A 54178-nucleotide genomic window follows, 5' to 3' on the forward strand; every position below is an offset into this window, starting at 1 on the left:
AGGTGTAGGCGGTGTCCTCGGTTCCCGCTGCCAGCGTCGCCGCCGTGCCGCTCAGCACCGGTGCATCGTTGATGCCGTTGATGACAACCGTCAGCGTGCCGACACTGAGCGTGCCGTTCGACATCTTGATGGTGTACTGGATCGTGTCCTTGAACGTTTCTCCGGCATCGAGCGCGTTGATCTGCGCGCTTAGACCGGCTGCGTCATAGTGAATCTTGTTGTCACTGCCGATCCAGAATGTTGCTCCCTTCTGGGAGGTTTGGCTGTAGCTGATACCCACGCCGTCCTGGATCAGCAGGTCCTTGTTGTAGTCGACAAACGCCTTGTTGGTGACGATGATGGCGGCCCCTCCGTCGTCGTTCTTGACGCCGTCGTCCACCGAATAGATCGTGGTCTTCGCTCCGCCCCCGCTTGCCGCCAGGACGTCGAAGGTGAACTGAAGCGTGCCGTCCTCGGTGCTGGATTGTGTCAGATCGGCTGCCGCGCCCGAATTCGAGAACGTGACGGTCGTGCCTGAAACTGTCGTAGTCGCCATTACAAATCCCCTCTGTGATCCTTTGCGAACGATGGAAGTGTTCGCCCCCCCAGTGATTATATTGACCCCGTCACCTGCAGTCCGCCGCCGACGCAATCGCGGAATAAACATTCCCAACTAGACGCTATATTATATTTTACTGAAAGAAAACCATATAATACATGTTATGTTGTCAATAATACATTTGGTGATGTTGATAATACATATGGCGATTCATGTAATGATTCACGCCAGCAGCCAACAGGCAACCAGCACTTCTGCTTCATCGGCCCGGAAGAGTTCCAAAGCGAGGCCGGCGAAGTCGATCGGGAGATTGTCCATTGAATCCGCCGAAAGCGGAGATAAGCAATCGCGATGGCTCTTTTAGAAGAGCAAGATGCATGTGCGGGCAGTGCCATGTCCGAAGCCCCCACGCACAAGAGGTCTTCCCGTGCGCGGGAATGATCGGCGCGGGTTTAGCCGATTTGCATCAGGATCGGAAAGGTCTGCTGGAACCAGATCGCCACATCGCTCACCCAGCCGAACAGGAAGGCGAGACCGGTGAGGATGAGGAAGACGCCCATCACCTTCTCCACCGTGCCGAGATGGCGGCGGAAGCGCGACAGGAAGCGCATGAAGGTGCCGGAAAAGCCGGCGGCGATCCAGAAGGGGATGGCAAGGCCGAGCGAGTAAACGGCAAGCAGCCCGGCGCCGGAGCCGACCGTCTCGCGCGAGGCGGCAACGCCGAGGATCGCGCCGAGCACCGGTCCGATGCAGGGCGTCCAGCCGAAGGCGAAGGCAAGGCCCATGATGTAAGCGCCGGTCAGCGTCGCCGGCTTGCCGCCGCTCTGGAAGCGCGCCTCGCGGGCAAGCAGCCCGATTCGGAAGAGGCCGAGGAAATTCAGCCCCATGACGATGATAACAAGCCCGCCGAGCTTGGAGAGCAGATCGAGGTGCTGGCGAAGCGCCATGCCGATGCTGGAGGCGCCGGCGCCGAGCGCCACGAAGACGGTGGCGAAGCCGAGCGTGAAGAGCAGCGCCGAGAACAGCACGCCGCGCCGGACATCGGGCGCCACCGCAACCGCGGAGCCGCCGCGGAACTGCTCGACCGAGATGCCGGCCATATAACAGAGATAGGGCGGGACGAGGGGAAGCACGCAGGGCGAAAGAAAGGAAAGCGCCCCTGCTATGAGAGCGCTCCACAGGGAAATATCGGCAATCGACACGCATACTCTCCGGCTGCAATCTGCGTGATGTTCCTAGCTTTGCAGGCCCATCATTGCCAATCACCTTTTTGCGCTTGGCAGCAATATGCCTCGCGCTCGGCAAGAAATGTGCCGAACGTTTGAAAAAGCCGAATTTTTCGGTTGACCGCAATGGGTCGCCTGCCTATGTTCCGCCCACTTCCGGCCGGGGTGTCACACCCACGGAGAGGGAGAGCGTAGCTCAGCCGGTAGAGCAACTGACTTTTAATCAGTAGGTCTCGGGTTCGAACCCCGACGCTCTCACCATAAAAACCTTAAAAATCATGCAGTTACCGGTTAAACTAAGACCTCGTTAGCTGGGTTCGTCGCCCGGCTAACGTGGCGCTAACGATTCTGTCGTGTTGCCGGTATTGCACAATCCCGTTCCGTGAGTTGAATCTGAGAACGAAGCTGATACACGCACAAGGAACCATCCCCACACGTGAGCTTAGAAATGGTGCCGGAATTCCCTAGAAGGATCGCTCGAATCGGTTCGATCCTAGCGTTGCTTGGATCATTGATATGGGTTCAGTGGCCTATCGACTTTGCCAAGTTTAACGTCTCCGCAATGCTTCTGGCGCTTGCAGCCTTTGTGACCTGGGCAGGCATCGAGCTGTCCGATTATATCGGAGACAACAAGTCACACGACAACGTCATGTCAGACGACGTCGATAAGCTCAATTCTCTTCTCAAGATAATAGACAAAAACCAATTCTATATTCTGAAGGAGAAAGGTATCCATACGCCGGGAACCGCGGAACTGGGTCGCGTGCGCGGGTCATTGCTGATGTATGCTGCGGATAAGATTCAGGCGGTGATCTGAGGAGAGGCTTTTTCGGCCTGGCGCAGCCTTTTCCACTCCCATGGGAGCAGTTCGTGCAAGCGGGAGACGGGCAGATCGGCGATGCGGGCGAAGACATCGGCAAGCCATGCCTTTGGGTCGACATCGTTGAGGCGACATGTGGTGATGACGGTCAGCATGACGGCGGCACGATCGGCCCCACGCTGTGAACCGGCGAAAGTCCAGTTCCGTCTTCCTAACGCGATACCTCTCAGCGCCCGTTCTGCGGCGTTGTTCGTGAGACAAACCCTCCCGTCCTCGAGGAAAAGGGCAAAGCCCTCCCAGCGCTTGAGCATGTAGTCGATCGGCTCGATGACCTCCGACGATCGGCTGAGCGTGGCGCGTTCCTTCGTCAACCACTCGTGCATGTCATCGAACAGCGGCTTGCTCTTTTCCTGCCGCACAGCCCGTCGTTCTTCGGCGCTCAATCCGTTGATCTGCCGCTCGATTTCGAACAACTCGTCATAGCGCTTGACGGCTTCCAATGCGATCGGCGAGATCGGCTTGCCTTTCCGCTTGTGATCCCGAGCATTTTTCTGGATATCAGCCAGTGCAAAGAATTTCCGCCGCGAATGGGCATGGCAAAAGGCAAAGGTGATCGGGACCTCTTTTGTTGCGGCAACAGCGATCGGCTCGAAGCCATTGTAGCAATCGCTCTGCAGAATGCCGCCGTATCCGGCCAGGTGTTTCTGCGGATGTTCGCCGCGCCGGTCACTCGACGCATAATAGATCGCCGCCGGCGCAGCCGTTCCCCCGAACGGCTGGTCGTCCCGGATGTAAGTCCATATTCGCCCAGTTACGCATTTGCCTTTGGCCTGAATCGGGATGGTCGTGTCGTCACCATGCAATCGCTCGGCCCCGAAGACATGCTTCTCGATCAGGTCGTAGACCGGCATGAGGGCCGCCGTTCCAAATCCGACCTGATCGGCCAGCGTCGAGGTCGACAGGTCTATGCCCTCACATTTGAACCTTGTGCTCTGGCGGTTCAGCGGACTGTGCATCCCAAACTTGTCGAAGACGATCGTCGCCAGCAGATGCGGACCGATGAAGCCGCGCGGCGTGGCATGGAACGGTGCTGGCGCCTGGCTGATCGCCTCGCAATCGCGGCAGGTAAATTTCTCCCGAACCGTCTCGGTCACCTTGAAGCGGCGCGGTATCTCCTCCAGTGTCTCGTTGACATCCTCGCCCAGCTTCGACAGGCGCGACCCGCCGCAGCAAGCACAGACGGTCGGGGGATCGATCACCACACGCTCGCGCTCGATATCGTCCGGCCATGGCTTGCGCACCAGCCGTTTGCGTGTGAACGAACGAACGCCCGAAGTTCTGGCAGCAGCAGCCTGGGCCGCCACTTCATCCTCCGTCGCGGCCATCACGAGTTCTTCGAGCTGCAATTCCATCTGGTCGATCAGACGCGCCGTGCGCTCGGATCTCTGACCGCGCAGTTCGCGCCGGAGCTTTTCGATCGCCAGTTCCAGACTGACGATCAGCGCCTCACTGTCCGACAGCATGGCCTGCGCATTGGCGGCTTGCGCCACCGCAATGTCCCGCTCGGCGGCAACGACATCGCGTTCAGCCTGAAGGATCGCACGCTCGGAAAGCAGCGCCACATAGGCGCTTGCAAGGTCCGCAGGGAGATCGGAAGGCTTCGATACCATGAAGCCATACCATCATATTCTCTCAATATTTTCAATGCGGTAATACTATCCGACCTTCGTCGGACGAAAGGTTTCCTGCGGATGGCGCCAATCAATTCCGGACAACAAATAAGAAAGCTGCGCAGGCGATATCGCGATCGCGCCGCCTTCCGCAGACGGCCAGACGAACCGGCCGCGGTCCAACTTTTTTGTAAAAAGGCAGCTCCCCTGGCCGTCACTCCAGATCACTTTTATCAGCGATCCGCTGCGACCGCGGAACACAAAAAGATTGCCGTCCAAAGGGTTCAGTTTCAGCACCTCCTGCACCCGCAGTGCAAGCGATGGAAACCCACACCGCATGTCCGTATGGCCGGTTGCAATCCATACCCGCACATTTTGACCGGAAGGAAGCGTGATCACCGCAACGTCTCCAGCCCCCGCATGATCCGCAGCAGCGCCTCAACGTCGACGCTGCCGTCCACGACCACACGACGGCCGTTCGCCGCAACAATCTCCATGCGGCCGGAAGGAGACGCCACCGGATGCTCCATCGCAGCAGGTGGAGTGACCTGCTTCATCGGCACAAAAGTTTCCGGCATGACGAACGCCGGCACAAAACCATCGGTTTGTTTCTGGCCATGCAAACCCTGGCGAACCGATTTGCGCCAACGGTTCAGCAGGGAGCGGCTGATGCCGTACTCACGGGCCGTGGCCGACGCCCGGCCTCTCCCCGCAAAACTTTCTGCGACAATCCGCAGCTTCTCATCTTCCGTAAATCGACGCCGCCGACCGGTGTTGACCACCTCAAGACGGCTCACCCGAGACCCGCTGTCTCCTTCAAAAATCTCCATGTTGGCAACTGTCCTTATGCATGGGAATAAGGACAGGGTCTGAACAGTTTTACTCAATATTCACAGGCGGTCTCGCTCGGACGGATACGGAGAAAGCGATTCAGGCTTACATGGAAACCGACGACTATGATGGGATATTGAATTTAATAATCTTTCGCAAAAACGATATTTTTCCATTCCATAATTCTAAAATACAGTTTCTCTACGAAAAATTCTGCAGCGACGCTTACGAATTTCACTCTAATTTCTATGGCTTGTACACGAATGATGGTCGAGGGAGCTCGACATGGCGTCCTAGAGGCGATGGGTATGTAAGTGAAGAAATCTACGACAGGGTAATGAGCAAAATCGCCGTGCTAAACGATAAGGCGTCGGAACTCGCGCAACAATGGGAGGAGCTGATTAGCGTATCGCGGCAGGAATTGAAGGGGGCTTCTAAGTCCGTTGAACGCTACGATATGTGAGCGCGGGACAATCGCGGCAGCATGCGTATCTAGATCAGCCGCCTGACGGCATCCCCGGACTTATCCCACACGCGCCGCAGCCCGGCGGCGTGGTCGTCCTGTAACGCGACGGTTATGAAATCGGCCAAGTCGCAGGAACCACTTCCGCGACGGTCCGTTTTCTCCTCATGAACATAGGAGAAATCGATCATGGATTGGAATCGTGTCGAAGGAAACTGGAAGCAGGCGAAGGGCAAGATCAAGGAGCAGTGGGGCAAACTCACGGACGATGATCTCGACCAGATCGCTGGCAAGCGCGACCAACTGGAAGGCAAGATCCAGGAGCGCTATGGCATCGAAAGGGATCGTATCAGACGCGATATCGATGACTGGACCGGTCGCCAGACTTGGTAGTACCTGAACAAAAACCCGGTGAAAGCCGGGTTTTTGCTGTCGGAGAAGCTAAGGCGCCCAAGGGCTGTCTCCTGTCATGAATATCCACCAACAGCCAGGAGAAGCACGCCAACCGCGATAACGGCGAGGGCTGGCCAGTTTTTGGATAGGCTGAGGAACCTGAGGCCTTGGCGCTGCGGTTCCAGCGTGGTGCCGCCTTGCGGCAGTGGATGCGGATTGCTCGGTTTCCGACCACGCACCGACGAAAAGAGAAGGAGAAGTCCGCCGATAATGAGCGCTGCTCCGATCAGGATGATCCACATGGTGGCCTCCGCTGGCGACTGGGATAAGGGCTAAACCAAATCCAGATCCGATCGTTCCGTCTCTGATTGCGTGACGCCTTCCGTTGCACCTCGGACGCATTTCAGATCTCCGGCGTCTTTGTGGTCGCCCGCGCAATTGCGGACGGACGACTGCCTTTCACGGATTTCCGTTTCGGAACCAAAAGCACTCGGATTGAATTTGACTGTTGAGTCATCTTGGAGATCCTGATGGACAAGACACCGAAGACGGCAATCCGCGGAATGATGGTGTACGTGCTGGCTCTTCTCGTCCTGGGCATTCTGGCGGGCGCTGTATACACAATCTACGGCCATCCCGGCGATCCGTCCGAGCGGCCCGCGGCTGAGACGATTCCGGATAAGGCTGTGGCTCCGCAGCAATAGCTCGGCTCAGTCAATTGACCGGTCGCCCTTCGAGAACAAATGATGATCGGGAAAGGCGTCTGCCAGATCCGGCGCACACCCGGTCAGGTCGTGTTGAAGAGCCTCCGTTAATTGCAAAAGTCCAACAAGCGGCAACGAACATGGCTTTGGAAAGCAAGGCGGAAATCCTGTCGCAAGTCCTTCCAACCAGTAGAGAGCTCTAATTATAGGGGGAACAACCTGCGACACCGAAATCGGGGCCGGGGTAACTCTGGAATATTGCGCAGGCCAGTCGGAGCAAAGGAGTTGCGGATGAAAGACCATGCGGTCGTGATTTCGGGAGGAGGCCCGACGGGGCTGATGCTGGCAGGCGAGTTGGCCTTGGCGGGCATCGAAGTCGCAATCGTCGAACGCAGGATGGACCAGGAGATTGTCGATTCGCGGGCCGGCGGCCTGAGCGCCCGCACGCTCGAGGTTCTCGACCAGCGCGGCATTGTCGACCGGTTCCTGGCGGAAGGGCAGATCGCCCAGGTCGCGGGATTTGCGGTCACACGGCTTGATATCAGCGATTTTCCGACGCGGCACAATTATGGGCTGGCGCTGAGGCAGAAACATATCGAGCGAATTCTCGCCGGATGGATCGACGAACTGCCGGTGCCGGTCTATCGCGGCCGTGAATTGGCGGGTTTTGCGCAGGACGAGACAGGCGTGATCATCGAACTCTCCGATGGCGCCTCTTTCAGGGCAGGCTATCTCGTCGGCTGCGATGGTGGCCGCAGCTTGGTTCGCAAAATTGCCGGCATCGAGTTTCCGGGCTGGGACGCGACGACCAGCAACATTCTCGCCGAGGCCGAGATGGAGGAGGAGCCGCCGCTCGGCGTCCATCGCACGGCGCTCGGCATGCACGCCTTCGGCCGCGAGGAATACGAAATTCGCGACGGCAAGGTGGTCTTTGCCAGCGAAGGCCCGATCAACGTCATGGTGACGGAAAAGATCGCCGGCGGCACAGGCGAGCCGACGCTTGGCGATCTCAGGCAAGCGTTGATCGATGCATGCGGAACGGATTACGGAATTCACAGCCTGAAGTGGATTTCGAGGTTCACCGACATGTCGCGCCAGGCGGCAGCCTACCGCAAGGGCAGGGTGCTGCTGGCCGGCGATGCCGCGCATGTGCATTCTCCGGTGGGCGGGCAGGGCCTCAATACCGGTGTGCAGGACGCGGTGAATCTTGGTTGGAAGCTGGCCCAGGTCGTGAAAGGAATATCGCCGGAAAGCTTGCTCGACACCTATCACGCCGAGCGCCATCCGGTGGCCGCCCGCGTGTTGCGCACGACGATGGCGCAGGTCGCCTTGCAGCGTACCGACGATCGCACCGAAGCCTTGCGAGACATCCTATTGGAACTGCTCGGCATGGAAGAACCGCGCAAAAAGATCGCCGCTGAAATGTCCGGACTGGCGATCCACTACGAGTTCGGCAAGGGACATCCGCTGCTCGGCCGCCGCATGCCTGACCTTGAACTGGTCACATCGGATGGTCGCCTGCGTGTCTATACGCTGCTGAAAAATGCGCAGCCGGCGCTCCTCAATCTCGGCGCGCCCGGCAGCCTCGACGTCACCCCGTGGTCAGGCCGCATCCGGTCGGTCGACGCCAGCTATGACGGGCCATGGGAGCTGCCGGCGATCGGCGCGGTCTCGGCGCCCACCGCCGTCTTGATCCGGCCAGACGGTTATGTCGCCTGGGTGGGCGATGGGACGCAGGATGGCCTGCACGAGGCGATGAAGACCTGGTTCGGACCGCCCGGCTAAAGGCCGAAAACTCAATTCTAGGCGGCAAGCGAAATCGAACCGCAATCCAAAACCGTTTCGGCCTCCGGCATCGGTTTGCCGCGGCGTTCCCATGTCCGGCGGCTGATGCCGAATGCCTCCCACGGGCGCGCCGTGCTGAAGGAATTGGCGAGATAGTCGGCTCTCGGAATCGCGCCTGCGGCGCGGCGTTGCTCCTCCTTCCGGCTTCGGTCGCGCTGGCGCCGCTTTTCCTTTTGCAGTTTTGCTCTTTTCCGCTTCGGCACGTCGAAGGCGCCGATCGTGCGGATATCGAGGGCGCACCGTTCAGCGTAGCTCACATGCAGAGCGTGACCGAGCGCGTCGGCCGACAAGGGAGAAAAACGCACCTTCGTCCGCTCGTAGATGATTTCCTCGATGCAGGCTTTGCCGGCCCATGGGAGCCATCGCGCCGACCAGCCGAGAACCACCTCGGCAAACTCCTGCCGGAACTCGACGAGCGCGAGACCGGCGATCACCTCGACATAGATCAATGCGTCATCGGCCTCGGGCACGATCGCCCCGTGACGATGCCTGATCAATCTTTCGATCTCGCGCATCCGGCCGTGGAAATGGCTCCAGCGGCCACCCTGCGCGCGGCGCTGAACGGCCTTGTAACCCAGCAGACAGTCGCCGAGCTTGATTGCCGTCACATCCCGGGAAAACCCCTCCGGCCGATCTGCCTTGGCAGCCTCATTCCTGGTTTGAGTGGCTTTGTCTGCGCCAAGACGGTCCATCGATTTTCCTCGCAATCGGCCCAGGGAGAAGCCGAAACGCGTGACTATAAAGGACGTCGAGGGGGGTGATGTAGGCCTTCCGCACGTCATTTTGTGGATTATCGACGAAACAGATCTCGGTTGGCGCCGGACGCTGTCTCCACAGATCAGAGAGCGGGCGAGATGCTTGTCCATTCATGGCCCGCGCACAGGTGGTTCTTTGCCGCCGGCTGCAGCAAGAAGGAGGATCGGTGGAGCCGCCACGATTTATGTCAGCAGCGTTTTTACTCAGCGAAAGCCGAAGAAACTCAAAATCGCGAGCACGATAACGACAGCGCCGACAAGCCAGATCAAATTGTTCATGGGGAACCGTTCTCCTATTGAATCGAGCCAACTGTGACCCGTTGACTCAACGGCGGCGCGGGCTTGCGGTTCCCTGGCGGCCCGGCCTTCTCAGCCAAGCCTGATGACTATCGGGCGTCTGCGCTTTCAGTAACTGCAGGAGCGGGCGTTGCTGGGCCTGAATCCACCAGCGCATGCCGGGTTTATCGATGTATCCCGCTGATATTGAAAATCTTCGGGATCGGGCTTGCCCGGCGTGGTGCAGGAAGACGTGATCGCAGACAGAACGATCAGCGCCCCGGCAGCGATAAATGTCAGAAATCGGTTCATCTGGGCTCTCCCTTGCGAAGTTATCCTGATCCTAATCCGCCATGCCCTCGCCAGCCTATAGACAACGTCCGGCGCTTGACCACGTGTAAGCGGCGCACTTCCGGGCGACCTGCATTGGGCTGATTCGAACACGTGTGCAATTGATCGACCACTCCCAGCTTGCAACGCGTCGAGCCCGATCGCTGATCGATTCACTCAAGATAATCTGATCGAGCTATTCTGTCGTTATGGAAGTAGTTTCGCAAGGCCTTGGTGTGGTTTAGTCGATTTTGTCTTGAAAGAAACGAGGTTTTTTAGTAATATAACCTCACAAAAAAAGTAATATAAATGGGAGGATACTATGGCGGAAACTCGGTTTGATCCGGTTTTGCTTCATCGTCAACATTTCATCGCTGAGATCACATGTCTCGATGAAATCTTCGATTTTCTGGATGAATGGCCGCAGGACAAACGGGGTCTGGCATATGACACGCTGTTGAAGGCGTGCCGAGATACGGCCAGCGGCCGTTTTCCGCTGAGCGCCGCGCGCGAGAATTTCCGGCGTTTCCTGAAAATGTCGGGGGTGCTTGCCAAGGTCGAGGGTGCCCCCAAATTCGAGCAGCTGATGGGCGATCGAAATATCGGCAATGCTTGATCAAGGCATGTCGTGACCGCAAAATTGTGCGGCGTTTTTTGCGGTCACGACATGCTGGACAAGAAAGACCTGAAGCGCGAGGGGCGAATGCGAAAGATCGCGACGCGCTTGAGAGGGAAATAGGCTAGAACGCGCCGTCACATCCTGTGCGGCGCGTTCTGGTTTTTATGCCTGCCGGACACCTATTTCTTCGCCACAGCCCGCGCGGCAAACCTTCTGTCGGAGGCGGATGACGATCCCCTCGGCGCATCTCGGGCAGGGCTGCCATTCCAGTCGCATCGGAAGACCAGCACCGGCTTCGCAAAGCCCTTGAGGCGCCGGCGTGAGGCGTGACCGAAGAGATCGGCGGCGCCATATTCCCGAAAGATATTCTCCGAAACGAGGATCTGGTCGCTGGCGGCGGCCGCGCAGAGGCGCGCCGCAAGCTGCACGGTCGAGCCGAAGAGGTCGTTGCTGTCCTCGACCGGCTCGCCGCAATCCAGCCCGATGCGGATATGGATCGGCTCGGTGTTTCCGCCGTTGTAACGCTGGAATTCCTGCTGGATCGTCATGGCGCATTCGACGGCGGCCGTTGTGGCGGAAAAAGCGGCCATGATGCCGTCGCCGGTGTGCTTCACTTCCCGGCCTGACGTTTGACCGAGGCATCGGCGCACGATCGCATCATGGGCCCGCACCATTTCGGTTCCGATGCGGTCGCCGAGCCGCGCCGTCATCTCCGTCGATCCGACGATGTCGGTGAAGAGGATTGCCCGGTGACCGGGATCCACGTCGGCCGAGGATTGGCCGGGCGCCGGCTCGGGATCGTGAATTCGCCCGAGAAAAGCTTCGACCGCAGACAAGGCGACCTCGACGATCTCGCCGGCAACGAAGCCGTGCGCCTCGCGATGCACGCATTGGGCGGTTTCCATGTCGGGCGCATCGACGAGACAGAAGGCGGTTCCGCGCCGCTGGTCGAACCAATAGGTGAGAAACTTGACGCCGTAGCGATCCTGAATGTCGAGATCCATGCGATGTGCCCGGGCTACGTCGGCCGCCGACGTTCCCTCGAGAAAGTGCCGGTCCATGAAGATAGGCATCGCGCGCCCTCCCAGATCCGCCGCGTGCAAGAGGTGGCATTCTACGTTCTGGATGCGGCCGCGTCCACCTTTGGGACAATCAAGAGGTGATCATTAAGGCTGTTGCATTGAGGAAATCCTATGCGTTGCTGTAAATCGCATAGAATACGAAAGGAATGGTTGTGTTTTAATCAGTGTGATTTGCATGGAAGCCCGATATTTACCATAATCGGCCGTTTAAAGACTAGCCATGGGTTGTCGCGGCTATTCGGGAAGCTTCAGGCGTTCCACCGTCTCAAGCGCCTGTCGGAATCGGGAGGGATGAAGAGCTGCGTCTGTCATGGTTCATCTCAGCCGGCATGAGAGCCGCACGCGGGCAGGTGAGGCGGCTCGCCGACGGCACGATTATTGCATCGCACCCCATAAGCCCACCAAAACTGGAAAAGCTGTAACAAAGTGAAACAGACGGCAAACTTTCGACCGGTCGGCTTGGCCTCTATGGGGCTCGGCCATTATGCGGTCGTTAACTCTGTTTGGGATGCCGCGCGCACGCTGCTGCACGACTGGCCGGTCGACGACGGCGAAGAATATTTCGAAGCCGTCAAGTCATGCCTGGACGCGATCATCGGCGATCTCCAGCCGGAAGAGGTGCGGGCATCCTTCATCCGGGCCGCACAGGAAGCCGGCATCGCCGTCATCGAAGCCGCAGATTGAACGCCCGGCACCGTTGACGAAAGCAGGCGTGTCGATCAAGTCCGAACCGTCCATCCCGAACAGCCGATCATCCCCGTCTTGACATTTCCGGCCGACGGTCTAAATTAGAACAAAACAGGAACATTGGAGATGGTCATGACGCATACGGAACAAGTGATCGCCAACGCCCTAGCCCTTGTCGAAGCGTCTCGTGCAGCGCGCGAGCGCGATCAGCTGCGGCGTGCCGCCTGGCAGAGAAAGGTCGAGCTCAGCCGGCCGCTGCCGGCCTTGCCGCGTCCGGTTCAATTGCCGTTGGCGCTGAACTGATGCAGCCGACAAAAACCCTGGAACCCGATCCGGCCGGGCCCGATGACGTGTTGCCCGATCAAGCTTGGCCCGATGAAGCGTGGGAAGTCGAAGCCGTGCTGGCCTGGCATGACGACAATGCCAAGGCGACAATCCGCGCGCTGCTCGATGACTGCAAACATCTGCGCCAACAGCTGGCCCTGGCCGAATGCGCGATGAGCCGGGGCATGACACGTGGTTGGACGCCGCGTTATGAGCGCGACGCCCTTTGAATCCAGATCTTCGAAATCAAGTCTCTGAATCGGGGCTTCGGGGGCGAAAGACGTCGGCCGCCCGCCGGCTTTGCCTCCGGATCGATCCGCGCGAGCCGGCTGCGGGCGAGAACGGCGCCGGCGAATGTGATCGCCACCACGGCGCCGATCCATGCTCCATACAGGCTCTGCCCGAGGATCAAGCCGGCAAGAGGCGACGCGCCGAGAGTCCTGAGGAAGAAGGCAGCATCGGCAGGATGGCGCTGCTGCTGGCGGCATCGAGGCTGACGATGATGAAAACCGGAAGCATCAGCCGCCAGTCAAGCCGTTGCGATCCGGAATTCCCAGCATTCCCGGCGTCGGTCGAACAGGGTTCGTCACGCATCGAAACTTTCTCTCATTGATGGTAGTGTCGGCGCGATCGCGCACGGTCGGCCAGAGAAATCCGGGCGATTGTCCGCCGCCCAGGGCGATTGCCTTCACAACGGGGCTGCCGTCAGGCAAGGCCGACATGGGCGAAATAGGCCTCCAGCGCCGAAGCTTCGGCGGAAGCGACGATGGCGCCGACATAACCGTCCGGGCGAACCAGCACCCAGTCGCCTGCAGTCAGGGCGTAGGCGTCGCGGAAATGCCCGCCCTCGTCGATGAGATCGCCGCGCCGGCCGATCCTGTGGATATGCAGACCTCTGCGGGGAGGGACGGCGGTTTGCTCGGCTTCATAGCCGAGCAGCGTCCAGTGCGTGCCCTTGAACAGGTCGAACAGGCGCCGTGGCTGGCCGGCCGCACCTTGGAGCGGCGCATCCGGCGCGCGGTCGCCGGCCAGCAGGCCGCTCCGCCGCTCCGGCTTTTCCAGCGCAAGCGAGGCTTCGGGGTAGCCGATATCGAGTTGATGAACCTCGCGGCCGCGCCGCATCTCACCGCGCTTCAGAGCGTCGAGCAGCGTCGTGGCAAGGCCGAGCATGGCGGCGGCGATCGGGCGGCGCTCTTCCTCATAGCTGTCGAGCAGCGCGTCCGGGGCGCCGCCGGCGACTGCCGCCAGTTTCCATCCGAGATTATACGCATCCTGCACGCTGGTATTCAGGCCCTGTCCGCCGGTCGGCGGATGTGTATGGGCGGCATCGCCGGCGAGGAATATGCGGCCATGCCGGTAGCGATCGGCAAGCCGGGCATTCATGGTGAAGGCCGATGCCCAGGAAACCGACTGGATGGTGATGTCGGGGCGACCGGTGCGTTCCTTCACCAGGGCGGTCAGACCTGCCGCGGAAAGATCGATGTCGCCTTCGAGCGGGATCGGTCCCTGGATCTGGAACATCTCAGTGCCGGCGAGCGGGCAGAAGGAAATCTGTTTCTCCATGTCGCCCTCGGCGAAGCGATGCCAGGCGTCGCGATCGAGGCCGGTCAGCATGACATCGGCGACGATGGCGCGCACCCCCAGCGTCTTTCCGGGAAAAGCGATATCGAGCGCATGGCGCACGAAGCTGCGGCCGCCATCGGCGCCGACCAGCCAACGCACGCCGATCGTCTCTTCGCCGGCCGGCCCCTTCAGCCGGGCGGTTACCACAGTCTCGTCCTGTTCGAAGCCGATGAGTTCGCATCCGAATTCGGGGCGATGCCCGAGTTCGAGCAGGCGCTCGCGCATCACGCCTTCGGTCAGGAACTGCGGCGCCATCAGGGCGAGATGATAGGGTTCGGCAGCCGTCGGCTCCTCATGCGGCACGACGTCGGAGTCGGCAAAGCTTCCGTCGGGGCGATATTCCCGCTGCCGGGGATAGGCGCCGCCCAGCGCGACGAGCCGGTCGAGAATGCCGAGATCCTCGAAAACCTCCTGCGTCCGCGGCTGGATGCCCTTGCCGCGCGAGCCGCGGAACGGGTCGTTCAGTTTCTCGATCAGGCGGAAGCTGACGCCGCGACGGGCGAGTTCGATCGCCAGCGTCAGGCCGGCCGCACCGGCGCCCGATATCAACACGTCAACTGTCGAATTCTGTGTCATGTCAATCTCCATATGTGTATTATGCACACAATAGGAGAATCGATATGGCGGCGTCAACAGAAAATGTGCAAACTACACATATGTCGGAAAAACTGCGTGAACTGCATGGGGCTTTGATCGAGATCGTCAGCGTCATGAACCGGCCCCAGCGCGATGAGCAGATGGTCCGCGAGGCGGGCATTTCGCTCGATCGCGCGCTGTTCCCGCTGCTGGTCGCGGTGGAACGTCTCGGTCCGATCGGGGTGGTGGAACTCGCCGACCGCGCCGGGCGTGACTACACCACCGTCAGCCGGCAGGTTGCCAAGCTCGAAAGCCTCGATCTGGTCGAGCGCCGCGGAAGTGCTGCCGATCGCCGCGTGCGCGAGGCGATCATCAGCCCGAAGGGCAAGGCGATGACCGATCGGGTCGACGCCGCGCGCGAGCGGATGGGCCGCGCGATCTTCGCCAACTGGGACGAACACGACTTCAATGAATTGGTGCGGCTCATGCGACGATTCGCCAACGATATCGGCGGCGACTTCGACAGCGGCGCGACGGGCATGTCGGAAGCGCATGGAGAGAGCCGCTGACGCAGGAGGGGTATCCGGTCCGTCTCAGCAAGTTATTCTGGCGGCGGTGACCTCGACTTCCACGAGGAATTCGGGGCGGGTGAAGCCGCCGACGATGATCAGCGTCGAGACCGGTTTCGGATCGAGTGTGTAGCGATCCCGCACGGCCATGTAGACCGGGAAATCCTCGCGTTTCGTCACAAAGGCGCAGATGCGGATGACATCGGCAAAACTCATCTCGGCCTCGGCGAGAATGGCCTTGATCGCCTCGAAGCAGAGTTCCGCCTGCGCCCCGATATCCTCCGGTACCTTGTCGTCGAGACCGTGGCCGAGCTGGCCGGAGGTGACGAGCAGCGAGGCGCCGGGCGGCACCAGCAGTCCATGATTGTAATGTCCGAACGGTCGGCGCACGGATGGCGGATTGAAAACCTTCTTCATCGGCATTCTCTGCTTGATCGAGGGCGCTTCGGCAATCATTCCAGCGGGTTAATCAGAACCGTTCCATCGACGTCTTCACCTTGGCCAGAAACCTTGCCCGCGTTTCGGGGGTACAGTTGTTCATATCGTAATGAGCAAGAAAGGTGACAGGCCGCAGCGGGTTGATCTGCGCTCTCAGCACGCGCTTGACGATCTTCTTCGGCGGGTTGCCGGCGACGAAGGCGCGCAACGGCGTCGCGCCATAGGTCAGCACGGCGGCGAGCTTCCTGATATGGCGCAGCCGCGATTCCACTTTGCCGTCGACGAGCTCGAAGGAGACGCCCGGAAGCCAGACGCGGTCGAAATAGCCTTTGAGGATCGCCGGGAAGCCGAAATTCCAGACCGGCGTCACCAGCACCAGCCCTTCGGCCTGCTTCAGCCGCTCGACATAGGGTTTCACCAGCTCGGTATTACCCGGATAGTCGTGATAGCCGAGCCGGTCATGCCGTGAGAGAACGGGATCGAAGTTCTCGGCATAGAGATCGCAGGCATCCACCTCATGGCCGCCTTTCCGCAGGCTTTCCAGCGTCTGTCGGTAAAGCGCCTTGCCGTAGCTTTCCTCGACCGGATGCGAATGCAGCACGAGAACCCTCATGAGGCCTCCATGACGCTCGCCAGCCCCGGGAAGAGATAGTTCTTGCCGGCATTGAAATCGAAGTCGGGGTTTTCCCAGGCGATCATCTTGCCGGGGTTGAGCAAGCCCTTGGGGTCGGTCTCGTGCTTGAAGGCGAGTTGCACCTTGTCGGTGCGCTTCATGCCGCCTTCCTCCAGCGTGTAGCGGTGCGGGTTGAAGATCGGGCAGCCGTGATCCTGGTGGATCTTGATGATCTCTTCAAGGCGCGCCTCGGTAGTATAGCGCACCAGCGGCAGGCCGGAGCACTGGATCTGCCCGTCGAACCGGATGAATTCGAGATGGCCGGGAACCTCGTCGCCGAAGATTTCCACCATCTTGGCGACCTTGGCCACGTGATCCGGGCCTGGATACTGAACCTGCAGATAGGTGAAGCCGGGATCGACCTTCAGCGCCCGCAGCGTCGTGTGGTTCCAGGCAAGTTCATAGGCATGCGGAAAGCCCTTCATGCTCTCGACCGTGTCGGAGCGGAAGATCACTTCGCCCTTGTGGGCTGAGGTGAAGGCGAGGAAGGCATCCATCGCATGCGGCGCGATCATCAGCACCACCACCGATTGCCCCTTGCGGATATAGGACTTGTGGCGGCTGAAATAGTCGTGCGGGATCGGCGCTGCGATCGGCGCGATCTCCTTGACGAGGATGCCGTTGCACTTGGCAAGCGCATCCGAAAAGCGCACGCAGGCCATGAAGTCGTCGTAACCGACGAGAACATCGACCCAGTCATAGGCCGGTGCCAGCGGCATTTCGATCTCGGTGATGACGCCGTTTGTGCCATAGGCATGGCTGACCTTCTGCAGGTCCCAGCCGGTGAGATCGAGCACGCGCGGCTCAGCCTCCATGGTGACGACGCGCAGGCGCAGAATATTGCCGAGATCGCGCAAGCCGCCCCAGGTGATCGAGCCGACGCCGCCGGAGCCGCCGGCAATGAAGCCGCCGACGGTCGCCATCTGCGCCGTCGAGGGATGGAAGCGCAATTCCTGCCCGGAATGGGCCTTGGTCTGCTTGTCGAGCTGGGCGATGATGATGCCGGGCTCGCAGATCACCCGGCCGGGATGGATTTCCTTGATCTTGTCCATGGCCGCAAGGTTCAGCACGATCCCGCCGGAGAGCGGCATCGCCTGGCCGTAATTGCCGGTGCCGCCGCCCCGCGGCGTGACCGGCACGCCGTGCGCGAAGGCGACCTTCAGCGTCCGGATGACCTCTTCTTCGTTTTTCGGCGTGACGACGAGATCGGCCGTCACATTGTCGAGCTGCGCCTTCAGGATCGGCGAATACCAGTAAAAATCGCGGCTCTTCTGGCGCACCAGCGCCGGATTGTCTTCGATGGCGATGCCTTCGAGTTCCTTTTTGATCGTCTGATAATCCGGCATGTCAGGCTCCAACGACGCTGTCGAGTTCACGATAGTCCGGCAGGCTGCGGTCGATCACCTTGCCGCGGCGAAGGACGACGCGGTCGGACTGCGGACGGGAAAGAAATTCGCTCCAGCGCCTGGCGCTGAAGAGCACGAGATCGGCAGCACTGCCGACGGCGATGCGCCCCATATCCGGCCGGCCGAGAATATCGGCGGGCGAGGTGGTGACGACACGCGCGGCCGTATCCAGCGGATGGTCGAGATGCAGGATGCGGACCGCCTCGCGAAACACCTCCACCGGATCGAGATCGCCGTAGGCATAGAAGGGATCGCGGGTATTGTCGGAGGCGACGGCGGTGGCAACGCCGGCCGCCGCCAGCTCCTTGAACAGGGTGACACCGCGCCAGCGCGGTGTGCGGCCGGGATAGCGGTCCTGCAGATACATGTTGCACATCGGCAGCGAGACGATCGAAAGCCCGGCCTGCGCGACGAGTTCGACCGTGCGTTTTGCCGTCTCTTCGTCCTGGCGGGCGAGCGAGCAGCAATGGCCGGCCGTCACCCTGCCGTCGAAGCGGTTGCGCAGCACCGCTTGCGCGATCGCCTTCAGGGATTCTGCAGCCGGATCGTCGGTCTCGTCGACATGAAGATCGACATCGAGGCCGTTATCGGCCGCGGCTCTGAACAGCGTGTCGAGCTGGCTGTCGAGATCGGCGCTCATCCGGGTGACGCCGCCGATCAGCCCGGCCTTTTCGCGGACCACGGTGACGAGATCGGCGAAATAGGCCGCGTCCGCCATGTTCTCCATCGGAAACAGCGCCACCGCCTGCAAAGCGATCCTGTCCCTCCAGACCTCGCGCAGCTCGGCGAAGACCTCGAAGGAAATGCGGTGCTGCGGCGCCAGCGAATCGAGATGGGTGCGGATTAGGCTGGTGCCGTGCGCATAGGCGCAGCGCAAGGAAAACTCCATGCGCTTCCTCACGTCGGCAGCCGACCAATGCGCTTCGCGGTCGGTGCGCACCGCCTCCAGCGCCGCCATGAAGGTGCCGTCCGTGTTGGCGTTGCGCGGCCAGATATGGCCCTTGTCGAGATGCGTATGCATATCGGCGAAGCAAGGCCAGACCATGCCGTCCTTCAGGTCGGATCTGGCAATTTCCACAGGCGCTTCGCCCGGCGCCAGCACGGCGGAAACGACGCCGTCGGTGATGACGATATCGGCTTTGACCAGCCCCTCGACGGCGGGCGCGTCATATCCTGCGACGGCAGCGGCGGGCAGCGTCGCATTGCTCAGCACGAAGCGGCCGGCATTGGGCGGGGAGATGAAGGAATAGGTCATCAGTTTTCCCGTTTCAGGCTGCTCTCGTGCCAGCGATGCAGGGCGAGCCACGAAATGAAGGAGGTGACGGCAAAGATTGCGACACCGAGCAGCGAGAGCAGCAGCAGCGCTGCGAACAGGCGAGGAATGTTCAGCCGGTACTGGGCTTCGAGGAGCCGGAATGCCAGACCGGAGCCGGCACCGGCTGAACCCGCTGCAAATTCGGCAACGACGGCGGCAATCAGTGCAAGGCCGCCGCCGATCCTGAGGCCGGTCATGAAATAGGGCTGGGCCGCCGGCAGCTTGAGAAAGAACAATGTCTGCCAGCGGGAGGCGCCGTAGAGTTCGAACAGGTTGATGAGGTTGTGGTCGACGCTCTTCAGCCCTTGGACCATGTTTGAAAGGATCGGGAAAAAGGCGACGAGGAAGGCGCAGATCAGCAGCGCCACCTGCGTCGACGGTGCATAGATCAGGATCAGCGGCGAGATCGCCACGACCGGCGTGACCTGCAGGATGACCGCGAGCGGATAGAAGGCGAGTTCGATCCAGCGCGACTGCACGAGAAAGATCGCAAAACCGACGCCGCCGACAAGCGCCAGAATCAGCGACAGAAAGGTGATCTTGGTGGTGACCCAGAGGGCAGGGGCAAGTGTGCCCCAATCGGTCACCAAGGCGTTGGCGACGGCGGCCGGCCCGGGCAGGATGTAGGGCGGGACACCCGACAGTTTTACGTAGATGTACCAGATCAGGATCAGCAGGGCGATGACGAGGAAGGGGATGGAAATGCGCAGCGCCATAGCGCGGCGCCCGGCGTTTGCAGTGCCGTTGAGACGCAGTGGTGGTGCATCGGTTTCGTCGCTCATCACTGATCTCCTGCCGCGTTGATGGCGCCGATCAGCGAATGCGACACCGTTTCGCAGGCTTTGCGATATTCTTCCGAGGTGCGGTAATGGGCGTCGCGTTCGAGGCTGGTGCTCAGCGGGACGTCGGCGTGCACGCGGCCGGGCCTTGCCTTCATCACGACGATGCGGTTCGAGAGATAGGCGGACTCAAAGACCGAATGGGTGACGAAGATGACGGTAATGCCGGTCGTCTGCCAGAGCCGCAGCACGTCGTCGTTGAGCTTCTGCCGGCTGATCTCGTCGAGCGCCGCGAAGGGCTCGTCCATCAGCAGCAGCTTCGGTTTCGTCACCAGCGCACGGGCAATCGAGACGCGCATCTTCATGCCGCCGGACAGTTCGCGCGGATAGGCCTTGGCGAAATCCTGGAGGCCGACGGTGGTCAGCACCCCCATGATCTGGTCATGCGCCGCCGCCTTCGAAACGCGCCGCAGCCTCAGCGGCAGATGGACATTGTCGAACACGTTCTTCCACGGCATCAGCGTCGGCTCCTGGAAGACGAAGCCGATATCGCCCTCCGGCAGGCCGCTGGCATTGATGCGCGAACTCGGCCAATCGATTGCACCCGAGGTGACGTCGCCGAGGCCGGCGATGATGCGCAGCGCCGTCGATTTGCCGCAGCCGGACGGGCCGAGCAAGCTGACGAATTCGCCGCTTTCGACGGTGAGCGACATCTCTGAAAGCGCCACCGTTCCGCTGGAAAAGACTTTCGAGACCGAGCGCATGACGACCAGTGGCCGCGTGCGCGTCTCCTTCGGGGATAGGGCCTGGGCTTCGGCTGGGGGCATTGCCTGTCTCATTCGCTAGGAAAGGATGCGATCCGCCGCATCTGCGGCGGATGCTTGCCGGCGTTCGACCAGCTTATTTCTTCAGCGCCACGCCGGTGTTCTTGCAGACGAATTTGGTCGTGAACGCCTTGGTGTAATCCGTCTCCGGCTTGAATACCTTGATACCGACCATTTCGGTGAAGAACGCCTTGTAATGGGCGTCGGTGATGCAGCCGATGCCCTTGTCGAGGCTGTCGCCGGATTCGATGATCCCGTATTCCTTCATCTTGGCGATGGAGTAGGCGATCTGGCCATCCGTCATTTCGGGATTGTCCTTCTTGATCAGCGCGTTCGCCTTGCTGTTGTCGCCGTAGAGATAGTTGTACCAACCCTCGATCGAGGCATCGACGAAACGCTGGACGATGTCGGGCTTGCTGTCGATCATCGTCTGGGTGGTGGTGATCATCGTCGAATAGGGGGAATAGCCGTTATCGGCGAGCAGGAAGACTTTCGGCTCGAAGCCGGCCTGCTTCTGGATCTCGTAGGGTTCGGAGGTGAGGTAGCCTTGCTGTGCGGAATCCTTGTCGGCGAGGAATGGCGCCGGGCTGAAATTGTAGGGCTTGTACTGCTCGTCCTTGAAACCCTTGAAGTTTGCCTTCATCCATTCGAAATAGGTGAGATAGCCGTCCTTGCCGAGAAACAGGGTCTTGAGCTTGGCGAGATCTTCGAATTTGTCGATGCCGGCATCGGGATGGGCGATCAGCACCTGCGGGTCCTTCTGGAAGATTGCCGCGACGTCGACCAGCGGAATGCCCTGTTCGACCGCCGAGATCTCGCCCTGCGGACCGCCCATGTAGAAATCGATCTTGCCGGAGATGAGCAGGGCGCTGTTGGCGGCATTCGGGCCGCCCTGTACGATGGTGACGTCGAGGCCGTGTTTGGCATAGGTGCCGTCGGCGACCGCCTGGTAGAAGCCGCCATGCTCGGCCTGCGCCAGCCAGTTCGTACCGTAGCTGACCTTGTCTGCCGCCTGCGCCGTGACGGCGGCGCCAAACGCACCGCCCAGGCCGATGAGTGCGGAAAAGACCGTATTCTTCTGTGCAATGCGCATGATCAACGTTCCCCTTCTGAGTTCACAACGCCCGTGGCGACGTCGGATTTTCTTCATAGGAGCGATTGCTTTGCTCTTTGAAAAGCATCAAATTTCGTGCGCAACGATGCCTTTTCGGCATCTCAAGCGAGGCCTGTGCCTAATTTGTGCGTGTGCTGTATTTTTATGCAAAGAGGTGGCGATGCTACATTCCAGAAAGCTTCTCTACATCAACGAGATCGCCCGCGCCGGCTCGATCCGCAAGGCGGCAGCGCGGCTGAATGTGGCGTCTTCGGCGATCAACCGGCAAATCCTGGCGCTGGAGGAGGAAATCGGCGCGCCACTGTTCGAGCGCCTGCCGCGCGGCCTGCGTCTGACGGCCGCCGGCGAACTCTGCATCGAGCATATTCGCGAGGTCTTGAAGAATTACGAGCGGTTGGAGGGCCGCATTCGCAGCCTCCGGACGCAACAAGCCGGCAAGATCCGCCTGGTGACGACGGTGGGCCTGGCCGCCGGCCCGCTGCCTGAGATCATCGCCCGGTTCCAGTCGGAGCATCCGCGCGTCTTCATGCAGCTGCGCAACGATGCGGGGACGATGACGGTCAACCCGGTGCTGTCGGGCGAGGTGGATATCGGCCTGGGCTTCAACATTCCGGCGACGCCCGGCATCCGCACGCTCGGCAATTTCGACATCCCGATCGGCGTGGTGCTGCCGCCCGGCCATCCGCTGATCGCTTCGGGTCCGATCAACCTTGCCGATATCGTCCAGGAGCGCCTGGTGTTGGCGCAGCAGGGCACCAGCCTGCGCGACGTGATCAATCTGGCCATGGCCCGCCTCGACGTGCACATCGAGCCCGTCTTGGAAACCAATGCCTCGGAGATGTTGAAGAAGCTGGTGAAATCAGGGGCCGGCGTGACGATGCTGAACCCGCTCGACGTCATCACCGAATGCCGACAGGGCGAACTGGTCTTCCGGCCGATCGCCGAGCCGCATGCGCGCCACCAGACGATGAAACTCTTCGCCCGCGCGCGCACTCCGCTTGATTCCGCCACCAGCCTGTTCGTCGAGTATCTCCTGGCCGAGCTTGCCGGCCTGGTGCAGGAGCTGCAGGCCAAGGGTCATATCGCGATGGAAAGGTCCGTCGCAATCTGAACCCATCTGCGGATGGGGCTATTTCGAATAAAGCTCGGAAAGCGGATAGCGTTTCAGGTCGTGGAGCAGCTCGACGAAACCCTTGACTTGGTGGCGGCAGATCGCTTCCCCCTTTTCGACCGTTCCGAGCGAGGCGTTGCCGACGACGCCGTTCGGATTGAGGTCGTGGGCGATCCAGGCGAGCGAATGGGGCGGCAGCGGCTGGATGTATTTTGACTGTTCGCGCATCCGTTCGGCCTTGGACGTGAAATTCTCCGCCCTGTCCATCCGCACCAGATCGGGACGGAAATAGAGCATCAGCGAGGTCTCCACTTCGCCGCCATGGATGCCGTATTTCATCTCATGTTCGCTGATCATGCCTTCGGGATGGCCGAAGCGGCCCCACTGCGTCGAGACGACGGCCATCTGGAAGCGCACGCGCAGCTCACGCGCCACGATGCTCATGATATCGACATTGCCGCCATGCGAATTGACAATCACCATCTTGCGGATGCCGGCCTCGGCAACCTTGGCGCCGATCGCGGTCCAGATCGGAATGAGCAATTCCGCGCCCAGCGACAAGGTTCCCGGCCCGTAGACATGTTCGTTGGCCTTGCCGATCTCCTGCGTCGGCAGCACCAGGAAATCGAGATCGGCAGGCTTCTGTTGGCGCAGCTCGTTCAGCATGCCGTTGGCGATCGCGACATCGGTGGCGATCGGCAGGTGCGGACCGTGCTGTTCGGTCGAGGCGATCGGAAGGACGGCGATGGTGGTGTCGGCGGAAAGCCCGGCAAAATCGTCGCTGTTCAGTTCATTCCAGTAGAATGGCATTGCCATCGCCGCGCCTCTCATTGCCGTTGGAGACAGTGAGTAGGGAATATCGCAACACGCGAAAAGCATCAATTTGCGCCCGCACCGATGCCTTTTTGCGGATGATGCGTCCGCCGCCGCCGCCGGTGCGCGCGTGCGGTGATGGGACGAGGCGCGCAAACAATTCAGCGACGCCATTGCGCCGGCGAGGCTGCGATGGTTTTCTGGCCTCCCGCAATCGCAACGCTCTCCGGTGATTCCCGATGTTCGATATTCTGTGGCGCGGCCTGGCGATCGGCGCCGGCGCAACCATCCTCATGGACCTCTGGGCGATCGTGCTCACGAAGGTCTTCGGCCAAGCGGCGCCCAATTGGGCCCCGGTCGGCCGCTGGTTCTGGCACCTCGGCCGCGGCAACGTCTTTCACGACAGCATCGCCGATGCCGAGCCCTATGCAAATGAGCTCGCGCTCGGCTGGATCAGCCATTACGCCGTCGGCATTCTCTATGGTGTGATCTTCGCGCTCGTCATGGGATCGGCCTGGCTGGCAGCCCCGACATTCCTTCCCGCCTGGATCTTCGGCATCGTCACCGTCGGGGCAGGGTGGTTCCTGCTGCAGCCGGGCCTTGGGCTCGGCTGGGCTGCGTCCAAACATCCGACACCGAACAAGGTCCGGTGTTTCAATCTGCTGGCGCATACCGTGTTTGCACTGGGGCTTTACGGGACAGCGTTGATCATTGGCTGAGACGAGGGTCCGCTTCCTCCCCATGAGATCGCGGCCCGTTCATCCGCCTGCCGGCACCGACCGGGGTCGAGCCACGGGTCTCGACCCGTCCTTCGGACCCCCGCAGGCGGGGCGAAGGGGATATGCCGCGCCCTCTCCGTTCTCTACTAACCGCTCATAGGGCACGTCCCCACGCCCCGTTTGCGGGGGTCTGCAGGACGGGTCGAGACCAGTGGCTCGACCCCGGTAAGGGTTAGGGTGAGGGGCAGCTTCCGCACGAAGCAAATAGCCTCGCCCTACCGCGCCGCCCAATTCGCGCCGCGGCGGAAGATGGTCTTCATCTCCGGCACGTCGAACTCCTTGGCCTGGTGACCGAGGGAGGAATAGAAGACGCGGCCCTTGCCATATTTGCGCTTCCAGACGACGGGCATGACGACCCCGTCGATCCAGTAGGCGTGTTCGCCGGTGAATTTCGTCGTCGCCAGCACCTCGTTCGAGGGGTCGACATGCATGTAATATTGTTCCGAGGTGTAGGGGAAATCGGCGATCCCTTTTACCAGCGGATCGTCGGGCCGGGTGATGTTGACGGTATAGTCGATAATGTTGCCGGGATGGGCCACCCACTGGCCGCCGATGATGAACTGGTAGTCGACGGAATCGCGGAAGGCATCGCCCGCACCGCCATGATAACCGGCGATGCCTACGCCGCTTTCAATTGCGGCGGCGAGGTTCTTGACCTCCTCCTTTTCGATCTTCGACATCGTCATGATCGGCACGACGAGGCTGAGGTCGTGGACGGAGGGGTCGGCGAGCGCCTCGGTGCCGTGTTCGAGATAGACCTTGAAGCCGTCTTCCTCGAGCATGGCCTTGATGATTTCGGCGCATTCCTGCGGCTCGTGCCCGCTCCAGCCGCCCCAGACGATCAGTGCTTCACGCATTCTCTTTCCTCCTGAAATTATTTCGCCAGCCGTCCGTCGACGATGGATTGGGACAAGGGGGCAGGGCGTTCGACCGCCGTTGATATCGTCACCGTCCGTCCGGTCTCGGATGCTGTATGGAAGGCTTCCATGACTTCAAGCACATGCAGCGCCAGATCGCCGTTGGCGCGATGCGGCCGGTTCGAGCGGATTGCATGCGCCATGTCGGCGACGCCGAGCGAGCGGTAGTTGCCGTCGGCATAGGGTGCGGTGACCGGCTGGTCCTCGAATTCGCCGCCCTTCTTCAGATATTCGACGGGGCCGGCGAATTTGTTGGGGTCGGGGACGATGAGCGTGCCCTCGGTTCCGTAGACCTCCAGCGGCACATGCTTGTGGCCGGCGACATCGAAGCTCATGATGATCTGAACGACGGCGCCGTTGGCAAAAGCCATCATGCCGGCGACATGGGTCGGCACGTGCACGGGGATGCGCTCACCGTTGCGCGGCTCGCTGGTAATGAGCCGTTCGGCCCGCGGCGTCGTCGCAAAGCCTGCAACCTGCGCAACCGGCCCGAGAAGATTAACGAGATCGGTAATGTAATAGGGGCCCATGTCGAGCATCGGCCCGCCGCCGACTTCGTAAAAAAAGGCCGGATTTGGGTGCCAGCGCTCATGGCCCGGGCACATGAAGCTTGCCGAGCCGCCGACCGGCTGGCCGATGACACCCTGGTCGATCAAGGCGCGGGCCGTCTGGTGACCGCCGCCGAGGAAGGTGTCGGGGGCGGCGCCGATGCGCAGATTCCGCGCCTTGGCCGCTTCGGCCAATTTTTTCCCTTCCGCGAAATTAATCCCGAGCGGCTTTTCCGAATAGGTATGTTTGCCGGCCTCCAGCGCCTGCATCGCCACAGCCACATGGGCCTTCGGGATGGTCAGATTGACGATGATCTCGACCTTGGGATCGGCGAAAAGCTCCTCGATGGATTTGACGGGCACGTTGAATTCGGCAGCTTTTGCCTCTGCCAGTTCCCGGTTGAGATCGGCGACGCCGCGAATGTCGAGAATGGGGAAGGATGCCATCGCCGTGAGATAGGCGCCCGAAATATTGCCGCATCCGATGATGCCGATACCGACTTTTTCCATGAGGTCCTCCATATCTGTTTTGATTGTGTCGCCCAGTCAGAGCGCCGGCCCGGTCGTGCTCCAGGGCGATTCGTAGAGTTCGTAGAGCGCCACGGCTGCCGCACCCTGCGCCCAGAAATCATCGCTCGAATCGTCGAAGACGAGTTCGCTGACGCCTTTCAGCGACGGCGGAATGGCGAGTGCATAGGCATCGCGCAGGCTGTTCAAAAAGGGTTCGCCGAGCGCCAGGCTCGATCCGACCAGGATGACGCGGGGCGGGGCAAACAGCGTGACGATATTGGCGATGGTCAAGCCGACCGCTTCGCCGGCGCGGATGGCGGCGCCGATCAGCCGGTCGTCATCGGCCTTGATCAGCGCCTGGGCGTGGGTCATGCCGCGCCCGAGCCGGATCGCTTCGGCAAAACGCCCGTCGGCCTGCTGTTCGCCGAGGATCGCGCTTTCGCCGGCCTGACTGAAAAGCCGCACGATCCCGTTCGGTCCCATGCCGAGCACGAGATCGCCGAGATTGTGGCTGAGGCCGCCGGCGCCGCGGAACAGGCGATTGCCGTGCAGCACGCCGAGCCCCAGCGTCTGTTCCAGTGAAATCAACACCATGTCCTCGAGGTCCCTGGCTCTTCCGAACCAGTGATGGCCGAGCGTGATGGCATGGGCGTCGCTCTCGACGATGGTCGGCGTCGACAGCCGCGTCGACATTTCGGCGGCGAAATCGACATTGGTGTCGCGAAAGATCGGGCTGCTTCTGATATAGCCGGTGCGGTGCTCGACGACGCCGGGAAAGCCGAGGCAGACGCTGTCGACATCGGCGAGCGACAGCCCGGCATCGACGACGCAGCGCCTGACCCCGTCCTCGACCAGATCGGCGATGACGCCGATCGGCTGCCGGTCGATGCGGATCGGCAAAGCGAGCTTCGACAATACGTCGCCGCGGAAATTGGTGACCACGAACACCATTCTATTGGCGGCGATCTTGCCGCCGACGACGCGGGCGGCATCCGGATTGAGCTCCAGCGCCACGCGCGGCCGCCCCCGCACTGCCTCATTGCGGATATCCCCTTCATGGCGCGGCAGGATCAACCCGTCGTCGAGCAGCGAGGCGGTAATAGCCGAAACGGTCGTGGTGGAAAGCTCGGTCCGTTCGCTGATCTCGATGCGCGAGATCGGACCATGGCGCCTGATGGTATCGAGCACGTTCAAGCGATTGATCGCGCGCATCAATTCTGGATCTGCAGTCTTCATGTAAATGTGCCGGCAGTCGTTTCGTTGGGCCGAAGCCAATATTTTTAACGGGTTACGAAATAAATAGCAGGCAATTCCATCGGCCTGTCAAGCCGATTTGATAAAAATACAGGCATTGGGTTGACATCCGGCGCAAGCTCCGTTGAATTAATCCGCATTGGGGAAAAATTGTGAGGATAGGTCCCCTGGGAGGAAATCATGAATTTTATGCTGAAGAACGCCGCATTCGGCGGCAGGCGCATCGCATCCATGGCCGCGGCAGCCGGCATGCTGCTGGCCGGCGCAGGAGCGGCCTCGGCGACAACGGTGGTCAAGTGGCTGCATCTCGAAACCGATCCGAAAAACGTCGCGGCCTGGGAGGATATCGTCAAGAAATACGAGGCCCAGCATCCCGATGTCGACATCCAGATGCAGTTCCTCGAAAACGAGGCCTTCAAGGCCAAGCTTCCGACCTTGCTGCAGTCCGATGATGTGCCGGATTTCTTTTTCAGCTGGGGCGGCGGCGTCCTGAAGCAGCAGTCCGAGACCGGCGCGCTGCAGGATGTGACGGCAGCCCTCGATGCGGACGGCGGAAAATTGCGCAAGGCCTACACCCCGGCTTCGATCGACGGCCTGACCTTCGACGGCAAGACCTGGGCGATCCCCTATAAGGTCGGTCTGGTCAGCTTCTTCTACAACAAGGCGCTGTTTGCCAAGGCCGGCGTCAAGGCCGAGGATATCAAGAGCTGGACTGATTTTCTCGAAGCGGTGAAGAAGATCAAGGCGGCCGGCATCGTCCCGATCGCCGGCGGCGGTGGCGAAAAATGGCCGATCCATTTCTACTGGAGCTATCTCGTCATGCGTGAAGGCGGCCAGAAGGTCTTCGACGCGGCCAAGAACGGCGAAGGCGAAGGTTTCCTCGACCCGGCGATCATCAAGGCGGGCGACGACCTCGCCGAACTCGGCAAGCTCGAACCTTTCCAGCCCGGCTATCTCGGCGCCACCTGGCCGCAGACGCTCGGCGTCTTCGGTGACGGCAAGGCGGCGATGATCCTCGGCTTTGAAGCGACCGAGGCCAACCAGCGCAAGAATGCCGGCGACGGCAAGGGCTTGGCGCCCGACAATATCGGCCGTTTCGTTTTCCCGACGGTGGAGGGCGGCGCCGGCAAGCCCACCGATACACTGGGCGGGCTGAACGGTTGGGCCGTCACCAAGAAGGCCTCCAAGGAAGCGATCGATTTCCTCGCTTTCCTGACGAATGCGGACAACGAGCGGGCGATGGCCAAGGCCGGCATGCTCCTGCCCGTTGCCGTTGGCGCGGATGACGGTGTCGTCAATCCGTTGCTCGCCGAATCGGCCAAACAGCTTGCGGGTTCGACCTGGCATCAGAACTTCTTCGACCAGGATCTCGGTGCGGCCGTCGGCCGTGTCGTCAACGACGTGTCGGTGGAAATCGTCTCCGGACAGATGAATTCCAAGGACGGCGCGCAGATGATCCAGGACGCTTTCGAACTGGAGCAATAACCAGCGCCTGCAGAACCTTCCGGCGCTCCTGCCAATGGGGAGCGCCGGCACCGATGCCGACGAGATGCGAAAGCAGGAATCATGGCCAATATCTCAGTCCTCTCGACGCCGAGTGCCGCAAGGCCGGCAAGACGAGCCGCAAACAGAAAAAGCTCGGTCGCCCACGACCGGCTGGCGGTGCTGCTGCTGTTCCTGCCGCCGGCGCTGCTGCTCTTTACGCTCTTCGTCATTATGCCGATGGGCGAGGCGGCCTGGTACAGCCTCTATAAATGGAACGGTTACGGCACGCCGACCGAGTTCATCGCGCTCCGCAACTTCCAGGTTCTGTTCCGCAACGCAGCTTTCACCCAGGCGCTTGTTAATAACGGCCTGATCATCGTCATCTCGATCTGCATCCAGGTGCCGCTCGCCATCTGGCTTGCCACCATGCTGGCCCACCGCATTCCCGGTGTCGTCGGCTACCGCCTGATCTTCTTCCTGCCCTACGTGCTGGCGGATGTGGCCGCCGGCCTCATATGGCGTTTCGTCTATGACGGCGATTATGGCCTGTTTGCCGCCGTTTCCAACTTTTTCGGCTTCGCCAATCCTTACGTGCTCGCCGACAAGGACCTAGCGATCTATGCAATCCTCGGGGTGATCGTCTGGAAATATTTCGGCTTCCACATGATGCTGTTCATCGCCGGGCTGCAATCGGTCGACAAGAGCGTGCTGGAGGCGGCCGAAATCGACGGCGCCACCGGCTGGCAGAAATTCCGTTACGTCACGCTGCCGCTGCTCGGCTCCACCCTGCGCCTTTCGATCTTCTTTGCCGTCGTCGGCTCGCTGCAGCTCTTCGACATGATCATGCCGCTGACCGGCGGCGGGCCGTCCAACTCGACGCAGACGATGGTCACCTTCCTCTACACCTACGGCGTCATGCGTATGCAGGTCGGTCTCGGCAGTGCCGTCGGCGTGGTGCTCTTCATCATCTGCGTGACGCTCGCCTTCGGCTACAAAAGGATCTTCATGCGCCATGACTGATATGAGCTCTTCCATCCGCATGCGGACATCGACACGCATCTATCTCTATGTGTCGCTGAGCCTGATTGCCGCGATCGTGCTCGTGCCGCTGCTGACGACGGCGCTCGGCGGCTTCAAGACCCTGGGGGATCTCCGCACTAATCCCTTCGGCCTGCCGACGGAGTGGCAATGGACGAACTATACCGACATTCTCTTCGGTGAACGCTACTGGCTGCAGATCGGCAATTCGCTTGTGATCGCCGCACTCACCGTGCTCTTGACGCTGATCGTCTCGTCGATGGCGGCCTTCGCCTTTGCCCATGTCCGCTTCTTCGGCTCGTCCTTCCTGCTCAACTATTTCCTGCTCGGGCTGATGTTTCCGGCGGCGACTGCGATCCTGCCGCTCTTCATCCGTATCCGCGATCTCGGCCTCTTGAATACCTATTGGGGTGTCGTGCTGCCGCAGGTCGCCTTCGGTCTGGGCATGAGCATCCTTTTGTTCCGGAACTATTTCCGCAACCTTCCGGAAGAATTGTTTCAGGCGGCCTTCGTCGACGGCTGCGGTTATATGAGATTCTTCTGGCATATCTCGCTGCCGCTTTCCCGGCCGATCGTCGCCACCGTCAGCATCATCTCCTTCGTCGGCAGTTGGAACAGCTACATTCTGCCGCTGATCATGCTGAACTCGGAATCCAAATATCCCTGGCCGCTCGGCATCATGGTCTATCGCGGCGAATACGGCACGGAGTGGCAATTGGTGCTGGCCTTCATCACGCTGACAATCCTTCCCACCATCATCGTCTTCTTCGTCGCCCAGAGACACATCATCGCCGGATTGACCGCCGGCGCCGTCAAGTCCTGAGCCGAACCATTGGAGCTGCAATCATGGCATCCGTTCAACTGCACGACATCCGCAAGGCCTATGGCGCCGTCGACGTCATCCACGGTATCTCGCTGCATATCGAGGACGGCGAATTCGTCGCCCTCGTCGGGCCGTCCGGCTGCGGAAAATCGACGCTGCTGCGGATGATCGCCGGCCTCGAGGAGATCACCGACGGTGAGATCGCCATCGGCGGCACCGTCGTCAACGCCATGACGCCGCGCGAGCGCAACATCGCCATGGTCTTCCAGTCCTATGCGCTTTATCCGCACATGACGGTGGCTGAAAACATGGGCTTCAATCTGAAGCTCGCCGGCGTTGCCAAACCTGAGATCGAGGCTCGCGTGGCCGAGGCCGCCCGTATGCTCGATCTCGGCCAACTGCTCGACCGCAAACCGGCCCAGCTTTCCGGCGGCCAGCGCCAGCGCGTCGCCATGGGCCGCGCCGTCGTGCGCAATCCCGCCGTCTTCCTCTTCGACGAGCCGCTCTCCAACCTCGATGCGAAACTTCGCGTGCAGATGCGCTCAGAAATCAAGACGCTGCACCAAAAGGTCCGGACGACCTCGATCTATGTCACCCACGACCAGATCGAGGCGATGACGCTCGCCGACCGTATCGTCGTGCTCAATCACGGCAGGGTGGAGCAACAGGGAACACCGCTCGAACTCTACCGGAAGCCGGCCAATCTCTTCGTCGCCGCCTTCATCGGATCGCCGGCGATGAACATGCTCGCGGGCACGGTGGACGGCGAAAACGGCGAGCCGGCCGCCCGCCTCGAAGACGGCACGGCGATCCGCATCGCGCCCGACCGCAAGGTCAAGGCCGGCCAGGCCGTCACCATCGGCCTGCGCCCCGAACATCTCGTTCCCGGCGTATCGGGCGGCACGCCGCTTGCCGGCCGAACCATGCTGGTGGAACCCACCGGCGCCCAGACCCATGTCGTCTTCCACCTTGCCGGCCAGCAGGTGACGGCGATCGTCGACGGCGAATATCCCGCCCGTTACGGCGCCGTATTCGAGGCGAGCATCGGGAGCGACCAGGTGCATGTTTTCGACCGCGGTACCGGCGTGGCGTTGTAAGCGGGATGGCGTTTAGTGTCAGCTCCGTCGATTTGCGAATACCAAAGCCGCCGGGCAAGGGGCGCGTCATGCAAGAGTGGGCGAGAAACGTCTCCCGTTCCTCGCCCACTCTCGCATGACAGAGCATCTCTCCCTGCGAACGAGGGTCGGAAGACGGATCAGGAAACCGCCACCCCAGCTCTCCGCCCTGTTATTCCGCCGCAATCCGTTCGACGCCGTTGGCCCGCACGATCTTTTCCAGGAGTGCGAGCTCTTCCGGGGTGAGATCCGTCAGCGGCGGGCGAACGGGGCCGGGCTTCTGGCCGAGGACCTGGAGACCAGCCTTGATGATCGAGACGGCGTAGCCCTTCTTGCGATTGCGCAGGGCGACAAAGGGGAAGAAGAAGCTTTTCAGGATCTCGTCGACAGTCGCCTGGTCGCCGGTGCGCAGGGCGCCGTAAAAGCGCTGGGCGAGCGCCGGGACGAAGTTGAAGACGGCCGAGGAATAGGTCGTCACGCCGGCGGCGAAATAGGCCTGGGCATAGACCTCGTGGGTCGGCATGCCGCCGACATAGACGAGGCGGTCGCCAAGCCGTGTGGTGATCTCGATCACCTTGTCGACGTCGCCGACGCCGTCCTTGAAGCCGATCAGGTTCGGGCATTCCTCCGTCAGGCGGGCGATGCTGTCGGCGGTCAGGATGGCATTGTCGCGGTTATAGACGATGACGCCGATGCCGACCGATTGGCAGACCGCCTTGACATGGGCGATCAGGCCGGCCTGCTCGGCAAACATCAGGTAGGGCGGCAACAGCAATAGACCGTCGGCGCCGGCCTTTTCGGCCGCCTGGGCGATCTCGATCGCCAGCGACGTGCCGTAGCCGGTTCCGGAAATGATCGGCGTCTTGCCGGCCGAGGCCTTGGCAGCTTTGACGACCTCAGGGATCTCGCTCGGATTGAGGGAGAAGAACTCGCCGGTGCCGCCGGCGGCAAACAGAGCCGCCGCGTCGTAACCGGCAAGCCACTCGACATGGCGGCGGTATTTCGCCTCGTCGAATTTCAGCTGATCGTCGAAATGCGTGACCGGAAACGAGAGGAGACCACTGCCGACGGCCTTCTTCAGTTCAATTGGGTTCATCATGAAGTCCTATTTTATGTGTTGAAGACCGTGTCAGGCGCTTTCGAGCACCTGCAGAAGTGCGGCGATATAGCCGTAGCAAAAGGCAAAGGCGGTGGCGGTCGGATCCTTGCCGCTGACGGTCGGCACGTGGTCGGGCATCAGCATGTATTTGAAGCCGACTTCCTTGTAGATCCTCGCCGAGCGGAACATGTCCATGTCGCCTTCTTCGGGGAACGTCTCCATGAAGGACAGCTTGCCGCCGCGAATGTTGCGGAAGTGAACATTGAAGATCTTGCCGCGCTCTCCGAACCAGCGAATGATATCGTCGATCTCCTTGCCGGGATTTTCGAGCATTTCGCCGATCGAGCCCTGGCAGAAATTGAGGCCGTGATAGGGGTTCTCGCGCATCAGCACGAACTTCTTCAAGCCTTCGACGGTGCCGAGCACCCGCGTGACGCCGCGATAGCCGGGCGGCGTATAGGGATCGTGCGGATGGCAGGCGAGCCGCACGCGGTTGCTTGCGGCGACCGGAACGACGCGCTCGAGGAAATAGTCGATCCGTTCCCAGTTTTCGTCTTCGGAGAGCACGCCGGCAAGGCCGGGTGCTGCCTGCTGATCCGTCTTGTCCCAGCGGAAGCTGGCATTCAGCGAGCCGCCGCGCCCCGGTTCATCCGGTGTGCGGGGAATACCGATCAGGTTGAGATTATATTTGACGGCCGGAATGCCGGCGGCCGCGACATTCTCGATCATCTTGCAGACGGCGTCGATCTGCCTGTCGCGCTCGGGGCCGGCAAGCAGGATATCGGGATAGGAAGCCTTCTCGATCGGCTGCGAGGGCAGGGGCAGCTGGATCATGTCGAGGATCAGGCCGAAGCTTTCGACCTTGTCGCGATGACGCTCGATGTCGGAAAGCGTCCAACTGCTCGGCTTGCCCGGCGGATCGGCGCTGATATGCTTCACACCCAGTTGCGCGAAAATGCGATAATCGTCGTCATCCCGCGCTGCGACCTGTGTTCCGAGATACATTTGAGGCTCTTTCCAAATTCAACAATGTCATATGACATAATATGAATTTTGGAGAGAGTCGAGCCCTATTGCTGCTCGGCGAGCATCCGGTAACGACGTTGGCTGGCCATCATATGCGCCCGCATCGCCTGGCGGGCGCGTTCCGGATCCTGGTCGGCGATGGCCGACAGGATTTCCACATGTTCGGCGTAGACCTTCTGCAGATAGTCACGGTCATTGGCCTCCGGCAGCGTCGGAAATTGGCCGCGGGGAATGGCCTTGGGGCCGAAATGACGGAGAACATCGACATAGAATCGGTTGTTCGTGGCCGCGGCAATCGCCATGTGGAAGGCGTAATCGGCCTCCACCGTCTGCTGTCCGGCCTCGATCATCTGCGCCATTCTGCGATTGGCCTCGCGGATGGCCGCCTCCTGCTCGGCGGTCCGGCGATAGGCGGCGATCGCCGCCGCTTCACCCTCGGCCGCCATGCGAAACTCCAGCAATTCCAAGGTTTCCGGGATGCTTTTGATTTCCACGGGCGTCAGCGACAGGACCGAATGAGCCTTCGGATCCGCGACGAAGACGCCTTTGCCCTGGATCGGCTTGACGAAGCCCGCGGCCCTCAGGTCGGCAATCGCCTCACGCACCACGGTGCGGCTGACGCCGAAGGTGGCTTCCAGTTGCGGCTCTGTCGGCAACTGGTCGCCGATCCGCAGCTTGCCGGTCTCGATTTGCGCCCGCAGCTGATCGATGACCTGCTGTGCCAGTCTTTGCCGGCCGCGGCTGAGTGTCGTCATGTCCGTTCCCCAATTCCCTCTGCATCACGTCTTCCGCTCGGCTCTTGCAAATCATATTCGATTTCGTTAAATCATAATACGACATACGGACGACATAATATGTCTATGTTATAGTAATCCAGGGAGGAGTTACAATGAAGCATTTTTCCAAGGGCCTCTTCGTCAGCGCCGTCATCGGTACGCTGACGCTCGCCGCCCCTCAGCTCTATGCCGCCACCCCGAAGGACCAACTGGTGATCGGAACATCGCTGGCGCAGGTTCTGTCCCTCGATCCGCATCAGGCGACGGAGGGAAAAGCGGTCGAGATCATGTCGAATCTCTACGACCGGCTGGTCAACAGCACCCCGGATGGCAAGATCGTGCCGCAGCTGGCCGAAAGCTGGAAGGTCGATGACAAGGGAATCACCTTGACGCTGCGCCAGGCCAATTTCGCCTCCGGCAATCCGGTGACATCGAAGGATGTCGTCTATTCAATTGGGCGGCTTCTGAAGCTCGACCAGGCCGCCGCCGCCAACCTCAAGCGGGTCGGCTATGACAAGAATAATGTCGATAAGCTCGTGACGGCAGTCGACGACAAGACCGTGCGCATCGATTTTTCCGGTCAGGTGACAGCCGAGATGCTGCTCTACCGGCTCGCGGCTTCGACCACCAGTGTGGTCGACAGTGTCGAAGTGCAGAAGCATGTTGCCGACAACGACTGGGGGAATGCCTGGATGCGCACGCATTCGGCCGGCTCCGGCCCGTTCACGCTCAACCGCTGGTCTCCGAACGAACTCGTCATTCTCGATGCCAACAAGGATTATGTGACCGGCGCTCCGAAGATGAAGCGCGTCATCGTCCGCCATGTGCCTGAAAGCCAGGTCGAGCGGCTGATGCTCGAGCGCGGTGATATCGATATCGCCAGCGCGCTGACGGCATCCGATCTCGCGACTTTCAATGACAAGAAGGGCTTTACCATTCAGCGGATTCCGACAGGCGGCTTCTACGTGCTGTCGATGAATGCCGGCAACCAGTACCTCTCCAACCCGAAGGTCCGTGAGGCCATTGCCTACGGCATCGATTACAAGGGCATCGAGAAGACGATCATGGGTCCTTACGGGCGGGCGAGAAACGTCCCCGTTCCGGAGAACTTCGAATATGCGATTGCGAATCCCGATTGGCATCTCGACGTCGAAAAGTCCAAGCAGCTGTTGGCCGAGGCGGGTTATAAGGATGGCTTCTCGCTGACGCTGAAGACCATCGCCCAGACGCCGCGCATCGATCTTGCCACCGCCATCCAGGCATCGCTTGCCCAGGTTGGTATCAAGATCGACATCCAGCAGGGCAACGGCTCGGAAATCATCGCCGCCCATCGCGCCAGGGATTTCGATCTGCTGATCCCGCAGACCAGCGCCTACATGCCGAACGTGCTCGGTTCGATGGAGCAGTTCTCCTCCAACCCCGACAACTCGAAGGAAGCCAACAATGCCGGCAACTTCGTCTGGCGTTCGGCCTGGGACATTCCCGAACTCACGGCCCTGACGGCGAAGGCATCGATGGAGCCGGACGCCAAGAAGCGCGGCGAACTCTACGTTCAGATGCAGAAGATGTTCGTGGAACAGAAGCCGGCCGTGCTTCCCATGTTCGAGCGCTTCGAGCCGATCGTGCTGTCGAGCAAGGTCGAGGGATATATCGGTCATCCGACTCAGCTGACGCGTCTCGAGAGCGTCACCAAGTCTGAAACCCAGTAATACTCCCGAGGCAGCCGATCATGAAGGAACTCTCTGTAGCCGAATTTGGCCGACGCCTGGCGCATTTGCTGGTCAGCCTGTTCATCCTCCTCTGCGTCACCTTCGTGATCGGCCGCGTCTTGCCCAACGACCCGGTCGGCGCGATCGTCGGCGAGCTTGCCGATCCCGCCGCCTATGCGGCGATGCGGACGCGTCTGGGCCTCGATCTGCCGATCTACCAGCAGTTTTTCCTCTATCTGAACGGGCTGGCCCATGGTGATTTCGGCACGGCCGTGCTCACCGGCAATCCCGTCTCCTCCGATCTTGCCCAGGCCTTTCCAGCGACATTCGAACTGGCGACGCTGGCGGTGATCATTTCGACCTTCGTCGGCGTCCCGCTCGGGCTCACCGCCGCCCTGTTTCGCGACAGCTGGATCGATAAGGTCGCCCGCGTGGTGGCACTCGTCGGCCATTCGATCCCGGTTTTCTGGTTCGGCATCGTCGGGCTGGTCATCTTCTATGCCGGCCTCAACTGGGTCGGCGGGCCGGGCCGCATCGATGTCTTTTACGAAGGTCTCGTCACGCCGAAAACCGGTCTTTTGCTGGTCGACAGCCTGCTGCAGGGCGAGACCGAAATCTTCTGGAATGCGCTTGGCCATATCATTCTTCCCGCCGTCATCCTTGCCTATGCGGCGATGGCCTACATCACCCGCATGACCCGCAGTTTCACCCTGGAGCAGCTGAGCCAGGATTACGTCATCGCGGCCCGGGCCAAGGGCGTCAGCCCGAGCGGCACGATCCTGCGCCATGTCCTGCCGAACATTGCCGTGCAGCTGATCACCATCCTCGCCATTTCCTATGGCGGGCTTCTCGAAGGCGCTGTCGTGACCGAGATCGTCTTCTCCTGGCCGGGCATCGGCCAGTACATGACGAACGCGCTGATGATCGGCGACATGAACGCCATCGTCGCCGGCACCATCATTGTGGGATTCATTTTCATGCTGTTGAACTTCCTGGCCGACGTCGCCTACGCCATCTTCGATCCGCGGATGCGGGAGGTGGCCCGATGAGCGATGTTGTCCGCAGCGAGCTTCAGATCCGTCCTCCGAGCGTGCCGAGCCGCATGGTGGCGTCGCTTGCGCGCGCCGGCCGCAAACTGGCTGCCGAGCCGCTTGGCCTTGCCGGCTTCGTCATCCTCGGCCTGCTCTGCATCGTCGCGATCTTCGCGCCGCTTCTGGCGCCTTACGATCCGGTCGTGCAGGCGCTCGGCGATGCCCTGCAGCCGCCGAGCCTCGCACATTGGGCCGGCACCGACGAATTCGGCCGCGACATTCTGAGCCGCCTGATCTTCGGCACGCGCATCACCATTCAGACGGTGCTGTCGATCTCGCTGATCGTCGGGCCGATCGGCCTTCTGATCGGCGTCGTTGCCGGCTTTTTCGGCGGGCGCACCGATGCGCTTTTGATGCGCGCCACCGATATCGTCCTGTCCTTCCCGTCGCTGATCCTGGCGCTCGCCTTTGCCGCCGCACTCGGCGCCGGCCTGACCACGGCGATCATCGCGATCTCGCTGACGGCATGGCCGCCGATTGCAAGGCTCGCGCGCGCCGAGGCGCTGGTCGTCAGAAATGCCGACTATGTGATCGCCGCCCGCCTTTACGGTGCCTCGCCGATCCGCATTCTTCTGCTCTATATCGCGCCGATGTGCGTGCCGTCGGTCATCGTTCGCCTGACCCTCAACATGGCCGGCATCATCCTGACGGCGGCCTCGCTCGGCTTTCTCGGCCTTGGCGCCCAGCCGCCGGCACCCGAATGGGGAGCGATGATTTCCAACGGCCGCAAGTTCATGCTCGATTATTGGTGGGTCGCCGTCATGCCCGGTATTGCCATCCTGCTGACCAGCCTTGCCTTCAACATCGCCGGAGATGCTCTGCGCGACATTCTGGATCCCCGCCATGCCAGATCGTGAAATGCCAGATCGTGAAATCAAAGATCGTGATCCACAGCCCGTCCTGTCCGTCAAGGGATTGAGCGTCCGTTTCGGGCGAGGGGCCGTGCCGGCCGTCTCCGATGTCAGTTTCGACGTCGGGCGCGAACGTGTCGGCATCGTCGGAGAATCCGGTTCCGGCAAATCGACGACCGGTCGCGCCATCATGCGGCTGCTGCCGCCGGCCGCGGTCGTCACCGCCGAACGTCTGGATCTCGGCGGCGATCCGCTGCTGTTAAAGAACGAACGGCAGATGGGCGCGCTTCGCGGCAAGGATATCGCGCTGATCATGCAGGATCCGCGCTATTCGCTGAACCCGGTGCTCTCGATCGGCAAACAGATCGCCGAAGCCGCCCGCCTTCACCTCGGTCTCGGCAAGAGCCAGGCGTTTGACGCGGCCCGCGCCATGCTGGAGCGCGTGCGCATCAGCGATCCCGACCGGGTCATGGCGCTTTATCCTCACCAGATATCGGGCGGCATGGGCCAGCGCGTCATGATCGCCATGATGCTGCTGGCCCGGCCGAAGCTTGTCATTGCCGACGAGCCGACCTCGGCGCTCGACGTCAGCGTTCGCAAGGACGTGCTGCTGCTGCTCGACGAACTGGTGCGCGAGAACAATTCGGGCCTGCTGCTGATCAGTCACGACATTCGCATGGTGGCCGCCTTCTGCGAGCGCATCATCGTCATGTATGCCGGCCGCATCGTCGAAACGCTGACCAGCCTCGAAGAGGCCCGCCATCCCTATACCCGCGGGCTGATAGCAGCACTGCCCGACCCGAAGAACCCGGTTCGCCGGCTTGCGGTTCTCGATAGGGCAATACTCGATCTGGAGACGGCGCAATGATCAACGTCCGTGACCTCGATGTCGTCTTCGCCTCCGGCAAATCAAGCAACCATGTCGTCAAGGGCATCAGCTTTCAGGTCGAGCAGGGTGAGACGCTCGGCATTGTCGGCGAATCCGGCTGCGGCAAATCGACGGTGCTGCGTTGCCTCGCCGGCATGGAGGCCGGCTGGACCGGCCAGATCGCGCTTGGCGGCAAGCCGATCGGCAAGAAGCGCTCCCGCGAGGAGCTGAAATTCGCTCAGATGGTGTTTCAGGATCCTTACGGCTCCCTGCATCCGCGCCATCGGATCGGCACCGCCTTGGCCGAGCCGCTGCGCGCCATGGGCCATTCCGATATCTGGTCGAAGGTCGAAAGAGCGCTGATCCAGGTGGGGCTGCCGGCAAGCTTCGCCAATCGTTTCCCGCATGAGCTTTCCGGCGGCCAGAGGCAGCGCGTGGCAATCGCCCGGGCGCTCATCCTGTCGCCGCCGATCCTGCTGCTCGACGAGCCGACCTCGGCGCTCGACGTCTCCGTCCAGGCCGAAATCCTCAACCTGCTTGCCGATCAGCGCGAGGAAAAAGCACTGACCTATCTGCTCGTCAGCCACGACCTCGCCGTCATCGCTCACATGTGCGACCGGGTGCTGATCATGAAGAACGGTTGTTTCGTCGATGAACTCACCAAAGCGGATCTGCAGGCCGGCGTTACCCATGATGCTTATGCGCGCGAGCTGTTCGAGGCGAGCTTTATGGAAGCTTGATATTCCACAACCAGTCGGAACTTCGCCCTGAGATTCCAAAAAGAAAGGCCCGCGCCGAAACGCGGGCCGAATTTTTACATCGAGACAGCCTTAGTGGCTGTTCTTATGACTTTGTTGACCAGCCTTTACATGCTGTTCATGGCTGCCGCCGCGGGTTCCGCTGGACTGCGCGTCGCGGCCGCCTGAAGAGGCGTTGCCGGTATTGGAGTCGTTCTTGTGACTCTGCTGACCAGCCTTGACGTGCTGTTCATGGGTTCCACCTTGGTTTGCCATTTGGTTCTCCTTGGGTTTGAACGAGGCCACGTCGACCTCGATGGGAGAACCTCGCCCCGGCACATGCGTTCCCGATTTTAATATTTCGTGATCTCGCATGGGCGAGAGGGATGAGGAAGCGGACCGGGCGGGTAGGGAGCTCGCCTGCCATTCGTTGGCCATCGGGAGAAAGCGGAAAAATCCCGATGTTCTCCAGCACCGCCGCGTCCGCTTGGCGCGGTCCGCAACCTCGATTTGACAATGCCTGTGGTGGTTGGAAGGTTCCCGCAACAATCCGACCCGCCATGCCGGAAGAGCCGGTGCCGCCCCGTCGGCTCTTTCCTATTCAAGCCATCGCTCTAGCTTAAAAGGTATGGAAAGAAGGAGAAAATCATGACCGACGCACCGAATACGGCGACCCCGGCGCGAAGAGTGTTGCGGGGCCGCCCCTACAGCATCGGCGAATTCGCCAGGAAATACCGGCTGGATGACAAGGAGGCGAAACGCCTCTATGAAAAATTCGGCCCGTCTGCCACCGAACTCGACCTGTTGATGGCGGCAAAGCGGCGCCCGCCGGGGCTGCCCACCAGTCTCGATGCCTGACGGCCCGCCATGAAAATCCGAACGGGACGCTGCCTTTGCGGGGCGGTTGCCTATCGCGTGGAGGGCGAGCCGCTTCGCGTCGGCCTTTGCCACTGCGCCGATTGCCGCAAATCGAGCGGCTCGGCCTTCGTTTTCTTCGCGGTCTGGCCGCGTCCGGCTTTTTCCCACAGCGGCGAGATTGCGACCTTCGCCGGCCGCAGCTTCTGCCCTGCCTGCGGCGGCAGGCTTTTCTGCCTCAGGGACGATGAGGCGGAAATCCGTGTCGGCTCGCTCGACAATGCGCCGACCGACCTTGCGCCGGACTATGAAGTCTGGATCAAGCGGCGGGAAACCTGGCTGCATCCGCTGCCCGGCGCCGGCCAATATGCCGAGGATGCGGATTGACGGACGCTGAAGCGTGTCGCGATCGAGATCACGTGTTCGCGACATGCCCAAGCGCACCAAAACTTGACTTTCATTACCAATTTTTCATTTCCCCCATCCGCAATTCCGTGCCAGTTCGGCAGCAACGCTAATGCCCGGTTCATCTGCGCTGTGTTTATTTCACTGCGGGCCGAGACCGCCGCTGACTGATCGAGGATGACATGAACGATACCGGAACCGGCAAGAAGACCGGGGCACAGACAAACGGTGCGTCCGACCTCGCAGCCGTCCTTGCCGCCTCCGGCAGGCAGGGCAAGCGCAGCCGCTGGCGCGGACGCCTGCTCATCCTGCTGATCCTCATCGCCGCTGCGGCCGGTGCGGCCTATGTCTATTTGGGGCGTGGGCAAAGCGAAGTGAGCTACGCCACCCAGCCGGTCAAGCGCGGCGGCCTGACAGTGCTCGTCACCGCCACCGGCTCGGTGCAGCCGACCGAGCAGGTGGATATATCGAGCGAACTTTCCGGCACGGTCCGCGACGTCAATGTCGACTATAACAGTACGGTCAAGGCGGGCGAGGTGCTGGCTCTTCTCGACACCAACAAACTCGAGGCGGATGTGAAGAGTTCGCGCGCCAAGCTCAATTCGGCCAAGGCGAATGTCGTCAAGGCCGATGCCGATATGCAATCGGCAGGCACCTCGCTCGAGCGGCTGAAGAGCCTGGTCAAGAGCAACGTCTCCACACAGCAGAGCCTCGACGACGCCACCTACAAATATGATTCGGCGGTCGCCGCCAAACAGATCAACGAGGCCGAGGTGCTGGCCTCGGAGGCCGACCTGCAACTGGCCGAGGTCAATCTCGCCAAGGCGAAGATCGTCTCGCCGATCGACGGTGTCATCCTCACCCGCTCGGTCAATCCGGGCGCCACGGTCGCCGCCTCGCTGTCGGCGCCGATCCTTTTCACCATCGCCGGCGACCTGAAGAAAATGGAGCTGCAGGTTGATGTCGACGAGGCCGATGTCGGCCAGATCGCCGTCGGCCAGAAGGCGAAGTTCACGGTCGACGCCTATCCCGACCGGACCTTTCCGGCCGAAATCGAGCAGATCCGCTTCGCTTCCGAAGTGGTCAACAATGTCGTGACCTATAAGGCGGTGCTCTCGGTCGACAATGCCGACCTTTTGCTGCGCCCCGGCATGACGGCAACTGCCGACGTCACGGTCGAGGCCGTCAAGGATACGCTGATGGTGCCGAACGCCGCGCTGCGTTACGCCCCGGCGCAGGCCGAACGGCGCGGCCGCGGCATTTTCGGCATCTTCGGCCCGCCGCGCCAGCGCAACAACAATGCCGGTTCGACGCTGACGGGTGCCGAGCGCCGCGTCTGGGTGCTGCGCAATGGCCGGCCGGCGCCCGTCGTCATCCAGGTCGGCTCATCCGACGGCCAGTTCACCCAGGTCGTCTCCGGCGACATCAAGCAGGACGATGCCCTGGTGACCGACGCCACGACGCGTGCGAACTAGGCGGAGAGACGGATGGCAAGCCCGCCGCTTATCGAATTCAGGCAGGTCTCGAAAATCTACGGCGAGGGCGAGGCGGCGATCCACGCGCTCGACCGCGTCGACCTGGCGATCAACGCCCATGAATTCGTCGTGATCATGGGCCCGTCCGGCTCCGGCAAGTCGACGGCGATGAACATCCTCGGCTGCCTCGACGTGCCGACATCAGGCGATTATATCTTCCAGGGCATCCCGACCAGCGGCTTCGACCGCGGCCAGCTGACGCTGCTGCGCCGCCATATGCTCGGCTTCGTCTTCCAGGGTTTCAACCTCTTGTCGCGCACTTCGGCGGTCGAAAATGTCGAGCTGCCGCTGATCTATCGCGGCATGGCGGTGCGCGAGCGGCGCGAACGGGCCCGCGAGGCGCTGGCGCTGGTCGGCCTTGCCGGCCGCGAACATCACAAGACCCAGGAACTCTCCGGCGGCCAGCAGCAGCGTGTCGCCATTGCCCGCGCCATCGTCACCGAGCCGGCTCTGCTTTTGGCCGACGAGCCCACCGGCAATCTCGACACCAAGACCAGCGTCGAGATCATGGATCTGATGACGCGGCTGAACCGCGAGCAGGGCATCACCATCGTCATGGTGACGCATGAACCCGATATTGCCGCCTATGCGCAGCGGCTGCTGCGTTTCGTCGACGGCAAGCTGGAGACCGAGGTCGAGCATCGCAGGAGGGCGGATCATGTTCTTTGAGACGCTGAAGCTCGCATTGCGGGCCATCAGCCGCAACATGCTGCGCTCTTTCCTGACCGTGCTCGGCGTCGTCATCGGCGTTGCCGCCGTCATCGCGCTGGTGACGATCGGCAACGGCACGACCGCCCAGGTCTCGACCGAGCTGTCGCGGCTCGGCACCAATATGCTGTTCGTTCGTCCCGGCCAGTTCGGCCCCGGCCGGGCGAGCTCCGAGGCCAAGCGCTTCAGCATCAAGGACGTCGCCGCCATCCGCGACCAGATCGGCGGCTTGAGGGCGGTGGCGCCGCTCAACCAATCGACGGCGACCGTGATATCGGCTGGCCAGAACCATTCGACCAGCGTTTCCGGCACCACCAACGACTATTTCATCGCCCAGGACTGGGACCTGGCGCTCGGCCGCACTTTCACCCCTGCCGAGGAGCGCGGCCAGTCGCGCTGTATCATCGGCGAGACCGTGCGTTCGCAGCTCTTCGGCGCCGCCGATCCCACAGGCCAGCAGATCCGCGTCGGCAAGGTCTCTTGCCCTGTGATCGGCGTGCTTGCCAAGCGCGGCCAGTCCGGCATGGGCACCGATCAGGACGACGTCGTCATCATGCCGGTCAAGGTGTTCCAGCGCCGGATCAGCGGCAGCAGTAACGTGCCGCAGATCATCATTTCCGCCCGCGACGGTGTCTCCACCGCCAAGATCCAGTCCGATGTCGAAAATCTGCTGCGCGAGCGTCGCAAGATCATCCCCGGCCGCCAGGACGATTTCAACGTCAACGACATGACGCAGATCGCCGAGGCGATGACCGGCACGACGACGCTACTGACCGGCCTGCTCGGGGCGGTCGCCGCCATCAGCCTGCTCGTCGGCGGCATCGGCATCATGAACATCATGCTGGTCTCCGTCACCGAACGGACCCGCGAAATCGGCATTCGTCTCGCGATCGGCGCGCTGGAAAACCAGGTGCTCACCCAGTTCCTGGTCGAAGCCGTGGCCCTGTCGCTCTTCGGCGGCATCACCGGCATCATCCTCGGCCTGAGCCTCGGCTTCGGCGCCGTGACCCTGATGAAGGTGCCCTTCGTCTTCAGCCCCCTGATGATCGCCGTCGCCTTCCTCTTCTCCGCCGCAATCGGCATGACCTTCGGCTATTTCCCGGCGAGACGGGCAGCGCAGCTGAACCCGATCGAGGCGCTGCGGCATGAGTGACACATAATAAATGTGTCGTAGCGGGGTGCATAATGTGTCTCTAATCTTGTGGACCGAATTCTATTGGAGGCCGACATCATGCCGCTCAACAGGCTGGTGATCTACGCTGGAAATGTCGACGAAACGGCGCGCTTTTATGAGAAACACTTCGGCTTCAAGGCGACCACTCTGCCGGGCGACAGGATCGTTGAACTGGTCGCTCAGGACGGCGGTGCCAATATCATGCTGCATCAGGCCGCCAAAGGGCAGCGGAGCGGCCAATCCACCGTCAAGCTGGTCTTCGACGTGGAGGATGTCGAGGCCTTTTGCACGCGATGCGCGGAGAATGGTCTCGAGTTCGGCGCCATCCACAAAGCGGACGGATATCTGTTCGCCAATACAAGAGACCCGTGTCAAAATTCGATCTCGGTGTCTAGTCGGGCGTTTCGCAAGCGGTGACTGAGGGGAGGTGTCGGCCCGATCAAGCCGGCGATGCGGTGTACCTCCGTAGCCCGGGGCGAGGCGAACGGGCCAATCCCACTCTCCGTCCTCCTCGGCCTTGCGCCGAGGATCCATGCCCGTGGCTGCTGATGGATGCGGTGTGGGTGCTCGGGTCAAGCTCGATCATGGCCGAGGGCGGGGCGGGCGCAGGAGCTATTCACGGCGCAGACGCTTGCATCAGCATCCCATTCGCCGATCTTCGTCTATGTTATCTATCTGTCTCTATTCTGATATATCAAACTGACTTGCCCTATGTTTTCGGGTATGCCATTATGTGATATATCAGTTGGCGACGGGTTTTCGACATTGCAGACTTCACAAAGCCATCTTGCCTATCTCGCGCTGGAGCATCTGATCGTGACGCTGGCGCTGAAGCCTGGCGCGCTCGTCACCGAAAAGCAGCTGATCGATATGGCGGGCCATGGGCGTACGCCGGTGCGTGAGGCGATCCAGAAGCTTGCCTGGCAGGGGCTGATCCTGGTGAAGCCGCGCGTCGGGCTGCAGGTTGCCGAGATCGCGGCTGAGGATCATCGCAATGTCATGCAGGTGCGCCGCGAGTTGGAGCCGATCGCCGCAGGCCTGGTGGCCCAACATGCGAGCGAGGAACAGCGCGTGCGTCTCATCGACTGCGCCCGCCTCATGGACGACTGTGCCGTGACCGGCGATCTCGCCGGCTTCTTCGCCGCCGACAAGGCTTTCGATGAAATCCTCGAAGATGCCTGCCCGAACGGTTTCATCATGGCCGCACTCGGCCCGGTGCAGACGCATTCGCGCCGTCTCTGGTACTCCACCGCAAGCGCGGAGCGCATGGATCGCGCCATCGCGCTGCACGTGGCCGTCATCCACGCCATCCATCAGGGCCGGCCGGACGAGGCGCGCGCCAGCATGGCGACGCTGATCAACTATCTCAGCCAGGAATAAAAACGGCCCCGTTTCCGGAGCCGCTGTCAGATCGGATTGTCGAGAAAAACCTCAGCCGACGAAAGCGCGCTCGATGACGAATTCGGCGGGCTTGCTATTGGCGCCTTCATTGAGGCCGGCCTTTTCGAGCAGTTCCTTGGTATCCTTCAGCATCGCCGAGGAGCCGCAGATCATGCCGCGATCGATCGCTGGGTCGAGCGGCGGCACGCCGAGATCGGTAAACAGCTTGCCTGATGAGATCAGGTCGGTGATGCGGCCGCGATATTCGAAATCCTCGCGCGTGACGGTCGCATAGTGGCGCAGCTTGTCGCCGACCACTTCCTTCAGCAATTCGTCATTCTGGATTTCGTGGACAAGGTCGAAGCCGTATTTCAGCTCGGCGACATCGCGGGTCGTATGGGTGAGGATGACTTCTTCGAACTTCTCATAGGTCTCGGGATCACGGATCAGGCTGGCGAAGGGCGCAACGCCGGTGCCCGTCGAGAACATATAGAGGCGACGGCCGGGGGTCAGCGCATCGAGCACCAGCGTGCCGGTCGGCTTCTTGCGCATCAGCACCTGGTCGCCCGGCTTGATCGCCTGCAGATGCGAGGTCAGCGGGCCGTCCGGCACCTTGATCGAGAAGAACTCGAGCTCTTCGGCCCAGGCGGGGCTGGCGATCGAATAGGCGCGGAAGACCGGCTTGCCCTCGACCATCAGGCCGATCATCGCGAATTCGCCGGAACGGAAACGGAAGCCCTGCGGCCGGGTCATCGTGAAGCGGAAGAGCCGGTCGGTATAATGCGTCACAGCAAGCACCGTCTCGGCATAGACGCCGGCGGGGATGGACGAGGCGAAGTCTTCGGTCTTTGCAGGCGCGTTCATTGCGGTAGAGGATCCCGTTTCGTCGGATGAACTGTCGGATGCGAGGCTGATATTACATATCGGGCCGGAATTAAAGGCATTCCATTCCACGCGACGCTTCAGAAGGGAAATATGCATGTCATTGTCAGGATTCAATGGCCGCCGGGCAGCGAACGGGACGGGCGGGGAATGTCGTATTTCCCGCTGGCGAAGCCCGGCAAAGGATGCATATTAGAGCGGCGCGCCTGACATGGATACCGGTTTTCGGCAAAAACGGTGCGACAACAAAGGCCTACGGCGGCGGGACCCGGTTTCGGAAGAGGGGGCCGGCGATATGTGGCTGATAACGATGCTTGCCGGGGCGAGCACGATAGGGCGGTCGGGGGAATATGAAGATTTTCAACTATAAGCGCGTTCCTTACGCGGAGATGCGCGCCTTCTCAGTCCATATCCTGACGGCCTCCGGTTCCTTCCTTGCCTTTCTCGGCGTCGTTGCCGCCGCGGAGCACCGCTTCATCGACATGTTCTGGTGGCTGGGCCTTGCCCTTCTCGTCGACGGCATAGACGGGCCGATCGCCCGCAAGGTGCGCGTCAAGGAAGTGCTGCCGAACTGGTCGGGCGATACACTCGACAATATCATCGATTACGTCACCTATGTGCTGCTGCCGGCTTTCGCGCTCTACCAAAGCGGCATGATCGGCGAGCCCTGGTCCTTCGCAGCCGCCGGCATGATCGTCGTTTCCAGCGCCATCTATTATGCCGATATGGGCATGAAGACGGACGAGTATTTCTTCTCGGGCTTTCCGGTTGTCTGGAACATGATCGTCTTCACCCTGTTCGTCATCGATGCCAGCGCCACGACGGCGCTCGCCGTCGTCATCGTCTCGGTGGTGCTGACCTTCCTGCCGATCAATTTCCTGCACCCGGTCCGGGTCAAGAGGCTGCGCCCGCTCAATCTCGGTGTCTTCTTGCTGTGGTCGGCGCTCGGCATTTTGTCGCTGCTGATGCATTTCGACACGCCGGAATGGGCGCTTATTCTCTTTATCGTGACCGGGCTCTATCTTTACGTCATCGGCGCAGTGCTGCAATTCTTCCCCGCTCTTGGACGCGAAGCTTAGGACAGGCAGATGACCAAAACGCAGGCGGTTTCATTTTCGAGGACGGGCGGGCCGGAGGTTTTCGACTATGTCGAGATCGATCTTCCCGCGCCCGCGGCAGGCGAAGTGCAGATCAGGCAGGCGGCGGTCGGCCTCAACTTCATCGACGTCTATTTCCGCAACGGCACCTATAAGCCGCCGCATCTGCCATTTGTTACCGGCAAGGAGGGCGCCGGTACCGTGACATCGGTCGGCCCGGGCGTGACGGATTTCAAGCTCGGCGACCGCGTCGCCTATGCCAGCGCCGACGGCGCTTACAGCACCGAGCGCAATATCGAGGTTCGGCATCTCGTGCATGTGCCTGACGGCATCGCGCTCGAAACGGCGGCGGCGATGATGCTGAAGGGCATGACCGCCGAATATCTGTTGAACCGCACCTTCAAGGTCGGGCCTGAGACGGTCCTGCTGTTCCATGCGGCCGCCGGCGGTGTCGGGCTGATTGCCGGCCAATGGGCAAAGGCGCTCGGCGCCACCGTCATCGGCACGGCCGGCTCTGCGGACAAGGTCGAGCTGGCGCTCGCCCATGGCTACGACCATGTGATCAATTACAAGAGCGACAGCTTCGTCGACCGTGTTCGCGAAATCACCGGCGGCAAGGGTGTCGATGTCGTCTACGATTCGATCGGCCGCGATACTTTTCCACAGTCGCTTGACTGCCTGAAGCCGCGCGGCCTTTTTGCCTCCTTCGGCCAATCTTCCGGGCCGATCGAGAATTTCACCCTTGCGGCACTGGCCCAGAAGGGGTCGCTCTTTGCGACCCGGCCGACGCTCTTCACCTATATCGCCGCGCGTAGGGAATTGATCGACAGCGCCAAAGCGCTATTTGATATTGTGCAAAGCAACAAAGTGCGTATCAATATCAATCAAACCTATCCGTTACGTGAGGTTGGGCAGGCTCACGCGGATCTGGAAACAAGAAAAACAACAGGAACGACGCTGCTGATTCCATGAGATCCGAAACGGACCGGTTGGCAGAAGAAATGAGGGGAACGTGTCGCCATTGAATGTGCCGGATTCCGGTGCGTTATTATCGGTGCAGAAGCTGACGAAGTTCTTCGGAAGCTTTGCCGCCTGCAATGAAATCGATCTCGATATTGCGCCGGGCGAAATTCATGCGCTTCTCGGCGAAAATGGCGCAGGCAAATCCACCCTGGTGAAGATGCTGTTCGGCGTTCTCGAGCCGACGGGCGGCCATATCCTCTGGCAGGGCCAGCCGGTTGCGATCGCCTCGCCGGGGGAAGCGCGCAAGCACGGCATCGGCATGGTGTTCCAGCATTTTTCGCTGTTCGAGGCGCTGACGGTTGCCGAAAACATCGCGTTGTCGCTCGACGACGCCATCCCGATCGACAGGATCGCCGAGGAGGCGAGGGCGCTGTCGCAAGCCTACGGCCTGCCGCTCGATCCACATGCCCATGTCGCCGATCTCTCGGTCGGCGAGCGCCAGCGTATCGAAATCGTCCGCGCGCTGCTGCAGAACCCGAAGCTGATCATTCTCGACGAGCCGACCTCGGTGCTGACGCCGCAGGAGGCCGACAGGCTGTTCGAAACGCTGTTCAAGCTGCGCGCCGAAGGGCGTTCGGTTCTCTATATCAGTCACCGCCTGGAAGAGGTGCAGCGCATCTGCGATCGCGCCACGGTGCTGCGCCACGGCCGCGTCACCGGCGCCTGCGATCCGAAACAGGAAACGCCGGCCTCGCTCGCCCGTATGATGGTCGGCAGCGAAGTGGCGGCCGTCACCCATCCCGAGCGCAGCGATAAGGGCGAGGTGCAGCTTGCCGTCGCCAATCTTTCCGTCGCCGCCCGCACTCCTTTCGCCATGCCGCTGCGCGATGTCTCGATGACCGTGCGCTCCGGCGAGATCCTCGCCATTGCCGGTGTTGCCGGCAATGGCCAGAGCGAACTTTTCGATGCTCTGTCCGGTGAATATCCCGTTGCTTCGGCCGAGGCGATCGTCATCCGCAAGAAGCCCGTGGGCACGCAGGGCATCACCGCCCGCCGTCTGCTCGGCGCCGGTTTCGTGCCGGAGGAACGGCACGGCCATGCCGCCGTCTCCGCCATGAAACTGTCCGACAATCTGGTGCTGGCCCGCAGCCAGTCCGACCGCAAGGCCTTTCTCGGCCTGCTCGGCATCATCCGCTATGGCGCGGTAAGGTCGGCCGCGCGGCGTATCTCCGAGGCCATGGATGTTCGCAAGAGCGGCGATGATCCGGCCGCCGGCTCCTTGTCGGGCGGCAACCTGCAGAAATTCATCGTCGGCCGCGAGCTCGATCGCCAGCCGGCGGTGCTCGTCGTCAACCAGCCGACCTGGGGTGTCGATGCCGGGGCTGCAAGCCGCATCCGCCAGGCTCTGGTCGATCTTGCCAGAAACGGTTCGGCCGTCGTCGTCATCAGCCAGGATCTTGACGAGATCTTCGAAGTGGCGACCGATATCGCCGTCATCTCCGAGGGCCGCCTTTCCCGCCCGTTCCCGGCGGACGAACTGACGCGGGAAAAGATCGGTCTGCTGATGGGCGGCCTGCACGAGGGCAGCCCTGCTTCGGAGGCGCCTCATGCGCATTGAACTTGAAAAACGCCCCGACGTCTCGAAGCTCTACGCTTTCGTCTCGCCGCTCCTGGCGCTTGTCCTGACGCTGGCCTTCGGCGCCATCATGTTCGCCATGCTCGGCAAGAACCCGGTCGAGGCCCTCGACGCCTTCTTCGTCGAGCCGCTGCTCGAGGTCTGGTCGCTTCATGAGCTGGCGATCAAGGCCGCCCCCTTGATCCTGATCGCCGTCGGCCTGGCCGTTTGTTACCGCTCGAACAATTGGAATATCGGCGCCGAAGGCCAGTTCACCATCGGCGCCATCACCGGCTCCTACCTGCCGATCGTCTTTTACGACTGGCATTCGCCGCTGGTGCTGCCGCTGATGCTGCTCCTCGGCGCGCTCGGCGGTGCGCTCTTCGCCGCCATTCCGGCGCTCTTGAAGGCGCATTTCAACACCAACGAAATCCTGACATCGCTGATGCTGGTCTATATCGCCCAGCTCTTTCTCGACTGGCTGATCCGCGGCGCCTGGCGCGATCCGAAGGGCTTCAACTTTCCGGTCTCGCGCGATTTCGCGCCGGAAGCGGTGCTGCCGGCGATCTGGGAGGATTCGGGCCGCGCCCACTGGGCCTTCATCTTCGCCATCATCGCGGCGATCGGCGTCTGGTTCATGCTGCGTTATACGCTGAAAGGCTTCGAGATCGTCGTGCTCGGCCAATCCGAGCGGGCAGGGCGCTTTGCCGGCTTCTCGTCGAAAAAGATGATCTGGTTCAGCTTTCTCTTTTCGGGTGCGCTTGCCGGCCTGGCCGGCATATCAGAGGTCTCCGGCTCGATTGGCCACCTGCAGCCGGCGATCTCGCCGGGCTACGGCTTCACCGCCATCATCGTTGCCTTTCTCGGCCGCCTCAATCCGCTCGGCATCATTGCTTCGGGCCTGGTGCTGGCGCTCACCTATCTCGGCGGTGAGGCGGCACAGCTGTCGCTCGGCGTTTCCGACAAGGTCACCCGCGTCTTCCAGGGCCTGCTGCTCTTTTTCGTGCTCTCCTGCGATACACTGATCTATTACAAAATCCGCATCGTCTGGTCGCGGCTAAGGGGCGGGGCCGCATGAGCATCTTCGAAGCCATTCTGCTGACGGTTATCACCGCCTCGACGCCGCTCGTCATCGCAGCCCTCGGCGAACTGGTGACGGAACGCTCCGGCGTTCTGAACCTTGGCGTCGAAGGCATGATGATCATGGGCGCGGTCGCCGCCTTTGCCGGCGCGCAGATGTCGGGTTCGCCCTATATCGGCATCGTCTGCGGCATTGCCGCAGGCGCGCTGTTCTCGCTGCTGTTTGCCTTCCTGACGCTGACGCTGGTGGCAAACCAGGTGGCGACCGGACTGGCGCTCACCCTTCTCGGCCTCGGTGTGTCGGGCATGCTCGGCGAAGCCTATGTCAGCGTGCCCGGCATCCGGCTGGACGAGATCGTCATTCCCTTGCTGTCGGACATTCCCGTGATCGGCCACGTGCTCTTCAGGCAGGATCTGATCTTCTACCTGTCGATTGCGCTTGTCGTCGGCGTCAGTTGGTTCCTGTTCAAGAGCCGTACCGGGCTGAAGCTGAGAGCGATCGGCGACAGCCACTCTTCGGCCCATGCCCTCGGCATTCACGTCATCCGCACGCGTTACCTGGCGGTGATGTTCGGCGGCGCCTGCGCCGGACTTGCCGGGGCGCAGCTGTCGCTCGTCTACACCCCGCAATGGGCGGAGAACATGTCGGCCGGCCGCGGCTGGATCACGCTGGCGCTTGTCGTTTTCGCCTCCTGGCGGCCGTGGCGGGTCCTTGCCGGCGGTTATCTCTTCGGCGCGGTCACCATCCTGCAACTGCACGCCCAGGCCTTCGGCCTCGGCATTCCCGCGCAGTTCCTTTCGATGCTGCCCTATGCCGCGACTATTGTGGTTCTCATCATCATTTCTCATAATCGGCGCACGACGTTGATCAACACGCCCGCATCGCTCGGAAAAGCCTTCGTACCGGAGCGATGAAGCAACAACAAAGACGGGTTTCCCAACTTCAAACCAACAGGGGTTACTATGAAGAAGTTAGCACTCACACTCGCCGCCTCGGCTGCCGCCGTGATCGGCATCTCGTCTGCCGCACAGGCTGCTGACAAGACGAAGGTCTGCTTTGTCTATGTCGGCTCGCACACCGACGGCGGTTATTCGCAGGCCCACGATCTCGGCCGCCAGCAGGTCCAGGCCGAATTCGGCGACAAGATCGAAACGCCTTACCTCGAAAACGTGCCTGAGGGACCGGACGCCGAGCGCGCCATCGAACGCCTTGCCCGTTCCGGCTGCAAGCTGATCTTCACCACGTCCTTCGGCTTCATGGACGCGACCGTCAAGGTCGCCGCCAAGTTCCCGAAGGTCAAGTTCGAGCACGGCACCGGCTACAAGGCCGGCCCCAACCTCGCCACCTACAATTCGCGTTTCTATGAAGGCCGCTACATCCTCGGCCAGATCGCTGCGAAGACCTCGAAGAATCATGGTGCCGCCTACATCGCCTCCTTCCCGATTCCGGAAGTGGTGATGGGCATCAACTCCTTCGAGCAGGGCGCCAAGTCGATCGATCCGAGCTTCAAGCTGAAGGTCATCTGGGTCAACACCTGGTTCGACCCCGGCAAGGAAGCCGATGCCGCCAAGGCCATGGTCGACCAGGGCGTCGACGTCTTGACCCAGCACACCGACACGACAGCGCCGATGCAGGTTGCCGAAGAACGCGGCATCCATGCCTTCGGTCAGGCATCCGACATGATCGCGGCCGGCCCGAAGGCGCAGCTGACGGCGATCGTCGATACCTGGGGCAACTATTACTCCAAGCGCGTGCATGCGCTTCTCGACGGCACCTGGAAGTCCGAGCAGAGCTGGGATGGCCTGAAGGACGGCATCCTGAAGATGGCGCCTTATACCAACATGCCTGATGACGTGAAGAAGATGGCCGAGGAGACCGAAGCCAAGATCAAGTCTGGCGAACTGCATCCCTTCACCGGCCCGATCAACAAGCAGGACGGCACGCCCTGGCTGAAGGCCGGCGAGAAGGCCGATGACGGCACGCTGCTCGGCATGAACTTCTATGTCGAAGGCGTCGACGACAAGCTGCCGGCGCAATAATTCGCATTCAATTC

The 54178-nt window shown here is 61.4% G+C and carries 62 protein-coding genes, 1 tRNA gene and 1 pseudogene; 35 read left to right on the forward strand and 29 right to left on the reverse strand.

Annotation, left to right across the window (positions count from 1 at the left end):
- Nucleotides 1-535: VCBS domain-containing protein (locus tag CO666_RS13200; RefSeq protein ID WP_210202060.1), on the reverse strand; the 535-nt coding region annotated here is incomplete at its 3' end.
- A 455-nt stretch (nucleotides 536-990) separates the two neighbouring features.
- Nucleotides 991-1740 (reverse strand): cytochrome c biogenesis CcdA family protein, encoded by a 750-nt coding sequence (locus CO666_RS13205; RefSeq protein ID WP_097612578.1) that lies wholly within the window; start codon nucleotides 1738-1740, stop codon nucleotides 991-993.
- Between the two features lie 209 nt (nucleotides 1741-1949).
- Between CO666_RS13205 and CO666_RS13210 the strand changes: the two genes are divergently transcribed.
- Together CO666_RS13210 and CO666_RS13215 are read left to right on the forward strand one after the other, a co-directional pair.
- Nucleotides 1950-2025: transfer RNA gene (locus CO666_RS13210), tRNA-Lys, on the forward strand.
- A gap of 175 nt (nucleotides 2026-2200) precedes the next feature.
- Complete coding sequence (locus tag CO666_RS13215; protein ID WP_143540296.1) at nucleotides 2201-2581, forward strand: hypothetical protein; 381 nt, start codon at nucleotides 2201-2203, stop codon at nucleotides 2579-2581.
- Here CO666_RS13215 and tnpC read toward each other — a convergent pair.
- The 3 genes from tnpC to tnpA are packed head-to-tail and all read right to left on the reverse strand — an operon-like array spanning nucleotide 2566 to nucleotide 5084.
- Nucleotides 2566-4254, reverse strand: a complete 1689-nt coding sequence (gene tnpC / locus CO666_RS13220; protein ID WP_097612580.1) for an IS66 family transposase — start codon at nucleotides 4252-4254, stop codon at nucleotides 2566-2568. The two genes, CO666_RS13215 and tnpC, sit on opposite strands and share 16 nt — an antisense overlap.
- A gap of 45 nt (nucleotides 4255-4299) precedes the next feature.
- A complete protein-coding gene (gene tnpB, locus CO666_RS13225) occupies nucleotides 4300-4653 on the reverse strand; it encodes an IS66 family insertion sequence element accessory protein TnpB (protein WP_097612581.1) in 354 nt (117 codons plus the stop codon).
- Complete coding sequence (tnpA, locus tag CO666_RS13230; RefSeq protein WP_097612582.1) at nucleotides 4650-5084, reverse strand: IS66-like element accessory protein TnpA; 435 nt, start codon at nucleotides 5082-5084, stop codon at nucleotides 4650-4652. The genes tnpB and tnpA overlap by 4 nt, the downstream gene beginning before the upstream one ends.
- Nucleotides 5085-5194: 110 nt before the next feature.
- Between tnpA and CO666_RS13235 the strand changes: the two genes are divergently transcribed.
- Nucleotides 5195-5548 carry a hypothetical protein gene (locus tag CO666_RS13235; RefSeq protein WP_143540297.1) on the forward strand — a complete coding sequence of 118 codons (354 nt, stop codon included), beginning with the start codon at nucleotides 5195-5197 and terminating at the stop codon, nucleotides 5546-5548.
- A 29-nt stretch (nucleotides 5549-5577) separates the two neighbouring features.
- On the opposite strand, the gene CO666_RS34150 is transcribed toward CO666_RS13235, so the two are convergent.
- A complete protein-coding gene (locus CO666_RS34150) occupies nucleotides 5578-5739 on the reverse strand; it encodes a hypothetical protein (protein ID WP_179869677.1) in 162 nt (53 codons plus the stop codon).
- On the opposite strand from CO666_RS34150, the gene CO666_RS13240 reads away from it, so the two are divergent.
- Nucleotides 5738-5941 (forward strand): CsbD family protein, encoded by a 204-nt coding sequence (locus CO666_RS13240; protein ID WP_097612584.1) that lies wholly within the window; start codon nucleotides 5738-5740, stop codon nucleotides 5939-5941. The genes CO666_RS34150 and CO666_RS13240 overlap by 2 nt on opposite strands.
- A gap of 74 nt (nucleotides 5942-6015) precedes the next feature.
- Here CO666_RS13240 and CO666_RS13245 read toward each other — a convergent pair whose 3' ends face one another.
- Complete coding sequence (locus tag CO666_RS13245) at nucleotides 6016-6243, reverse strand: hypothetical protein (RefSeq protein ID WP_097612585.1); 228 nt, start codon at nucleotides 6241-6243, stop codon at nucleotides 6016-6018.
- 228 nt (nucleotides 6244-6471) lie between these two features.
- Between CO666_RS13245 and CO666_RS34155 the strand changes: the two genes are divergently transcribed.
- Both CO666_RS34155 and CO666_RS13250 read left to right on the forward strand, forming a co-directional pair.
- Nucleotides 6472-6645 (forward strand): hypothetical protein, encoded by a 174-nt coding sequence (locus CO666_RS34155; protein ID WP_164517683.1) that lies wholly within the window; start codon nucleotides 6472-6474, stop codon nucleotides 6643-6645.
- 291 nt (nucleotides 6646-6936) lie between these two features.
- Nucleotides 6937-8430 carry an FAD-dependent monooxygenase gene (locus CO666_RS13250; RefSeq protein WP_097612586.1) on the forward strand — a complete coding sequence of 498 codons (1494 nt, stop codon included), beginning with the start codon at nucleotides 6937-6939 and terminating at the stop codon, nucleotides 8428-8430.
- A 17-nt stretch (nucleotides 8431-8447) separates the two neighbouring features.
- On the opposite strand, the gene CO666_RS13255 is transcribed toward CO666_RS13250, so the two are convergent.
- Both CO666_RS13255 and CO666_RS13260 read right to left on the reverse strand, forming a co-directional pair.
- Nucleotides 8448-9182, reverse strand: coding sequence for a hypothetical protein (locus tag CO666_RS13255; RefSeq protein ID WP_097612587.1), 735 nt, complete (start codon nucleotides 9180-9182; stop codon nucleotides 8448-8450).
- A gap of 468 nt (nucleotides 9183-9650) precedes the next feature.
- Nucleotides 9651-9833 (reverse strand): hypothetical protein, encoded by a 183-nt coding sequence (locus CO666_RS13260; protein ID WP_097612588.1) that lies wholly within the window; start codon nucleotides 9831-9833, stop codon nucleotides 9651-9653.
- A gap of 340 nt (nucleotides 9834-10173) precedes the next feature.
- Here CO666_RS13260 and CO666_RS13265 point away from each other — a divergent pair, with 340 nt between their 5' ends.
- Complete coding sequence (locus CO666_RS13265) at nucleotides 10174-10467, forward strand: DUF982 domain-containing protein (RefSeq protein ID WP_097612589.1); 294 nt, start codon at nucleotides 10174-10176, stop codon at nucleotides 10465-10467.
- 269 nt (nucleotides 10468-10736) lie between these two features.
- On the opposite strand, the pseudogene CO666_RS13270 reads toward CO666_RS13265, so the two are convergent.
- Nucleotides 10737-11543: pseudogene (locus CO666_RS13270) on the reverse strand (nickel-binding protein); the annotation flags it as partial.
- A 435-nt stretch (nucleotides 11544-11978) separates the two neighbouring features.
- On the opposite strand from CO666_RS13270, the gene CO666_RS13275 reads away from it, so the two are divergent.
- The 3 genes from CO666_RS13275 (at nucleotide 11979) to CO666_RS13285 (ending at nucleotide 12793) form a co-directional block, all read left to right on the forward strand.
- On the forward strand, nucleotides 11979-12236 hold the full coding sequence (locus tag CO666_RS13275) for a DUF982 domain-containing protein (RefSeq protein ID WP_097612590.1): 258 nt from the start codon (nucleotides 11979-11981) through the stop codon (nucleotides 12234-12236).
- 135 nt (nucleotides 12237-12371) lie between these two features.
- Nucleotides 12372-12542 (forward strand): hypothetical protein, encoded by a 171-nt coding sequence (locus tag CO666_RS13280; RefSeq protein WP_179869678.1) that lies wholly within the window; start codon nucleotides 12372-12374, stop codon nucleotides 12540-12542.
- Nucleotides 12542-12793 (forward strand): hypothetical protein, encoded by a 252-nt coding sequence (locus tag CO666_RS13285; RefSeq protein ID WP_097612592.1) that lies wholly within the window; start codon nucleotides 12542-12544, stop codon nucleotides 12791-12793. The genes CO666_RS13280 and CO666_RS13285 overlap by 1 nt, the downstream gene beginning before the upstream one ends.
- Nucleotides 12794-12971: 178 nt before the next feature.
- On the opposite strand, the gene CO666_RS13290 is transcribed toward CO666_RS13285, so the two are convergent.
- Together CO666_RS13290 and CO666_RS13295 are read right to left on the reverse strand one after the other, a co-directional pair.
- On the reverse strand, nucleotides 12972-13157 hold the full coding sequence (locus tag CO666_RS13290; RefSeq protein WP_245436784.1) for a hypothetical protein: 186 nt from the start codon (nucleotides 13155-13157) through the stop codon (nucleotides 12972-12974).
- Between the two features lie 111 nt (nucleotides 13158-13268).
- Complete coding sequence (locus CO666_RS13295; RefSeq protein WP_097612593.1) at nucleotides 13269-14762, reverse strand: FAD-dependent oxidoreductase; 1494 nt, start codon at nucleotides 14760-14762, stop codon at nucleotides 13269-13271.
- A 44-nt stretch (nucleotides 14763-14806) separates the two neighbouring features.
- On the opposite strand from CO666_RS13295, the gene CO666_RS13300 reads away from it, so the two are divergent.
- The gene (locus CO666_RS13300) at nucleotides 14807-15331 is read left to right on the forward strand and encodes a MarR family winged helix-turn-helix transcriptional regulator (protein ID WP_097612594.1); all 525 of its coding nucleotides are present in this window, start codon (nucleotides 14807-14809) and stop codon (nucleotides 15329-15331) included.
- A 24-nt stretch (nucleotides 15332-15355) separates the two neighbouring features.
- Here CO666_RS13300 and CO666_RS13305 read toward each other — a convergent pair whose 3' ends face one another.
- The 7 genes from CO666_RS13305 to CO666_RS13335 all read right to left on the reverse strand — a co-directional run bounded on the left by CO666_RS13305 (nucleotide 15356) and on the right by CO666_RS13335 (nucleotide 21859).
- Complete coding sequence (locus tag CO666_RS13305) at nucleotides 15356-15748, reverse strand: RidA family protein (protein ID WP_097612800.1); 393 nt, start codon at nucleotides 15746-15748, stop codon at nucleotides 15356-15358.
- A gap of 52 nt (nucleotides 15749-15800) precedes the next feature.
- Nucleotides 15801-16382: an NAD(P)H-dependent oxidoreductase gene (locus tag CO666_RS13310; RefSeq protein ID WP_097612595.1), complete on the reverse strand. Its 582-nt coding sequence runs from the start codon at nucleotides 16380-16382 to the stop codon at nucleotides 15801-15803.
- A complete protein-coding gene (locus CO666_RS13315) occupies nucleotides 16379-17788 on the reverse strand; it encodes an FAD-binding oxidoreductase (RefSeq protein ID WP_097612596.1) in 1410 nt (469 codons plus the stop codon). The genes CO666_RS13310 and CO666_RS13315 overlap by 4 nt, the downstream gene beginning before the upstream one ends.
- Before the next feature lies 1 nt (nucleotide 17789).
- Nucleotides 17790-19103, reverse strand: a complete 1314-nt coding sequence (locus CO666_RS13320; RefSeq protein WP_097612597.1) for a cytosine deaminase — start codon at nucleotides 19101-19103, stop codon at nucleotides 17790-17792.
- Nucleotides 19103-19945, reverse strand: a complete 843-nt coding sequence (locus CO666_RS13325) for an ABC transporter permease (protein ID WP_097612598.1) — start codon at nucleotides 19943-19945, stop codon at nucleotides 19103-19105. Before CO666_RS13325 ends, CO666_RS13320 begins: the two co-directional genes overlap by 1 nt.
- Nucleotides 19945-20769, reverse strand: coding sequence for an ABC transporter ATP-binding protein (locus tag CO666_RS13330; protein ID WP_097612599.1), 825 nt, complete (start codon nucleotides 20767-20769; stop codon nucleotides 19945-19947). Before CO666_RS13330 ends, CO666_RS13325 begins: the two co-directional genes overlap by 1 nt.
- A 73-nt stretch (nucleotides 20770-20842) precedes the next feature.
- On the reverse strand, nucleotides 20843-21859 hold the full coding sequence (locus CO666_RS13335; RefSeq protein WP_097612801.1) for an ABC transporter substrate-binding protein: 1017 nt from the start codon (nucleotides 21857-21859) through the stop codon (nucleotides 20843-20845).
- 181 nt (nucleotides 21860-22040) lie between these two features.
- Between CO666_RS13335 and CO666_RS13340 the strand changes: the two genes are divergently transcribed.
- A complete protein-coding gene (locus CO666_RS13340) occupies nucleotides 22041-22991 on the forward strand; it encodes a LysR substrate-binding domain-containing protein (protein ID WP_097612600.1) in 951 nt (316 codons plus the stop codon).
- An 18-nt stretch (nucleotides 22992-23009) separates the two neighbouring features.
- Here the strand turns inward: CO666_RS13340 and CO666_RS13345 are convergent, their stop codons facing one another.
- Together CO666_RS13345 and CO666_RS33640 are read right to left on the reverse strand one after the other, a co-directional pair.
- Complete coding sequence (locus CO666_RS13345) at nucleotides 23010-23807, reverse strand: creatininase family protein (protein ID WP_097612601.1); 798 nt, start codon at nucleotides 23805-23807, stop codon at nucleotides 23010-23012.
- Nucleotides 23782-24018, reverse strand: coding sequence for a hypothetical protein (locus CO666_RS33640; RefSeq protein ID WP_143540299.1), 237 nt, complete (start codon nucleotides 24016-24018; stop codon nucleotides 23782-23784). The genes CO666_RS13345 and CO666_RS33640 overlap by 26 nt, the downstream gene beginning before the upstream one ends.
- A 25-nt stretch (nucleotides 24019-24043) precedes the next feature.
- On the opposite strand from CO666_RS33640, the gene CO666_RS13350 reads away from it, so the two are divergent.
- Nucleotides 24044-24523 (forward strand): DUF2938 domain-containing protein, encoded by a 480-nt coding sequence (locus CO666_RS13350; RefSeq protein ID WP_097612602.1) that lies wholly within the window; start codon nucleotides 24044-24046, stop codon nucleotides 24521-24523.
- A 275-nt stretch (nucleotides 24524-24798) separates the two neighbouring features.
- On the opposite strand, the gene CO666_RS13355 is transcribed toward CO666_RS13350, so the two are convergent.
- Genes CO666_RS13355 through CO666_RS13365 form a run of 3 tightly spaced genes read right to left on the reverse strand, consistent with a single transcriptional unit; the run spans nucleotide 24799 to nucleotide 27794 of the window.
- Entirely contained in the window at nucleotides 24799-25440 is a 642-nt protein-coding gene (locus CO666_RS13355) for a ThuA domain-containing protein (RefSeq protein WP_097612603.1), read from the reverse strand.
- 17 nt (nucleotides 25441-25457) lie between these two features.
- Entirely contained in the window at nucleotides 25458-26558 is a 1101-nt protein-coding gene (locus CO666_RS13360) for a Gfo/Idh/MocA family protein (protein ID WP_097612604.1), read from the reverse strand.
- A gap of 36 nt (nucleotides 26559-26594) precedes the next feature.
- Nucleotides 26595-27794: an ROK family transcriptional regulator gene (locus tag CO666_RS13365; RefSeq protein ID WP_097612605.1), complete on the reverse strand. Its 1200-nt coding sequence runs from the start codon at nucleotides 27792-27794 to the stop codon at nucleotides 26595-26597.
- A 198-nt stretch (nucleotides 27795-27992) separates the two neighbouring features.
- Here CO666_RS13365 and CO666_RS13370 point away from each other — a divergent pair, with 198 nt between their 5' ends.
- The 4 genes from CO666_RS13370 (at nucleotide 27993) to CO666_RS13385 (ending at nucleotide 32255) form a co-directional block, all read left to right on the forward strand.
- Nucleotides 27993-29297, forward strand: a complete 1305-nt coding sequence (locus CO666_RS13370; protein WP_097612606.1) for an extracellular solute-binding protein — start codon at nucleotides 27993-27995, stop codon at nucleotides 29295-29297.
- 81 nt (nucleotides 29298-29378) lie between these two features.
- A complete protein-coding gene (locus tag CO666_RS13375) occupies nucleotides 29379-30317 on the forward strand; it encodes a carbohydrate ABC transporter permease (RefSeq protein WP_097612607.1) in 939 nt (312 codons plus the stop codon).
- Nucleotides 30310-31158 carry a carbohydrate ABC transporter permease gene (locus tag CO666_RS13380; protein WP_097612608.1) on the forward strand — a complete coding sequence of 283 codons (849 nt, stop codon included), beginning with the start codon at nucleotides 30310-30312 and terminating at the stop codon, nucleotides 31156-31158. Before CO666_RS13375 ends, CO666_RS13380 begins: the two co-directional genes overlap by 8 nt.
- Nucleotides 31159-31181: 23 nt before the next feature.
- Nucleotides 31182-32255: an ABC transporter ATP-binding protein gene (locus CO666_RS13385; RefSeq protein ID WP_097612609.1), complete on the forward strand. Its 1074-nt coding sequence runs from the start codon at nucleotides 31182-31184 to the stop codon at nucleotides 32253-32255.
- A gap of 190 nt (nucleotides 32256-32445) precedes the next feature.
- Here the strand turns inward: CO666_RS13385 and kdgD are convergent, their stop codons facing one another.
- From kdgD to CO666_RS13400, 3 genes are all read right to left on the reverse strand, one after another.
- A complete protein-coding gene (gene kdgD / locus CO666_RS13390) occupies nucleotides 32446-33372 on the reverse strand; it encodes a 5-dehydro-4-deoxyglucarate dehydratase (RefSeq protein WP_097612610.1) in 927 nt (308 codons plus the stop codon).
- Nucleotides 33373-33402: 30 nt separating this feature from the next.
- The gene (locus CO666_RS13395) at nucleotides 33403-34377 is read right to left on the reverse strand and encodes a mannonate dehydratase (protein WP_097612611.1); all 975 of its coding nucleotides are present in this window, start codon (nucleotides 34375-34377) and stop codon (nucleotides 33403-33405) included.
- A 65-nt stretch (nucleotides 34378-34442) separates the two neighbouring features.
- Entirely contained in the window at nucleotides 34443-35153 is a 711-nt protein-coding gene (locus CO666_RS13400) for a FadR/GntR family transcriptional regulator (RefSeq protein WP_097612612.1), read from the reverse strand.
- Nucleotides 35154-35287: 134 nt separating this feature from the next.
- Here CO666_RS13400 and CO666_RS13405 point away from each other — a divergent pair, with 134 nt between their 5' ends.
- From CO666_RS13405 to CO666_RS13425, 5 genes are read left to right on the forward strand one after another with little or no spacing between them, the layout of a single operon-like run.
- Nucleotides 35288-36883 (forward strand): ABC transporter substrate-binding protein, encoded by a 1596-nt coding sequence (locus CO666_RS13405; RefSeq protein WP_097612613.1) that lies wholly within the window; start codon nucleotides 35288-35290, stop codon nucleotides 36881-36883.
- Nucleotides 36884-36903: 20 nt separating this feature from the next.
- Nucleotides 36904-37932, forward strand: coding sequence for an ABC transporter permease (locus tag CO666_RS13410; RefSeq protein ID WP_097612614.1), 1029 nt, complete (start codon nucleotides 36904-36906; stop codon nucleotides 37930-37932).
- Nucleotides 37929-38831: an ABC transporter permease gene (locus CO666_RS13415; RefSeq protein WP_097612615.1), complete on the forward strand. Its 903-nt coding sequence runs from the start codon at nucleotides 37929-37931 to the stop codon at nucleotides 38829-38831. Before CO666_RS13410 ends, CO666_RS13415 begins: the two co-directional genes overlap by 4 nt.
- 1 nt (nucleotide 38832) lies before the next feature.
- Nucleotides 38833-39693, forward strand: coding sequence for an ABC transporter ATP-binding protein (locus CO666_RS13420; protein WP_179869679.1), 861 nt, complete (start codon nucleotides 38833-38835; stop codon nucleotides 39691-39693).
- Nucleotides 39690-40433, forward strand: a complete 744-nt coding sequence (locus CO666_RS13425) for an ABC transporter ATP-binding protein (protein ID WP_097612616.1) — start codon at nucleotides 39690-39692, stop codon at nucleotides 40431-40433. The genes CO666_RS13420 and CO666_RS13425 overlap by 4 nt, the downstream gene beginning before the upstream one ends.
- 90 nt (nucleotides 40434-40523) lie before the next feature.
- Here CO666_RS13425 and CO666_RS13430 read toward each other — a convergent pair whose 3' ends face one another.
- Nucleotides 40524-40706: a hypothetical protein gene (locus CO666_RS13430; protein ID WP_097612803.1), complete on the reverse strand. Its 183-nt coding sequence runs from the start codon at nucleotides 40704-40706 to the stop codon at nucleotides 40524-40526.
- A gap of 372 nt (nucleotides 40707-41078) precedes the next feature.
- Here CO666_RS13430 and CO666_RS13435 point away from each other — a divergent pair, with 372 nt between their 5' ends.
- From CO666_RS13435 to CO666_RS13470, 7 genes are all read left to right on the forward strand, one after another.
- Nucleotides 41079-41288, forward strand: a complete 210-nt coding sequence (locus CO666_RS13435; RefSeq protein ID WP_064838439.1) for a hypothetical protein — start codon at nucleotides 41079-41081, stop codon at nucleotides 41286-41288.
- 9 nt (nucleotides 41289-41297) lie between these two features.
- Nucleotides 41298-41672, forward strand: coding sequence for a GFA family protein (locus CO666_RS13440; RefSeq protein ID WP_097612617.1), 375 nt, complete (start codon nucleotides 41298-41300; stop codon nucleotides 41670-41672).
- Nucleotides 41673-41872: 200 nt separating this feature from the next.
- Nucleotides 41873-43165, forward strand: coding sequence for an efflux RND transporter periplasmic adaptor subunit (locus CO666_RS13445; protein WP_097612618.1), 1293 nt, complete (start codon nucleotides 41873-41875; stop codon nucleotides 43163-43165).
- Nucleotides 43166-43177: 12 nt separating this feature from the next.
- Nucleotides 43178-43894: an ABC transporter ATP-binding protein gene (locus CO666_RS13450; protein ID WP_097612619.1), complete on the forward strand. Its 717-nt coding sequence runs from the start codon at nucleotides 43178-43180 to the stop codon at nucleotides 43892-43894.
- Nucleotides 43884-45086 carry an ABC transporter permease gene (locus tag CO666_RS13455; protein ID WP_097612620.1) on the forward strand — a complete coding sequence of 401 codons (1203 nt, stop codon included), beginning with the start codon at nucleotides 43884-43886 and terminating at the stop codon, nucleotides 45084-45086. The genes CO666_RS13450 and CO666_RS13455 overlap by 11 nt, the downstream gene beginning before the upstream one ends.
- 78 nt (nucleotides 45087-45164) lie before the next feature.
- The gene (locus tag CO666_RS13460) at nucleotides 45165-45524 is read left to right on the forward strand and encodes a VOC family protein (protein ID WP_097612621.1); all 360 of its coding nucleotides are present in this window, start codon (nucleotides 45165-45167) and stop codon (nucleotides 45522-45524) included.
- 348 nt (nucleotides 45525-45872) lie between these two features.
- A complete protein-coding gene (locus CO666_RS13470) occupies nucleotides 45873-46487 on the forward strand; it encodes a GntR family transcriptional regulator (protein ID WP_097612623.1) in 615 nt (204 codons plus the stop codon).
- Nucleotides 46488-46538: 51 nt separating this feature from the next.
- On the opposite strand, the gene CO666_RS13475 is transcribed toward CO666_RS13470, so the two are convergent.
- Entirely contained in the window at nucleotides 46539-47351 is an 813-nt protein-coding gene (locus CO666_RS13475; protein WP_010060954.1) for a ferredoxin--NADP reductase, read from the reverse strand.
- A 368-nt stretch (nucleotides 47352-47719) separates the two neighbouring features.
- On the opposite strand from CO666_RS13475, the gene pcsA reads away from it, so the two are divergent.
- From pcsA to CO666_RS13505, 6 genes are read left to right on the forward strand one after another with little or no spacing between them, the layout of a single operon-like run.
- Nucleotides 47720-48448, forward strand: coding sequence for a phosphatidylcholine synthase (gene pcsA, locus CO666_RS13480; RefSeq protein WP_097612624.1), 729 nt, complete (start codon nucleotides 47720-47722; stop codon nucleotides 48446-48448).
- 9 nt (nucleotides 48449-48457) lie between these two features.
- Nucleotides 48458-49438 carry a quinone oxidoreductase family protein gene (locus CO666_RS13485; RefSeq protein WP_097612625.1) on the forward strand — a complete coding sequence of 327 codons (981 nt, stop codon included), beginning with the start codon at nucleotides 48458-48460 and terminating at the stop codon, nucleotides 49436-49438.
- Between the two features lie 40 nt (nucleotides 49439-49478).
- On the forward strand, nucleotides 49479-51047 hold the full coding sequence (locus CO666_RS13490; RefSeq protein ID WP_097612626.1) for an ABC transporter ATP-binding protein: 1569 nt from the start codon (nucleotides 49479-49481) through the stop codon (nucleotides 51045-51047).
- Nucleotides 51037-52122: an ABC transporter permease gene (locus CO666_RS13495; RefSeq protein WP_097612627.1), complete on the forward strand. Its 1086-nt coding sequence runs from the start codon at nucleotides 51037-51039 to the stop codon at nucleotides 52120-52122. The genes CO666_RS13490 and CO666_RS13495 overlap by 11 nt, the downstream gene beginning before the upstream one ends.
- On the forward strand, nucleotides 52119-53039 hold the full coding sequence (locus tag CO666_RS13500; RefSeq protein ID WP_097612628.1) for an ABC transporter permease: 921 nt from the start codon (nucleotides 52119-52121) through the stop codon (nucleotides 53037-53039). The genes CO666_RS13495 and CO666_RS13500 overlap by 4 nt, the downstream gene beginning before the upstream one ends.
- A gap of 48 nt (nucleotides 53040-53087) precedes the next feature.
- The gene (locus CO666_RS13505) at nucleotides 53088-54164 is read left to right on the forward strand and encodes a BMP family ABC transporter substrate-binding protein (RefSeq protein ID WP_085737228.1); all 1077 of its coding nucleotides are present in this window, start codon (nucleotides 53088-53090) and stop codon (nucleotides 54162-54164) included.
- Nucleotides 54165-54178 lie beyond the last annotated feature (14 nt).

This window comes from Rhizobium chutanense (assembly GCF_002531935.1).
GTDB lineage: Bacteria > Pseudomonadota > Alphaproteobacteria > Rhizobiales > Rhizobiaceae > Rhizobium > Rhizobium chutanense.

Coding starts and splice junctions, on each gene's coding strand:
- CO666_RS13345 (WP_097612601.1), bottom strand. CDS start 23,807: ATGGCAATGCCATTCTACTGGAATGAACTGAACAGCGACGATTTTGCC.
- CO666_RS13410 (WP_097612614.1), top strand. CDS start 36,904: ATGAAGGAACTCTCTGTAGCCGAATTTGGCCGACGCCTGGCGCATTTG.
- CO666_RS13240 (WP_097612584.1), top strand. CDS start 5,738: ATGGATTGGAATCGTGTCGAAGGAAACTGGAAGCAGGCGAAGGGCAAG.
- CO666_RS13365 (WP_097612605.1), bottom strand. CDS start 27,794: ATGAAGACTGCAGATCCAGAATTGATGCGCGCGATCAATCGCTTGAAC.
- CO666_RS13330 (WP_097612599.1), bottom strand. CDS start 20,769: ATGCCCCCAGCCGAAGCCCAGGCCCTATCCCCGAAGGAGACGCGCACG.
- CO666_RS13425 (WP_097612616.1), top strand. CDS start 39,690: ATGATCAACGTCCGTGACCTCGATGTCGTCTTCGCCTCCGGCAAATCA.
- CO666_RS34155 (WP_164517683.1), top strand. CDS start 6,472: ATGGACAAGACACCGAAGACGGCAATCCGCGGAATGATGGTGTACGTG.
- CO666_RS13325 (WP_097612598.1), bottom strand. CDS start 19,945: ATGAGCGACGAAACCGATGCACCACCACTGCGTCTCAACGGCACTGCA.
- CO666_RS13370 (WP_097612606.1), top strand. CDS start 27,993: ATGAATTTTATGCTGAAGAACGCCGCATTCGGCGGCAGGCGCATCGCA.
- CO666_RS13420 (WP_179869679.1), top strand. CDS start 38,833: ATGCCAGATCGTGAAATCAAAGATCGTGATCCACAGCCCGTCCTGTCC.
- CO666_RS13340 (WP_097612600.1), top strand. CDS start 22,041: ATGCTACATTCCAGAAAGCTTCTCTACATCAACGAGATCGCCCGCGCC.
- CO666_RS13280 (WP_179869678.1), top strand. CDS start 12,372: ATGACGCATACGGAACAAGTGATCGCCAACGCCCTAGCCCTTGTCGAA.
- CO666_RS13505 (WP_085737228.1), top strand. CDS start 53,088: ATGAAGAAGTTAGCACTCACACTCGCCGCCTCGGCTGCCGCCGTGATC.
- CO666_RS13405 (WP_097612613.1), top strand. CDS start 35,288: ATGAAGCATTTTTCCAAGGGCCTCTTCGTCAGCGCCGTCATCGGTACG.
- tnpC (WP_097612580.1), bottom strand. CDS start 4,254: ATGGTATCGAAGCCTTCCGATCTCCCTGCGGACCTTGCAAGCGCCTAT.
- CO666_RS13315 (WP_097612596.1), bottom strand. CDS start 17,788: ATGCCGGATTATCAGACGATCAAAAAGGAACTCGAAGGCATCGCCATC.
- CO666_RS13455 (WP_097612620.1), top strand. CDS start 43,884: ATGTTCTTTGAGACGCTGAAGCTCGCATTGCGGGCCATCAGCCGCAAC.
- CO666_RS13435 (WP_064838439.1), top strand. CDS start 41,079: ATGACCGACGCACCGAATACGGCGACCCCGGCGCGAAGAGTGTTGCGG.
- CO666_RS13460 (WP_097612621.1), top strand. CDS start 45,165: ATGCCGCTCAACAGGCTGGTGATCTACGCTGGAAATGTCGACGAAACG.
- CO666_RS13430 (WP_097612803.1), bottom strand. CDS start 40,706: ATGGCAAACCAAGGTGGAACCCATGAACAGCACGTCAAGGCTGGTCAG.
- CO666_RS13375 (WP_097612607.1), top strand. CDS start 29,379: ATGGCCAATATCTCAGTCCTCTCGACGCCGAGTGCCGCAAGGCCGGCA.
- CO666_RS13335 (WP_097612801.1), bottom strand. CDS start 21,859: ATGCGCATTGCACAGAAGAATACGGTCTTTTCCGCACTCATCGGCCTG.
- CO666_RS13310 (WP_097612595.1), bottom strand. CDS start 16,382: ATGAGGGTTCTCGTGCTGCATTCGCATCCGGTCGAGGAAAGCTACGGC.
- CO666_RS13385 (WP_097612609.1), top strand. CDS start 31,182: ATGGCATCCGTTCAACTGCACGACATCCGCAAGGCCTATGGCGCCGTC.
- CO666_RS13285 (WP_097612592.1), top strand. CDS start 12,542: ATGCAGCCGACAAAAACCCTGGAACCCGATCCGGCCGGGCCCGATGAC.
- CO666_RS13445 (WP_097612618.1), top strand. CDS start 41,873: ATGAACGATACCGGAACCGGCAAGAAGACCGGGGCACAGACAAACGGT.
- pcsA (WP_097612624.1), top strand. CDS start 47,720: ATGAAGATTTTCAACTATAAGCGCGTTCCTTACGCGGAGATGCGCGCC.
- kdgD (WP_097612610.1), bottom strand. CDS start 33,372: ATGATGAACCCAATTGAACTGAAGAAGGCCGTCGGCAGTGGTCTCCTC.
- CO666_RS13250 (WP_097612586.1), top strand. CDS start 6,937: ATGAAAGACCATGCGGTCGTGATTTCGGGAGGAGGCCCGACGGGGCTG.
- CO666_RS13350 (WP_097612602.1), top strand. CDS start 24,044: ATGTTCGATATTCTGTGGCGCGGCCTGGCGATCGGCGCCGGCGCAACC.
- CO666_RS13400 (WP_097612612.1), bottom strand. CDS start 35,153: ATGACGACACTCAGCCGCGGCCGGCAAAGACTGGCACAGCAGGTCATC.
- CO666_RS13360 (WP_097612604.1), bottom strand. CDS start 26,558: ATGGAAAAAGTCGGTATCGGCATCATCGGATGCGGCAATATTTCGGGC.
- CO666_RS13300 (WP_097612594.1), top strand. CDS start 14,807: ATGGCGGCGTCAACAGAAAATGTGCAAACTACACATATGTCGGAAAAA.
- CO666_RS13485 (WP_097612625.1), top strand. CDS start 48,458: ATGACCAAAACGCAGGCGGTTTCATTTTCGAGGACGGGCGGGCCGGAG.
- CO666_RS13500 (WP_097612628.1), top strand. CDS start 52,119: ATGAGCATCTTCGAAGCCATTCTGCTGACGGTTATCACCGCCTCGACG.
- CO666_RS13495 (WP_097612627.1), top strand. CDS start 51,037: ATGCGCATTGAACTTGAAAAACGCCCCGACGTCTCGAAGCTCTACGCT.
- CO666_RS13290 (WP_245436784.1), bottom strand. CDS start 13,157: ATGCGTGACGAACCCTGTTCGACCGACGCCGGGAATGCTGGGAATTCC.
- CO666_RS13415 (WP_097612615.1), top strand. CDS start 37,929: ATGAGCGATGTTGTCCGCAGCGAGCTTCAGATCCGTCCTCCGAGCGTG.
- CO666_RS13255 (WP_097612587.1), bottom strand. CDS start 9,182: ATGGACCGTCTTGGCGCAGACAAAGCCACTCAAACCAGGAATGAGGCT.
- CO666_RS13320 (WP_097612597.1), bottom strand. CDS start 19,103: ATGACCTATTCCTTCATCTCCCCGCCCAATGCCGGCCGCTTCGTGCTG.
- CO666_RS13260 (WP_097612588.1), bottom strand. CDS start 9,833: ATGAACCGATTTCTGACATTTATCGCTGCCGGGGCGCTGATCGTTCTG.
- CO666_RS13380 (WP_097612608.1), top strand. CDS start 30,310: ATGACTGATATGAGCTCTTCCATCCGCATGCGGACATCGACACGCATC.
- CO666_RS13265 (WP_097612589.1), top strand. CDS start 10,174: ATGGCGGAAACTCGGTTTGATCCGGTTTTGCTTCATCGTCAACATTTC.
- tnpA (WP_097612582.1), bottom strand. CDS start 5,084: ATGGAGATTTTTGAAGGAGACAGCGGGTCTCGGGTGAGCCGTCTTGAG.
- CO666_RS13305 (WP_097612800.1), bottom strand. CDS start 15,748: ATGAAGAAGGTTTTCAATCCGCCATCCGTGCGCCGACCGTTCGGACAT.
- CO666_RS13355 (WP_097612603.1), bottom strand. CDS start 25,440: ATGCGTGAAGCACTGATCGTCTGGGGCGGCTGGAGCGGGCACGAGCCG.
- CO666_RS13235 (WP_143540297.1), top strand. CDS start 5,195: ATGGAAACCGACGACTATGATGGGATATTGAATTTAATAATCTTTCGC.
- CO666_RS34150 (WP_179869677.1), bottom strand. CDS start 5,739: ATGATCGATTTCTCCTATGTTCATGAGGAGAAAACGGACCGTCGCGGA.
- CO666_RS13295 (WP_097612593.1), bottom strand. CDS start 14,762: ATGACACAGAATTCGACAGTTGACGTGTTGATATCGGGCGCCGGTGCG.
- CO666_RS13245 (WP_097612585.1), bottom strand. CDS start 6,243: ATGTGGATCATCCTGATCGGAGCAGCGCTCATTATCGGCGGACTTCTC.
- CO666_RS13475 (WP_010060954.1), bottom strand. CDS start 47,351: ATGAACGCGCCTGCAAAGACCGAAGACTTCGCCTCGTCCATCCCCGCC.
- CO666_RS13440 (WP_097612617.1), top strand. CDS start 41,298: ATGAAAATCCGAACGGGACGCTGCCTTTGCGGGGCGGTTGCCTATCGC.
- CO666_RS13450 (WP_097612619.1), top strand. CDS start 43,178: ATGGCAAGCCCGCCGCTTATCGAATTCAGGCAGGTCTCGAAAATCTAC.
- CO666_RS13395 (WP_097612611.1), bottom strand. CDS start 34,377: ATGTATCTCGGAACACAGGTCGCAGCGCGGGATGACGACGATTATCGC.